Genomic DNA, 55681 nt, shown 5'->3' on the forward strand with positions numbered 1-55681 from the left:
GCAGCATGTCGTAGTTGCCGGCCATGACGTCCGGTTCCGCCGAGGCGTATTCCTTGGCCTGGATGGACAACGGGATGCCAATGTTCTTCAGGTTCTCCTGGATGACCGCGGCAACGTCGGCGAATTCCGCGCGCTCCACGATGGCGATGATTTCCAATGGACGGTCCGCGGTGTAGCCGGCGGACGCCAGCAGCTTGCGGGCTTCGTCGAGATCCTGCTTGTGCTTCTCCTGGCCTTCGCCGGCCCAGGGCTCGGACGGCGCGAATGGACCGGTGGCGGGAAGGGCAGCGCCTTCGTAGACGCTTGCAGCCAGGGCATCCAGGTCCAGGGAGTCCCGGATCGCCTTGCGGACGTCGACGTTGTCCAGCGGTGCGCGGCCGTTGTTCATGTACAGCGTGGCGGTGCGCGGCGAATCGGCACCCAGCACGGTGACGCCCGGAGCGCTCTTCAGGGCGGCGAGGCTGGCCACGGGAATGGACAGGGAGATGTCCGCTTCACCCGTCTGCACCTGCGCGGCGCGGGTGGCACCGTTGGTGATGAACCTGATTTCTGCGCCGGCCAGCTGGACGTCGCCGCCCCAGTAGTTTTCATTGCGGTCCAGCGTCAGCGACTGCTTGGCCTTTTCCGACACCGGGGTGAAGGGGCCGGTGCAGTGGCCGAACGGGTTCACTTCGGCGTCCTTGTAGGCAGCGGGGGCCAGGATGCCGGTGTTGACGCTGGCCAGGCGGTACGGGACCAGGGGGTTCTCCGCGGGGGTGCTCACCCGGACGGTGGTGGCGTCCAGCGCGGTGACGCTGCTGATCATGGTGCGGTTGAAGGCGCGGGCGGGCACCTTGGCGTCCAGGACGTGGTTCAGTGCGGCCACCACGGAGTCCGCGGTGAGTGCGCTGCCGTCCTGGAAGGAAACGTCCTGCCGGATGCTGAAGTCCCAGTCCAGCGGGGAGGTCTGCTTCCACTCTGTGGCCAGGAAGGGAACTACTTTGCCCTCGGCCTGGTCGTATTTGGTGAGGGTTTCGAGGCAGCCGGAGAGGGAAAGAATGTAGGCGGCGTCGGATTCGACGGCCCAGTTGGCTATCGGTGCCCGGAAGTTGTCCACCACAATCCGCTGGCTGGTGTCCGCGGCTGCGGTGCTCTGCGCAGGCTGGGCCTGGTTGCCGCTGAAGCCGCAGCCGGCCAGCGTAAGGGTGGCCAGGGCTGCCACGAGGACGCGGGGACGAAGGAAGGAACGCACAGAAACCGCCTAGCAGGGCTGCCCGGGGGAAGGGCAGGAAAAAGAGGGGACTACTTAGGGTAGCCTTCCCTGCCTCTAATTCGAGAATTGATGAAGTACCTGCTCAGCGGCGGGAAGGGTGAGGCCGCGGCTACGCCTGCCACCCGTCGTCGTACCTTCCTGCCCGGTTGGTACCCACCCGGCCGGCGGCCCGGAGATGCGAAAGCCCGCCGTTCCTGGGCCAGTGCAGGCGGAACGGCGGGCTTTCGGAAAGCAACCGGGCGGGAAGGTGCGCGCCCGCGGCCTACTTCAGGCCGAGCTGCTGGGTGGGAACCTTGAAGGTTTCCTTGGCAGTAAGGGCCGAGATGGCCGCGATGGAGCAGATGACGGCGGTGAAGACGCTGATCTGGACCCAGCCGCCGGGCTTGATGCCGCCCATGGCTGCAACGATGGCCGGTGCGAAGCCCGCCATCAGGAAGCCCAGCTGGGTGCCGATGGCCAGGCCGGAGAAGCGGACCTTGGTGCTGAACATCTCGGCGTAGAAGGACGGCCAGACGGCGTTGGAGGCAGCGTAACCGCAGGAGAAGAAGCCGATGGCGGCGAGGAACATCAGGGGGACGCTGCCGGATTCGAGGCTGAGCAGGAATAGCGGGGTGAGGGCAGCGCTGGAGAGCGCGCCGTAGATGAACACCGGCTTGCGTCCGATCTTGTCCGCCAGCATGCCGAACAGGGGCTGGGTGCCCAGGGCCACGAGGTTGGCGCCCACCACGAGCCAGAGGGTGGTGGTGCCGTCAACGCCGGCAACGGTCTTGGCGTAGCTGATGGCGAGGGTGCCGAACACGGTGGAAACGGCGGCGATGAAGGCGCAGCAGATAACGCGCAGGACGTCGCGCCAGTGGGCCTTGAGGAGGTCGGCCACGGGGAGCTTGGAGATCTGGGCGGACTTCTGGGCTTCCTCGAACGCGGGGGGCTCGTGCAGGGTGCGGCGGATGAAGAAGGCAACAACCACTACGACGGCGCTGAGCCAGAACGGGATGCGCCAGCCGATGCCGTACTTGATCTCGTCCGGGAGGGCGAGGACGGGGATGAAGACCAGGGCTGCGAGGATCTGGCCGCCCTGGGTGCCGGTGAGGGTCCAGGAGGTGAAGAAGGAGCGGCGGTTGTCCGGGGCGTGCTCGAGGGTCATGGAGGACGCGCCGGCCTGCTCGCCGGCGGCGGAAAGGCCCTGGCAGAGCCGCGCCAGCACCAGCAGCGCCGGAGCCCACCAGCCCACGGTGTTGAAGTCGGGCAGGCAGCCGATGAGGAACGTGGAGGCACCCATGAGCAGCAGGGTGAACATGAGGACTTTCCGCCGGCCCACCCGGTCGCCGAAGTGGCCCAGGATCACGGCGCCCACAGGGCGCGCCACGTATGCGAAACCAAAGGTTGCAAAGGACATGATGGCGGCGTTGGCATCAGCGTCCGGGAAGAAGACGGTGGGGAAGATCAGCGCGGCTGCGGAGCCGAAGATGAAGAAGTCGTAGTATTCGACGGCGCTGCCCAGGAAGCTGGCGAGGGCCGCCTTCTTGGGCGTCCCGCCATGGGTGGCGGTGCCCGCTCCGGCGGACGGAAGTGTCTGGCTCATGGAGTTCCTTTGTGTGACGACATTGTCGCGAATTTAAAACTTGGTCGCAGCCGCCTGGGTGCGGGCGGGGGGCGCTATGCGCTGGATCGAACAGTAGATCCGGGACAAGTAGCCGCATGGTGAGAGCTGCTTGTGCGATACAGCAATGATGGCTGTGAGGACTGTCACCTGTCAAGAAAATAATCACGATCTAGAAATAGCTCTCACATTGTGGCAACATCGAGGTATGAGTGTGAACCAAACCACAGTGGCCGATGATGTTCCCGCTGAAGCCGGCGAGTCCGGGGCGGCAGGGAAAAAGGCCGACCGTACTGACATGGTGGGCAAGGCGCTGAGCCTCCTGGTCCTCCTGGGGGATGAGCCCCGGGGCGCCAGCGCGGCGGAGATTTCACGCCGCGCGGAGCTGCCGTTCAGCACCACCTACCGGCTCCTTGGCTCGCTGGCGCGGGACGGGTTCGTGGATTATGAACCGGATGGCCGCCGCTACCATCTTGGGCTGCGGATCTTCCAGCTGGGCCAGCGGGTTTCAAACCACCACGGCTTTGCCGGCACGGCCATGCCTGTGCTGCGCCGCGTGACAGAGCAGACGGGCGAGGCGACGATTCTGAGCGTCCGCGACGGGAACCACCACCTCACCGTCAACAAGGTGGACGGCCCGCAGATCTTCCGCGTCACCTCCGACCCCGGGCATCTGGGCTCCCTCTCCACCACCGCCGTGGGCAAGGCCCTGGTGGCTTTCGCGGAGGATGCGGAGCGCGAGCGGCTGCTGGCGGAGCTGCCGCTGGAGGCACTGACCGACAAATCCATCACCGACAGGCAGCTGTTCCGCGACGAGATTGAACGCACGCGCCGCCGGGGTTATGCGGTGATGGACGAGGAGAACGAGGCCGGCATGCGCGCCGTTGCCGTGCCCCTGCTGAATGGCCAGGGCCATGCCTTTGCCTCCCTGGCCACTGCGGTTCCGGTCTTCCGCCTGAGCCTGGAGGCACTGGAAGCGCATGTGCCGCTGCTGCAGGATGCTGCCGCGGAGCTGGCCGCACGGCTGCCGCAACGCTAGCTGTTCGCATTACGAACGCTAGTGCGATACATGAACAATTGTTGTACTGTTATTTCCAACACCGGAACCGCACCTTCCGCCACGCGCGGACGTCCGCTTCCGGTGCCGTTACCAAAGGAGCTGCACGGATGAGTAATCGAACTGAGTCCTACCTCGTGGGACTGGTCGGCGATGGCGTGACGCCGTCACTCACCCCCTACATGCACGAACGCGAAGGTGATGTGCAGGGCCTGCGCTACCTTTACCGCCCCATCGACCTCCTGGAACTCGGCCTGCCGGGCGAATCCGTCGGCCAGCTGCTCCAGAACGCCCGCACCCTCGGCTTCAACGGACTGAACATCACCCACCCCTGCAAGCAGCTGGTCCTGCAGTACCTGGATGTCATCTCCCCGGACGCCCTGAAACTTGGCGCCGTCAACACCGTGGTGATCGAGGACGGCCGCTTCATCGGCCACAACACCGACTTCTCCGGCTTCGGCGCCGCCCTCGCCTCCGGCCTGCCCGGCGCGAAGCTGGACCGCGTGGTCCAGCTCGGTGCCGGCGGTGCCGGTTCAGCCGTCGCCTACGCCCTGCTCTCCGCCGGCGTCAAGGCACTCGACCTGGTGGACGTGGCTCCTGAGCGCGCCGCCGAGCGTGCCGCCGAACTGGCCGGTTTCTTCCCGGACAGCACCGTCACAGCCCATACGACGGCGGAGCTGCCGCAACTGATGGCGCTCACCGACGGCCTGGTGCACTGCACCCCCGTGGGCATGGCCGCGCACCCCGGCGTCCCGCTGGACCTTGGCCTGCTGGAAGCCCGGCACTGGGTTGCGGACATCGTCTACCGCCCCATCGACACCGAACTGGTCCGGGGCGCCCGGGCCAAGGGCTGCGCCGTGCTGGACGGAGGCCGGATGGCAGTGGGCCAGGCCGCCGACGCCTTCCGGATCTTCACCGGACTGGAACCGGATCCGGAACGCATGCGCTCGCATTTCCTGGAACTCGTGGCCGCCGAGGAGGTGGCAGCCTGATGCGCACCGGAATCGCCACCGTCTGCCTCTCCGGCACGCTGAAGGAAAAGATGCAGGCCTGCGCCATTGCAGGGTTCGACGGCATCGAGATCTTTGAGCAGGACCTGGTCACCTCCACCCTGGGTCCCGAGGACGTCCGGAAGATGGCGGCGGACCTGGGCCTGGGGCTTGACCTCTACCAGCCGTTCCGCGATTTCGACGGCGTCACGCCGGACCTGCTCAAGGCCAACCTCCGGCGGGCCGAGGCAAAATTCGGGCTGATGTCCCGCCTTGGCATGGACACCATCCTGGTCTGCTCCAACGTTGCCACGGCAACCATTGACGACGACGGACTCAGGGCCTCACAGTTGGCGCAGCTTGCCGAGCTGGCCGGCGACCACGGTATCAAGGTGGCCTACGAAGCATTGGCCTGGGGCAAGTACGTCAACGACTACGAGCACGCCTACCGCCTGGTGGAGATGGTGGACCATCCCAACCTTGGGACCTGCCTGGACTCCTTCCACATCCTGTCCCGCGACTGGGACACGGCGCCCATCGAGGACATCAACGCGGACAAGATCTTCTTCGTCCAGGTGGCAGACGCCCCGAAACTCACCATGGACGTGCTCTCCTGGAGCCGCCACTACCGCGTGTTTCCGGGCGAGGGCCAGTTCGAGCTCGCCAAATTCATGGGCCACGTGGTCCGCGCCGGCTACACCGGCCCGGTCTCCCTGGAGGTCTTCAACGACGTCTTCCGCCAGTCCGATGTCGAACGTACCGCCGTGGACGCCATGCGCTCGCTGATCTGGCTGGAGGAACAAAGCGCCAAATGGCTCGCCGCCGCGGCGGAAGCCGAAGGGGGCGGCAGTGCCGCCATCCGCCGTCGGTATCCCATGGAACTGGCCACCCTGCCCAAGGTGAACGAACCGGCCGGCTTCAACTTCGCCGAGGTGAAGGCGGACGATACCGCGCAGCTCGAAAGGCTCCTGGGCCAGCTCGGCTTCGCATTCGAGGGCCGGCACCGCACCAAGGACGTCCAGCTCTGGACCATGGGCCAGGCCCGCGTGATCATCAACGAGCAGGCGGCCTCGCATGCCGAACCCGCCATCGCCGCGCTGGGCTTCGACGTCGATTCGCCGGTGATTGCCTCCGCCCGGGCCCAGCAGCTCAAGGCGCCGGTGGTGGCCCGCAAGGTCCAGGCCGACGAGGAAGTGTTCCAGGGCATCTCGGCCCCGGACTCCACCGAAATCTTCTTGTGCCAGGGCAGCCCGGACGGCACCGCCGCCTGGACTGCGGAATTCGGGCAGGTCGGTGAGCTCGGCGAGGGCCTGGAACGCTCCTCGAGCGGAGCCGGCGCCGTCATCGACCACGTCAATTTGGCGCAGCCGTGGCAGCACTTTGACGAAGCCGTGCTCTTCTACACCAGCGCCCTGGCCCTGGAGCCGCAGCCCTTCGCCGAGGTTCCCAGCCCCAGCGGGCTGGTCCGCTCACAGGTCATGCAGACCACCGACGGCGCCGTGCGGCTGGTGCTGAACCTGGCACCGGCGCAGCAGGCGCAGAGCGAAGTCCGGCAAACCTACCAGGAACACATCGCCTTCGCCGTGGACAACCTCGTGGCCACCGCCCGGGCCGCCCGGGAGCGGGGCCTGGAGTTCCTGCAGATCCCGGCCAACTATTACGAGGACCTCGATGCCCGGTTCGACCTGGAACCCGGGTTCCTGGCCACCCTGCAGGAACTCAATCTCCTGTACGACCGCGATGCCAGCGGGGAATTTCTGCACTTCTACACCGCCACCGTAGGCAGCGTGTTCTTCGAGATGGTGGAACGCCGCGGCAGCTACGACGGGTACGGGGCCCCCAACGCCCCGGTCCGGCATGCCGTCCAGTACGACCACCGACAGCACGCATCCCTCCAGCGCCACTGACCACCGCATACCTTCCCCAACGAGACAGAACACCAGAAAGGAGCCAGCCGTGCCGCACGAAACAACCGCGCAGACGGACGAGCTTGTACCGGCTGCCGAACCCAAGGCAGGACACGCGCAGCTGGACCGCGCCGTGGAAACACAGAAGGACCTCAGCGACGAGATCAACGGCCTGGCCGACGCCTACAAGCGGGCACTCAAAGACGGTGCCCCGGCCGAGACCCAGCCCCGCCTGGACTACCCGCCATACCGCAGCAGCATCCTGCGCCACCCCACCAAGAGCCTGCACCACGCGGACCCGGAAACCATCGAGCTGTACTCGCCGGCCTTCGGGCACCAGGACGTGCACGCGCTGGAATCGGACCTCACCATCCAACACAACGGCGAACCCCAGGGCGAGCGGATCATCGTCGCCGGCAAGGTCCTGGACGGTGACGGCCGCCCGGTAGCCGGGCAGCTGGTGGAAATCTGGCAGGCCAACGCCTCCGGCCGCTACATCCACAAACGCGACCAGCACCCCGCGCCAATCGACCCCAACTTCACCGGCATCGGCCGCTGCATCACCGGCCCGGACGGCTCCTACCGGTTCACCACCATCAAGCCCGGCGCCTACCCGTGGAAGAACCACCTGAACGCCTGGCGTCCCGCGCACATCCACTTCTCGCTGTTCGGCACGGAGTTCACCCAGCGCATCATCACCCAGATGTACTTCCCCGGGGACCAGCTGTTCCCGCTGGACCCCATCTACCAGACCATCGTGGACCAGGACGCCCGCGACCGGCTGGTGGCCAACTATGACCACAGCCTCACCGAACCCGAATGGGCGCTGGGCTACAACTGGGACATCGTCCTGACCGGGCCCAAGCGGACCTGGACCGAGAACGAAGCGCTGGGCGCAGAGGGTGACGAGGAATAGGAACATGAGCAACCAGACCACGCAGCTTGTCCCCACGCCCGGCCAGACCGTGGGCCCGTTCTACGGGTACGCCCTGCCGTTCGAAAAGGACAACGAACTCCTCGCCCCCGGCTCGCCCGGCTCCATCCGCCTGCAGGGCACCGTGTACGACGGCGCCGGGGAGACAGTGCCGGATGCAATCCTGGAGATCTGGCAGCCCGACGCCCAGGGCAACATCGTCCAGAAGACCGGTTCGCTGGTCCGCGACGGCTACACCTTCACGGGCTGGGGCCGCGGCGCCGTAGGTTACTCCGGCGTCTACACGTTCACCACGGTCAACCCCGGCCCCACTTCGCCGGGCGCCGCGCCGTTCATCTCGGTGGCCATCTTTGCCCGCGGCCTCACCAACCGGCTCTTCACCCGCATCTACCTGCCGGAGGACCAGGAGGCCCTGGCCAAGGACCCGCTGCTGGCCTCGCTTGAGCCGGAGCGCCGGGAGACGCTGATCGCCCGGCGGGATCCCGACGGCGGCCTGACCTTTGACATCCGCCTCCAGGGTGAGGGCGAAACAGTGTTCCTGGACTTCCAGTGACCTCCGGCGTCCCGGGCAGTTTCGGAAGCGGTGCAGGCGGCGACGCCGGACTGCTGAGCCCCGTTTCGGCGTCGCCCCTGGTGGCTGCGCTGACCGGGGACCGTGCGGTGCTGGCGGCGATCCTCGCCGTCGAGTCCGGCTGGGCCGCGGTGCTGGAAAAGGCGGGCCTAGCGCCCGCCGGATCCGCCGCCGTCGTGGCCTCCGCCGCCGAAACGGGACGCTACGACCTGGCCGATGTGGCGCTCCGCGCCCAGGGCGGCGGGAACCCCGTGATCCCCCTGCTGTCCGAGCTCCGCAAGCACGTAACGGCGCTGGACACTGAGGGCATCGGTGCGGGGAAGGCTGTGCACACCTCGCTCACCAGCCAGGACGTGCTGGACACCGCGCTGATGCTGATGGCCCACACCACCGTGGGGGCGGTGCTCGCCGACGTGAAGCGGACGACGGCGGCGCTCGCCGCCCTGGCGGAACAGCATGCGGACACGCTGTGCGTGGGCAGGAGCCTGACGCAGCACTCGCTGCCGTTCACGTTCGGGCTCCGGGCCGCCCAATGGTTCCAGGGCGTGGCCGCGGCCGGCCGCCAGCTGGAAAACCTGGAGCTGCCGGTCCAGTTCGGCGGCGCGGCGGGCACGCTGGCCGCCGGCACCGTCCTGACCGCCGATTCCCCAGCAACGCCGTTCACCCTCGCCGAATCGCTTGCCTCCCAGCTGGGCCTCGCCGCCGCTCCCGGGCCGTGGCACACCAACCGGCTGGCCGTCACCTCACTGGGACATGCCCTGGCGTCGGTGCTGGACGCCTTCGGCAAGATCGCGGCGGACGTGCTGTTCCTGAGCAGGCCGGAGGTGGCCGAGCTGGCCGAGCCGCGGGCTGCGGGCCGCGGCGTCTCCTCCGCCATGCCGCAGAAGCAGAACCCCGTGCTGTCCGTGCTGGTCCGCAGCGCGGCGCTGCAGGGACCGCAGCTGGTGGCACAGCTGCACCTCGCCGCCGCAAACTTCAACGACGAACGCCCCGACGGTGCGTGGCACACCGAATGGCCCGCACTGCGGCAGCTCCTCGCCCTCACCCTCGGCGCTGCCGGTCACCTCCGGGAGCTCACCGAAGGGCTGCAGGTCTTCCCGCAGGCAATGCGCCGCAACCTGGACCTCGCCGGTCCGCTGCTGCTGGCAGAGGGCGTCAGCGCCGCCGTCTCACCCCTGCTCGAGGAGAAGGACGGCCGCACCGGCAAGCAGCAGCTCCAGGACGTGGTGGACCGGACCCTGCAGGCACCCGCGGCGGAACAGGGCTCCACCTACCGCACACTGCTCCGCGAGGCCGTGCCGGCCGGACTGCTCACCGACCTCCGGCTGGACGAACTCCTGGATCCCGCCAGCTACCTGGGCGAGGCCGACGGAATTTCACGCCGCATCCTGGCCGCCTACGCCGATTTTGCAACCGCTACCCCGAACGGAGCCAACCGTGGCTAGACCCACCCTGAAGGCAGTGCTGCTGTCCCCGCAACGCCCGCTGGGCGAGAGGCCGCTGCTGGTCGCGGGACCGTCCCTCGGCACCTCCACCCTCCTGTGGACCGAGGCGGCCACCCTGCTCGGCACCGATTACGACGTGGTGGCCTGGGACCTTCCGGGCCATGGCGTCTCGCCGGCCGCAACCGAAACCTTCCTCGTCGCCGATCTCGCCGATGCGGTGGTTGACCTCGTGGACTCCATCGCCCCCGGCGCCGCCTTCCACTACGCCGGGGTTTCCCTGGGCGGTGCCACCGGGCTGCAGCTCGGCATCAAGCACGGCGAGCGTCTCAAGAGCCTCTCCGTGCAGTGCTCCGGAGCCAAGCTCGGCACTCCCGAAGGCTGGCTGGAACGCGCCGAAACGGTCCGCACCCAGGGCACCCCCGTGATGATCCAGGGCTCGGCCGGGCGCTGGTTCGCGAAGGGGTTCATGGACCGCGAACCGGCCCGGAGCAGCCGCCTCCTGCACGCCCTGCGCGACGCCGACCGCTTCAGCTACGCGTTCTGCTGCGAAGCCCTGGCCGCCTTTGATGTCCGCGCAGACCTCGGCAGCATCCGCGTCCCCACGCAGGCCCTGGCCGGTGCGGAAGATACTGTTGCGCCGCCGTCGTTCGCGGAGGAAATTGCCGCGGGCATCACCGCCGGCGGGGGCACCGCCAACGCCGCGACCCTGAGCGGCGTGGCCCACCTGGCCCCGTTCGAAGCCCCCGGGCACGTGGCCGACCTGCTCCGCAACCTCATCTCCTGGACCGAGTCCCGGGCGGCCGCGAAATGAGCGGCATGGAGCGGCATGGTGTTGTCCAGCCGGGTGCCACCGGCCAAGAGATCTACGACGGCGGCATGGTGGTCCGCCGCGAAGTCCTGGGCGATGCGCACGTGGACCGCGCCAACGCCAACAAGGACGAATTCACCGACGATTTCCAGGACATGATCACCCGGATCGCGTGGGGCGGCATCTGGACCCGGCCCGGACTTTCCCGGCAGATGCGGTCCGCCGTCACCATCACCGCCATGGTGGCCCACGGGCACTGGGAAGAGCTCGCCATGCACATCCGCGCTGCCCTCACCAACGGCCTGAGCCGGGATGAGATCAAGGAAATCCTGCTCCAGACCGCCATTTACTGCGGGGTCCCCTCCGCCAACACCGCCTTCAAAACGGCCCAGCAGGTGTTCCGCGACATGGACACCGCACCCGCGGCCACAGACACCCACACCCCACCCAACTAGGTAGCACTAAGTGTCGTTTTGAGCCCTCATAACGACACTTACTGCGACCTAGTTGGGGAACCGGACAGAATCAGAGGAACAGTCATGAACCAGGCTTTTGTGTACGACGCCGTGCGCACCCCTTTCGGCAAGTTCGGCTCCGGCCTCGCCGCCGTCCGCCCGGACGACCTCGCAGCGCACGTGATCCGGGAGTCCGTGAAGCGGGCTCCGGGACTGGATCCGGAGCGGATCGACGAGGTGGTCTTTGGCAACGCCAACGGCGCCGGCGAGGAAAACCGGAACATCGCCCGGATGGGCACTTTGCTGGCCGGGCTTCCGGTCTCCATTCCCGGGACCACGGTGAACCGGCTCTGCGGCTCCTCGCTGGATGCTGCGATTATCGCCTCGCGCCAGATTAATGCCGGTGACGCGGACCTGGTGCTGGTGGGCGGGGCGGAGTCGATGTCCCGTGCGCCGTGGGTGCTGCCGAAGACGGAGAAGCCCTACCCGGCCGGCGACATGACCCTGGCCTCCACAACCCTGGGCTGGCGCCTGGTCAACAAGGCGATGCCCAAGGAGTGGACCATCTCCCTGGGCGAGGCCACCGAAAGGCTCCGTGAAAAGTACGGGGTGACCCGGCAGGCGCAGGATGAGTTCGCCGCGGACTCGCACAACCTGTCCGCCGCCGCGTGGGACGAGGGTTTCTACGACAACCTGGTGGCCCCCGTTCCGGGCACGGACCTGGTGCGGGACGAGGGCATCCGCCCCGGTTCCACCGCCGAGAAGCTGGCGGCCCTGAAGACGGTGTTCCGTTCAGAGCCCGAGGGCGCAGAGGTGGGCGGCACCGTCACCGCGGGCAACGCGTCACCGTTGTCCGACGGCGCCTCTGCGGCCTGGGTGGGGTCCGAGGCTGCCGCGGGGCTGCTGGGGCTGGAGCCTTTGGCCCGTATTGCCGGGCGCGGCGCGCACGGCAACGATCCGCAGTACTTCGGGTTCGCCCCGGTGGAGGCGGCGAACAAGGCCCTGGCGAAGGCGGGCATCGGCTGGGACCAGGTGGGCGCCGTCGAACTTAACGAAGCGTTCGCCGCACAGTCCCTGGCGTGCATTAACGCCTGGGGCATTGACCCCTCGATTGTGAACCGGCACGGCGGCGCCATCGCCATGGGCCACCCGCTCGGTGCCTCCGGCACCAGGATCCTGGGCACCCTTGCCCGGTCCCTGCAGGCTTCCGGGGAGCGCTGGGGCGTCGCGGCGATCTGCATCGGCGTCGGGCAGGGCCTGGCCGTGGTGCTTGAAAACGTAACTACTGGCGTGAAGGGCTAGGCAATGCTGACTTTTGTTGACTCCGTAAACGAGGCCGTGGCCGGCATCAAGGACGGCTCCACGGTGATGATTGGCGGTTTCGGCAACGCCGGGCAGCCATTCGAACTGATCGATGCGCTGATGGACTGCGGCGCCACGGACCTGACCGTGGTGAACAACAACGCCGGCCAGGGTGACCAGGGCTTGGCCCTGCTGATCAAGGAAGGCCGGGTGCGGAAGATGATCTGTTCCTTCCCTCGGCAGTCCGACTCCTGGCACTTCGACGCCAAGTACAAGGCCGGCGAGATCGAGCTGGAGCTCGTCCCGCAGGGCAACCTGGCCGAGCGGATCCGGGCCGCCGGTGCCGGGATCGGCGGATTCTTCACCCCCACCGGGTACGGCACCATGCTGGCCGAAGGCAAGGAAACCCGGATCATCGACGGCCGCGGCCAGGTCTTCGAAACGCCCATCCACGCGGACGTCGCCCTGATCAAGGCACTCAAGGCCGACGGGAAGGGCAACCTGGTCTACCGCAAGACCGCCCGGAATTTCGGCCCCATCATGGCCGCCGCAGCGAAGCAGACCATCGTCCAGGTGTCCGAGATCGTTCCCACCGGGGCGCTGGACCCGGAGACCGTGGTCACCCCCGGAATCTACGTCAACACCATTGTCCGCATCCCGGCGGGCACCACCGAGAAGGCGGCCTGACATGAGCATCGCAACGTCCCTCCAGACCTCCGCCACCCCGTTGGGCCGCGACGACCTGGCCCGCCTGGTGGCCCGCGACATTGCCCCCGGTTCCTTCGTGAACCTCGGGATCGGCCAGCCCACCCTGGTGTCCAACTACCTCACCGCTGAACAGGACATCACCCTCCACACCGAGAACGGGATGCTCGGCATGGGACCCGAAGCGCAGGGCGACGAAATCGACGGCGACCTGATCAACGCCGGCAAGATCCCCGTCACCGAACTCCCCGGAGCCTCATACTTCCACCACGCCGACTCCTTCGCGATGATGCGCGGCGGGCACCTGGACATCTGCGTCCTGGGAGCGTTCCAGGTCTCCGTCACCGGTGACCTCGCCAACTGGCACACCGGCGCGCCCGGCGCGATCCCCGCTGTCGGCGGTGCCATGGACCTGGCGACCGGGGCCAAGGATGTGTTCGTCATGATGACCTTGCTGACCCGCGAGGGCGCGTCCAAGATCGTGGAGTCCTGCACCTACCCCCTGACCGGCGTGGGCTGCGTGACCCGGGTCTACACGGACAAGGCAGTGTTCCTCACCGGACCCGAGGGCGTCAGCGTCCGCGAAACCTTCGGCTGCACCCTCGAGGAACTCCAGGAACTCGTCCCCGTCCCGCTCAAGGCCGCTCCAGCCGCTGGTTGAGCCCGTCGAAACCCGGCGGCCCTAGGATTGGTAACCATGACCGAAGCAGCAGTAGCGGGCGCGCCGCAAGCCAGCGACCAGTACGTACAGTCGCTGGCGCGCGGGCTGGCCGTGATCCGCGCGTTCGACACCGACCATCCGGTGATGACCCTGACGGAAGTGGCCGGCAGGACGGACCTGACCCGGGCCACGGCGCGGCGGTTCCTGCACACCCTGGTGGAGCTGGGCTACGTGCGGACCGACGGCAAGACGTTCGCGCTCACCGCCAAGGTCCTGCAGCTCGGTTACGCGTACCTCTCCGGGCTCTCGCTGCCCCAGCTCGCACAGCCGCACCTGGAGGAGCTCTCGCTGAAGCTCGGCGAATCCACCTCCGCGGCCGTGCTGGACGGCACCGACATCGCCTACATCGCCCGGGTGACCACCCGCCGGATCATGACCATCGGCATCACCGTGGGCACCCGCTTCCCGGCCTACGCCACCTCGATGGGCAGGGTCCTGCTCGCACATCTTCCGCCGGCAGAACTGGACGCCTACCTGGCCGCGGCTGACATCAAACCCCTGACCCCGCGGGGCCTGGGAACCGTTCCGGAACTGCTGGCAGAGCTGGAGACGGTCCGGGCCCAGGGCTGGTGCCTGCTGGACCAGGAGCTGGAACTGGGGCTGATGTCCGTTGCGGCCCCGGTCTACGACGGACCCACGAAGGTAGTGGCCGCCGTCAACGTCTCCCTGCAGGCGCAGTCCGTCGCCGCCCAGCCGGACAGGGATGCCTACCTGGCCTCGATTGCCCGCGAGATCGTGGCCACGGCCAAACTGGTCTCAGCAGATCTCAGCGCCCGGGGATAAGGGTGGTCACGGAAGATGATGTCCGGGAAGCCGCGCTCGCGCTGCCGGGTGTCACCGAGCGGCTGAGCTGGGGCCAGCCGGCGTGGTTTGCGAGGACCCTGATGGCCCGGATCTGGGAACCCGGTGTCCTCACGGTCAAGACGGAGGAGCGGGAGGCGCTGACCGGGACCGAGCCGGACACCTACTTCTGGACACCCCACCACGAGCGTTCACCCCAATTAGTGCTGGTGCGGCTTGACCGAATCGACGCCCGGCTCCTCGGGGAACTGCTCCAGGATTCCTACCGGCTGGCTGGCGGCGGGCCGTCCCGCCCGCATTATCGGCGAAGCGGCTAATGTAACTGTTTCCCATCCAAGCCCGCCGACCCACTCCCGCCGCGGCAGTGCGGGCCATAGACTCTAGCCAACTACGTGCAGCAGCGCCGCTCCGCGAAGGTCCCGTCTCCGGACAAATTCCGGGACCCGGCTTCGCAGGCCGCCGCCGCACTTGTCTGCGAGGGGAGTCAGCGGGTGAAACTGGGCATTCCGCGGGAACGCCGGGACGGTGAATGGCGTGTTGCAGCCACGCCGGAAACCGTCAAGCAACTGACCGCCCTGGGCGCCGAAGTCCTGCTGGAGGAAGGCGCCGGTTCCGCCGCCGGGCATCCTGACCACGACTACCGCCAGGCCGGGGCGCAGGTGGTCCCTGGGCTGGACCTCGCCCGGCTGGACGCCCTGGCCCACGTCCGCCCGCTCGACCCGGACACCGCCAAGTCCCTGAAACGGGGAGCGGTGACCGTGGGGCTCGCATCGCCGTCGTCCGAACTGCCCACGGTGGAGGCGCTCGCCGCGGCCGGCGTAACGGCGTTCGCCCTCGAACTCGTGCCCCGCATCTCCCGCGCCCAGTCCATGGACGCACTCAGCTCGCAGGCCCTGGTGGCCGGCTACCGCTGCGTCCTGGAAGCAGCCATCCGGCTGCCGCGGTTCTTTCCCCTGTACATGACCGCCGCCGGCACCGTTCCGCCGGCCCGCGTCCTGGTGCTCGGTGCCGGCGTGGCCGGCCTGCAGGCCATCGGCACCGCCAAACGCCTGGGCGCCCGCGTCTTCGCCAACGACATCCGCCCCGCCTCCGCGGACGAGGTGGCCTCCATGGGCGGCACTTTCATCCGGCTGGACCTCGAAACGGCGGAGGCTGCGGGCGGGTACGCCCGCCAGCTCAGCTCCGATGCCGGCACGCGGCAGCGGCAGCTGCTGGCACCGCACGTCGCACAGTCGGACGTGCTGATTACGACGGCGGCAGTCCCCGGCAGGCGCGCCCCGCTCCTGGTGACCCGCGAGATGGTGCAGGGCATGCGCCCCGGTTCGGTCGTCGTCGACCTCGCCGCGGAGTCAGGCGGCAACGTGGAGGGCGTGGTACCAGGCCAGGACATCGCCGTCCCCACCGCCGACGGCGCCGGGCACGTCACGCTGGTGGGCCTGAAGGACCCCGCCTCGGCGATGGCTTCGGACGCTTCCCGCCTCTACGCAAAGAACGTGGCCAACCTCCTGGCACTCATGATCCATGAGGGCGTGGTGACCCCGGACTTCAATGATGAGGTGGTGGCCGGGGCCTGCCTCACCCACGACGGCGCTGTCCGGCACTTGCCCACGGCGGAACTCCTCGGCGCCAGAACCCGGGCCGGGCAGGAAGGGGTGCTCTGATGGACGGGATAAGCCTGCTGACCATCACGGTCCTGGCCGTGTTCGTGGGCTTCGAGGTGGTGTCCAAGGTGTCCAGCACCCTGCACACACCCCTGATGTCCGGCGCCAACGCGATCCACGGCATCATCCTGGTGGGGGCCATCATCGTGGCCGGTCAGGCCGCCGATCCCCTGGTCCTGGCCGTGGCCCTCCTCGCGGTGGTGCTGGCCACCGCCAACCTGGTGGGCGGGTTCGTGGTCACCGACCGGATGCTCCACATGTTCCACGCCAAAAAAGAGGTTGCCCGGACCGCGGCGAAGGCGGACCGTAAGTGAGCATCCTCGATCCCGTCTGGACGTCGCTGCTGTACCTCGTCGCGGCTGTCTTCTTCATCCTGGCGCTGCGTGGCCTGAGTTCCCCGCGGACAGCCCGGCGGGGAAACCTCATCGGCGCGCTCGGGGCGCTGATCGGCGTCATCACGGTGTTCCTGTCCATGCGCCTGGACAACATCCCCTGGATCCTCGGTTCCGTTGCCGTGGGTACGGTGGTGGCTGCGCCCGTGGCCCGGGGCGTGAAGATGACGCAGATGCCGCAGCTGGTGGCCGCTTTCAACGGTGTGGGCGGCGGGGCCGCTGCCCTGGTGGCACTCCTTGAACTCAGCCACACGGCCGATCCCTGGGTTCGGCTGGCTATCGTGTTCACCCTGCTCGTGGGTGCCGTCTCCTTTGCCGGTTCCGCGGTGACCTTCGCCAAACTGCAGGAACTGATGACCACCCGCCCGGTGGTGTTCCCCGGGCTCCCCGTGGTGATGGCTGCCGTGCTGCTCGCCGCCGTGGGCACCGCCGTCGGCGTCATCCTGACCGGTTCGGCGGCGCTCGCGGTGGTGCTGCTGCTCCTGGGCCTGGCGGCCGGCGTCCTGCTGGTGCTGCCCGTGGGCGGGGCCGACGTTCCCATCGTCATCTCGCTCCTGAACGCCTTCACCGGGCTGGCCGTCGCCGCGTCCGGCGTGGTGCTGGGCAACGTCCTCCTGGTGGTCGCCGGCACCCTGGTGGGCGCTTCGGGCACCATCCTCACCCGCGCCATGGCAGCAGCCATGGGCCGGAGCGTGGCCGGCATCCTCTTCGGCGCCTTCCGCGGAGGGTCGACGGCGGGGTCCACCGCCGTGAGCGAGCGTCCCGTCCGGTCGTCCAGCGCCGAGGACGTGGCGGTGCTCCTGGGCTATGCGCAGCGCGTGATCATTGTCCCGGGGTACGGCCTGGCCGTGGCGCAGGGGCAGCACACCGCGGCGGAACTGGCGCAGGCCCTGGAGGCCCGCGGCATCGACGTCGATTTTGCCATCCACCCGGTGGCAGGGCGGATGCCCGGGCACATGAACGTGCTCCTGGCCGAGGCGAACGTGCCCTACGAGTCGCTCAAGGAGATGGGTGAGATCAACCCGGAGTTCAAGACCGCGGACGTGGCGCTGGTGGTAGGGGCCAACGACGTTGTGAACCCGGCGGCGAAGACCTCCACCGGCTCGCCGATTTACGGCATGCCCATCCTGGAGGTGGCGGATGCCCGGCAGGTGGTGTTCCTGAAGCGTTCTATGCGTCCGGGATTTGCCGGGATCGAAAACGACCTGCTGTACGAACCCCAGACGTCACTGCTGTTCGGAGACGCAAAGGACTCGCTGGCCCAGGTGCTGGGGGCGGTCAAGGCGCTGTAGCCTGCAAGGAACAGGATTCACCGGAAACAGCCCAAGGAGCCGTACCGCATGAGCGACCCCCAGACCACCTCCGACGCGCCTCCCGCGGGCCGTTCGTCCCGGCCCGCCTGGCTGCTGCCGGTCATCGTGAGCATTGCCACCAGCCTGCTCGGCATGGTTCTGGTGGCGGCACAGGGTTTGTACTGGATGATTGCTGTCATCGCCGCGGTTGAGGCCCTGGGGATCTTCACCATCATCCGCTCCGCCCGGATCAACGCCCGAAGGACACCATGACCGCCCACAGCTCCAACGCGCTTCAGCGCGCCGCCATCATCGTGAATCCCGCCAAGCCGGTGGATATCGACGTGCGGGGCCTGGTGGCCAAGCACTGCGTCGAAAACGGCTGGGGCGAGACGCTCTGGTATGAGACCACCAAGGAAGACCCGGGCGTCGGCCAGGCGAAGGACGCCCTAGCCGCGGGAGCGGACATCGTCATCGCCGCGGGCGGCGACGGGACCGTGCGGTGCGTCGCCGAGGTCCTTGCCGGCGGCGACGTCCCGATGGGCCTGCTGCCGCTGGGTACCGGCAACCTGCTGGCCCGCAATCTAGGCATGGACGTCACGGATTACGACGGCGCCATGGCCGGTGCGCTGATCGGTACAGAGCGGAAGATCGACGTGGTCCGCGCCCGCCGCAGCGACCCCGACGAGGAGCAGCTGTTCCTGGTCATGGCCGGAGTGGGGTACGACGCCACCATCATGGCGGACACCAACGAGGACCTCAAGGACAAGGTGGGTTGGCTCGCCTACGTTGACGCGGGTATCCGCAACCTTCCCGGCAAACCCGTGAAGGCCACCGTGGTGATCGACGGCCAAACCGTGGTGCGCCGGGGCGTCCGCAGCGTCATGGTGGGCAACTGCGGCAAGGTCCAGGGCGGCCTGGAAATCTTCCCGGACGCCAAAATGGATGACGGGCTGCTGGACATCGCGGTCCTGGCGCCGCACCACGGCCGGCTGGGCTGGCTGTCCGTACTTGCAGGCATCATCGGCAAGGGGCGGGGCAAGGACACCGCGGTGGAGTACTTCCAGGGCAAGTCAGTAGAGATCAGCCTGGAGCACAACGACGACTACCAGCTGGACGGCGACCATGAGGGACAGGGCAAACACGTCCTGATGACCATGGTCCCCTCCGCCCTCACCCTGCGGATGTAGCACCCAACTGGGTAGCGCGAACTGCCGTTTTGGAGCCTCAAAACGGCAGTTAGCGCTACCTAGCTGGGACGGGAGGCAGCCGGGCGGTGCGCCAGGATCTCGGCGAGCTCTGCGAGCCGGTGGGCGCGGGCGGACTCCGCGGGAGTGAACGGTTCGCCGGGCCGGACGAAGGTGATGGGCCCGTGCCAGGCGGTGGGAATCTTCAGGCGGGTGCCGGCGTCGTGCTTCTCCAGAGCGGCCTCTGCCGGACTGAGGATCCGGGCCCGCAGCAGTTCCGCCACGGCCAGGGGAAGCTCCTCCGGGGCGTCGGCGATCCGGGCGGCCAGGCTCAGCGCCCTGGTCTGGCCGTCGGCCATGGCCAGGGCCGTGGTGGGCCAGACGTGCGCCCGGGTGCCGCCGGATTCGTGCAGGGCCTCCAGCAACTCACGCTCGCTGACGGAGCCGGGAGCAGAAAGGACAAACTCGTCCAGCACCCCGCCCGGTACCGGATGGACGTGGATGCTCAGGATGTTGGTGTCCAGGCGGGCCAGTGCCTTGGTGACTTTCTGCAGTGACCCCGGCTCGTCGCACAGTACCGTCCGTGCCCGCCACAGAGCCGGTGCCGTACCAAGCTTCCGGCGGTGGCGGAGTGCGGGGGCGTGCAGCCAGCCGCGCAGGATCCGGGCAGCGGACGGCTCCGCCACCCAGATCACCAGGACCGTGGCGGTGACGGCCAGTACGAGGACTTTGGCCACGTACGGGAGCTGGGTGTCCACCACCAGGGCGTGGACCAGGAGTTCGATGGGCAGCATCACGGCCACGTTGGCCAGGGTCAGGCGGGTTTTGGGAGGTTCGGGCATCAGGCCGCAGACTTCACAGCTCAGTTCGGCGGCTGGGGAATTCTGTGCGCGTGGCGTCATGGCATAAGCATCGCCGGGTGCTGTTTCGGCAGCATTGCCTCCTGATTCCATTCAAGGGAACGCGGCGGGCAGTTTCCGGAGCCGGCGCCGTAAGATCGTGAAGGAACGTCAGCGCGGCCGCCCGTCCAACCAGGTACCGGAGGAAAGGCGCTATTGCCACGTGAAGATGCTCGCTGAGATGTTCAGCATTGCTCCCGCCAACAAGGACCACCACCCTGCCCTGAGATGCGCCGTGGGAGTTTTCGTTCCGCTCTTCATCCTGGTCCTCCTGGGGAGGCTGGACCTGGCCATCTTCGCGTCCTTCGGCGCGTTCACCGGCATCTATGGCCGCGGCGAGCCGCACGGCATCCGCTTCGCGCTGCAGCTGCGCGCCGGACTGCTGATGTTGCTGGTGATCCTCCTGGCGGCCCTCGCTGCGAGGATGGAGGCGGCCTGGGGCCTGGACGTCCCCACCACCACCTGGCTCCTGGTCCTCGCCACCACCGTGGTTGCCGGGGCCTGCTCGGTGGCCATCTCGTGGCTGCGGCTGCGCCCGGCCGGTTCGCTGTTCCACATCTTCGCCTTCGCCGCCATTGCCTCCATCCCCAACCAGCCCCCGCTGTGGCAGGGCATGCTGGTTTCCGTCCTCACTACCGGCTTCTGCCTGCTGATCGGCTTCTCCTCCCGCGTGCTGCCCAGCCACCGCACGCCGTGGGCCAGGCCCCGGCCCATCCGCCGCACCCCTGACGAGAAGCGGGCGGCATGGCTGGAAGGCTTTGGCTACCTGGTGGCCGCCGGGCTCGCGGGGGCACTGGCCACCTGGGCAGGGGAACGGCTTGGATTCGGCCACAACTACTGGGCCATGGTGGCTGCCGTGGTTCCGCTCGTGGGGCACACCACCCGCCACCGGGTGCGCCGCGGAATCCAAAGGATCATCGGCACGATACTGGGCCTGGTGATCCTTGCCGGCATCGTGCTGCTGGGGCTGCAACCCTGGCAGACGGTGCTCGTGATGGCGCTGTGCCAGTTCGGCGCCGAAATGTTCATCATCCGGCAGTACCTGCTGGCCCAGGTGTTCGTCACCCCGCTGGCACTGATCTCCACGCTGCTGGTGGTGCCTTCGGCGCCCGGCATCCTGCTCCGGGACCGCATCATCGAAACGGTGATCGGAGCCGCGGTCGGGATTGCCGTGGTGCTGGCCCCGGGAGCGTGGCGCCGGGTGCGTCAACGCACGACGACGGCCTAGCCGCCTGCAGCGGCGGGCGGTACCCTGAGGCTTCAACCATTCATCGGAAGCTGGTGCTGCGTGGCGAATTCGAGGTCAGGCGATTCGGTGGTGGACCGGATCGTCCGGCTCATCTCCGCCTTTCCGCCGGAGGTCAGCACGCTCCAGCTGTCCGACCTTGCGGTCCGTGCGGGACTGCCACTCACCACCACGCACCGGCTGGTCCGGCAGCTCGCGGGGCATGGACTCCTGGAGACGGGGCCTGAGGGCATGGTGCGGCCGGGGCTGCGGCTGTGGGAGCTGGTGAACCGCACGTCGCCAACCCTCGCCCTGCGCCAGGCGGCCATGCCGTTCATGGAGGACATCCAGCAGGTGCTCAACCAGAACGTGAACCTCGCCGTGCTGGACGGCTGGGAAGCGCTCTTCGTGGAGCGGCTGTCCCGGCGGGGCTCCGTGGCCAACCGTGCCCAGGTGGCCGGACGGATGCCCGTCCACATCTCCTCTGCGGGGCTGGCGCTCATGGCCCACCAGGACAAGGCCCTCCAAGCGCAATACCTGGAGCAGTTCGTCGATCCCGACGGAAAGGTCACCAGGGCCGCCATCCGCGCGCTGCTCAGCGAAACGACCCATCAGGGCTTCGCCCAGCTGGCCGGCGTCGTGGACCCGGACACGTGGGGCATCGCCGTCCCCGTGCTCAACCGCAAGCAACGCGCCGTGGCGTCCCTCGGCGTCGTGGTTCCGCTGCGCGAGATGCGCCTGCAGGCGCTGGTGCCCGCCCTGCAGACAGCCGCCCGCGGCATTGCCCGGAACCTTGCCGATTCCTGACGCTGAACCATTCAACGGAATTGCTGTAACGGCCGTCACCCCTGGCGGCGCACACTGTTAGCCAGACGCACCGAACCGGCCCAGCGGCCCCGCAACGAAGCGAGAGAATCATGGCAGCACGCAAAATCATCACCACCCAGGTAGCCATCATGGGTGCCGGCCCCGCCGGCCTGATGCTGTCCCACCTGCTGGCCAAGGCCGGCATCGAGTCCACCGTCATTGAAGTCCGCAGCCACAAGGAGATCTCCGAGACGGTCCGGGCCGGAATCCTGGAGCACGGGACGGTCAACCTGCTGGTGGACAGCGGCGTCTCAGACCGGGTGCTGCGGGACGGGGACCGGCACGACGGCATTGAGCTGCGCTTCAACGGTGAAAGCCACCGCGTCGACTTCAAGGACCTGGTGGGGGAGTCCGTCTGGCTGTACCCGCAGACGGACGTTTTCCTGGACCTCGCCGCGCGCAGGACGGCCGACGGCGGCGACGTCCGGTACAGCGTCACGGACACCACCGTCCACGACCTCGAAGGCAAGCCGAAGGTCTGGTTCACCGACTCCGACGGCGTGGAATACGAGATCCGGGCAGACTTCCTGGTGGGCGCCGATGGCTCCCGCAGCCACTGCCGGTTCCAGATCCCCGAGGCGCACCGCAAGTGGTACTTCCACGAATACCCGTTCGCCTGGTTCGGCATCCTGGCCGAGGCTCCGCGCAGCTCCGACGAACTGATCTACGCCAATTCCGCCAACGGCTTCGCACTGATCAGCCAGCGCACCGAAACCGTGCAGCGCATGTACTTCCAGTGCGACCCCAAGGAAAACGTCTCCAACTGGGACGACGACCGCATCTGGGCCGAGTTCCGCAGCCGCGTGAACGGCAACGGCTTCGAACTGAAAGAGGGGCCGGTCATCGAGAAAATGGTCCTGCCATTCCGCAGCTTCGTCCACACCCCGATGCGCCACGGCAACCTTTTCCTGGTGGGCGACGCCGCCCACACAGTTCCACCCACCGGCGCGAAGGGCCTGAACCTTGCCATCCATGACGTCAAGGTCCTCTTCGAAGGGCTCGACAGCCATTACAACTCGAGCTCGGACCGGCTGCTGGAGACGTACAGCGACCGCGCCCTGGAGCGGGTTTGGAAGGCGCAGCAGTTCTCCTACTGGATGACCACCATGCTGCACACCCCCGCCGACGCCGACGATTTCTCCCGTGCACGCCAGCTGGGCGAACTGAACTCCGTGGTGTCCTCCGGGCACGGCATGGCCTACCTCGCCGAGGCCTACACCGGCTGGCCCGGCGCCCGCTAAGCCAGCAGCCGCTAAGCCAGCAGCCGCCGGACTGCTGCGGCGATGGCTGCAGCGTCCGGTTGCTCATCGCGCCTGACCGTGAGCAGGTGCAGCAGCACGCCGTCGCCGTAGTCCGCCAGGTCCCGTGCCCGGGCTGGCGCATCCGCCACACCCATCCCGGCGAGGGCCTGCTCCAGGCCGCCCACCAGCCGGAAGTGCCCGGCTGTCACTGACTCGGGCCTGTCCAGGGAGATGGCCAGGCGGGCGCGGCTGAGCCCCGCGTGCCGCCCGGCCAGCGCTAGCATCAGGGTGGCCAGCTGGTCTGCCAGTTCCTCAATGTCCTGCGGCGGACCGGCGGGGCCCTGGTCCTCCAGGAGTGCGGCGTCCAGCTCCAGCATGCGGTCAAGCACCGCTTCCACAAGGGCCGCGCGGTTCCGGTAGTAGTTGGAGGTGGTGCCTTCGGGCAGGTGTGCGGCGGCATCCACTGCCCGGTGGGTGAGGCCCTTCATGCCCTTCTCCGCCACGAGGGCGAGGGCTGCGTCCATCAATTCGGTGCGTCTGTCGGGCATGGCCACAGTCTAATTGCCCCCTAGCCATCCACTACAAAAGTAGTAGAATTGCGGGCATGGAAACCATCTCGATCGTTGGCGGCGGCATTGCGGGCCTGGCACTGGCTGCGTGCCTGGACCCGGCCCGGTTCCAGGTGACGGTGTATGAGAAGCGCCCCGAACTGCCCGCTGTCGGAAACGCGCTGGGCATGTGGCCGAACGCCCAGCGTGCGCTGGAGCGGCTGGGAATCCTTGAAGAGGCGCAGGCGGTCAGCCCGGTGATCGGCAGCGGATCCGTCCGTGACGCCCAGGGTGAGCCGTGGGTCACCGTCAGCGTGGGGGATATGTTCGGCATATCCCGGGTTGACCTTCTCCGGTTGCTGGACGGCGCCGTCCCGGGAACCGTCCGCCGGATTACCAGCAACGTCAGATCACTTCCTGCCGACGGCAGCCTTGTGGTCGGCGCCGACGGCGTGCACAGCGCAGTCCGCCGGGAGGCCTGGGGCGCCGCAACGGATGCGCGCGTCACCCCGTACCTCGCCCTCCGCGGGACTCTCCCAGCTCCGGTCAGTCCCGGCGAGGTGGGAGAGTACTGGGGCCGCGGCGACCTGTTCGGCATGGCCGCCGCCCGGGGAGGGTCCTTCTGGTACGCCAGCTACCGCTCCGGGGTGGGCCCGTACGGGATTAACGCAGCATCAGCCTTGGACCACGCCCGGGAACGCTATGCCACCCACGCCCCCGCCATCCGCCGCACGCTGGCCGCAGCCACTCCCGAAGCATGCCTGGTCCAGCGGATCTGGACAGTTCCGCGCCTGGGCTCCTATGTCCGCGGGCGGACCGCGCTCATCGGCGATGCCGCCCACGCCATGCTCCCCACCCTGGGTCGCGGCGCCTGCGAGTCCTTGGTGGACGCGGTGACACTGGCTGACCTTCTCAACACGCTGCCCGAAGACCAGGCACTGCGTGCCTACGACCGGCAGCGGCGGCTGCGGACCCGCGTCCTGAGCCTGGCATCCTCGGCGCTGGGGCGCGTCGCCCTCGCCGACGGTGGCCAGCCCTTCCGCGACCGCCTCCTCAGCCTCGCCCGACGGCGGAACGGACGTTCCGCCGTCGTCAGCGGTTCCGCGGACTGATCACCGGACGGGAGCTGCCGGCTGTGCGGCATCCCGACCGAAAGCAGACGTGGTAGGCGGCGTCCGGGTGAACGCCGGGTGAAACGTCAGTCCTGGGTCACTGTTTCGGTCAGGTGGTGGGTGGGAATGCGGTCGCGGTCATAGGTGATCTCCGTGTAGCCATGCGGTTCGGGCTTTCCGGAGGGATTCAGGTTAACGAAGACGATCTCCTCGATGGTGAGGATGCTCTGCCGGGTGATCATGTTGCGGACTTCGGCGCGCATGGTCAGCGATGTCCTGCCGAACCGCGTGGCCGTCAGGCCCATCTCGATCAGGTCGCCCTGGACGGCCGAGCTGACGAAGTTGATTTCCGAGATGTACTTTGTCACCGCCCTGCCGTTGCCCAGCTGGAGGATGGCGTAGATCGCGGCTTCCTCGTCAATCCACTTCAGCAGGCTTCCACCGAACAGGGTCCCGTTGGCGTTGAGGTCCTCAGGACGTACCCACTTGCGGGTGCGGAAGGTGATGTCTGCTGTTTCCATAGGCCGAGATTAGCCGAGGCGCGGAATCCCCACGCACTTGTGACGCCGGCCCTTATGCCATGGCCGTGTGGGCAGCGCTTCGTGCATCAATACTCTTGGCGTAGCAGTAGGAGTGTTCCACCCCGATATAGGGACCATAATTCGGGACCGGCTCAAACCCGGAGTTCTGGTAGAAATTGCGGCCGTCCGGCTGTGCGGAACCGGCTTCGGCCTTGATCCTGGTGATCCCCTGTTTGTGTGCCTCTGCCTCCAGTGCGGCCAGGATGGAGCTGGCCACGCCCGAGCCGCGGGTGTAGGGAAGGACGTACAGGCGCTTGATCTCAGCGGTGGTGGAATCCAGGAGCCGGAGGCCGCCGCAGCCCACGGGCTGGCCCGATCCCTTGTCATACGCCACGAGGAACACGGCGCAGTCAGCGCCCGACGGCGGTGTGCCGGGTTCGTGGTCAGGGGTACCAAAGCGCGCATCGAGTTCAGCCTGCTGCGCTCGGCGCAGGTCGGCGCCCACAGGGTTGGACCAGGATACCTGCCGGATGTTCAGCCGCGGATTGGTCTGCATGTCTGCCTCGATTCGCCGAAGGGATATGCATTAAAAGGCTAGAAGCCAGCGGTTACGCGGGTGTTTCTTCTGCGTAAGCGGTTGGATAACGTGGATGGGCCGCTTAGCCCGTATAGCTAGCTTGCCTACTTATCAGTTGGTCTAAGATCAATCCATGGGTTCCACGGGTAACGAAGGCTCCGGCTACTGGTACGGTCCGGACGGGCAGTTGGATTACGGTGCTGCCGTGCTGAAGTCACTGCGCGATTACCGGGCCGCGGAGACTGCCGTCCGCCGTTCCACCAGGGACTCCATGGGCATGGGCGAAACGGACATCCTGGCGCTACGCTTCCTCCTCCGCGCCCAGGCTTCCGGGAAGGCGGTTGTTCCCAAGGATTTGAGCCAATTCCTCGGCATCACCAGCGCGTCCACCACCTCGCTGATCGACAGGCTGGTGGCCAGCGGGCACGTCCGCCGCGAGGCCCACCCCTCCGACCGCCGCTCCATCGTCGTCATTCCCACCGTGGAATCCGACACGGAGGTGCGCGAAACGCTGGGTGCGATGCATCGCCGGATGATGACCGTTGCCGAAGGTCTGACGGCGGACCAGGCCCACGTCGTGGTCGACTTCTTGCAGCAGATGACGGATGCCCTCTCCGTCAGGGACGGGCATCAAAAAAGTAACTAGCCGGACTAGCTAGTCTGGCTAGTAATATGTAAGCTTACGATCAACCTTGAAGTTTCTTCCTTAGGGAGTCGTGAGCGCGTTGACCACTTTTACCGAAGTCCATTGCGGGACGCCCATGGAACTTGCCACTCCTGCCATCGGGCCAGTGGGCGCTGGTTACAGCTTTCCGCCGGACAATGCCGTCCTCATCGAACTGCCGCCGGTATGGCGTTGCCGCTGCGGATTCCAGCTCGATGCCTGGCTGCCCGCTGACTCAGCCGATGAAGCGGCCGTCCTGGCCGAAGCCTGCGCCCCGCCACGGCACCCATGACCGCGCCCGCCCTGGCTCCCGCAAAACAAGCACCCAGCGAACAGGGACACCCGGAACGGGGACGTGCGCACAGGCCTCGCCGCGCCGAGAACCCTGACGGAAGCGTCGTCGTCGCGGGGCGCTTTTACCTCAAGGAACGCCTTGGGCGCGGTTCCGCAGCAGAAGTCTTCCGGGCCGTGGACCTCGCAGGCGGACCGGATGTGGCCGTCAAGATGGCTTCGGTGCACTCAGCCAAGCAGCACGAGCGGATCCGCAACGAAGCCGGCATCCTGGCGGCGCTGGATCATCCCTCCATCATCAGGTTCATTGCCCACGGTTCCCTGCCGGACTACGGACCGCACGGCGGGCGGCCGTTCCTGGTGCAGGAGCTGGCGCTGGGATCCAGCATGTCCGAGGCAGTCCGGATCAACAGCCACAACCCCGGCGACGTGGCAGTCTGGGCCCACGGGCTGTTCAGTGCGCTCGCCCACCTTCACTCCAAGGGCCTGGTCCACCGCGACATCAAGCCTGCCAACCTGATGCTGAGCGGCCTGCGGAGAAGTCCTGTCCGGATCATCGACTTCGGAATCGCAGCGGCAGCCGGCTCAGCACCCGAGCCGGGCATCTCCTCCGGAACAGTGCACTACATGAGCCCGGAACAGGCAGCAGGAGGGGCCGCCCGGCCGTCGTGGGATGTCTACTCCCTGGGGCTGGTCCTCCTGGAACTGCTGACCGGGACCAAGGCATTTCCCGGGACTGCCATCGAATCCCTGGTGGCCAGGACGCTTCGCAGCCCTGATGTTCCTGATGTCGTGGCGCCCCGCTGGAGGCCGTTCCTGCGGTCCCTGACGGCCATGGACAGCCGGGAACGTCCGACGGCGGAAGAGGCTGCGGCGTTTGCCGCACGGCTTGTCCCGCGGCACTGAGCCGTGACGGCTAAGGGCCCGCTACGTTCCCACCGGTAGGATCTTCTGCCGTGGGATCTGCGAGGGCCAGCCCGCCGACAGGGCTGCCGTCCCAGTGGAGCAGTTTCCAGCCCGCGTCGGGGTCGCCTTCCAGGGCGACGATTCCGGTGTTCGCCAGTACGTGGCGTGCGGCGAACTCGTGGTCAGCGTCCTCCGCCCGGCGCCCGGCCCAGGTGCGGATCGCGGCACCATGGCTGACTACCGCTGCAGTTTCATGCTTTCCTTGAGCCGCCTGGTCCACCACCCGGGTGATGGCAGCGTCGAAGCGGTCGAAGAACGCGTGGCCGTCCGGCCCCGCCGGCATGCGGACATCAAGATCCCCGGCCGCCCAGGCGAACACCGTCCCCATGTACCGCTTGTGGGATTCGTGGTCTGTCAGTTTTTCCAAGGCGCCGGCCTCGATCTCATGAAGGCCATCCAGCACGGTCACGTCCAGGCTGTGCAGCTTGCCCAGCGGCGCCGCGGTGATTTGTGTGCGGATCAGAGTGGAGGCATACAGCGCGCCGATCGGCTCGTTGGCCAGCGACCTGGCCATGGCCTCGGCCTGCCGTTCGCCAAGTTCGGTGAGCCCGGGCCCCGGATGGGCGGTATCCAGCTGGCCAAGGACGTTGCCGGGGGTTTGTCCATGACGGATGAGCAGCAGCTTCATGCTCTCCAGTTTCGCACCCCGGCAACAGGACCGTGGACCGGCGCTGCAGGGCCTGGCAACGCGAAGGCGCCGGGCCCGCCAGAGCCCGGCGCCGCCGTCGTACTTCCTTTGATGTTTGCCGGCCGGCCTACTTGAGGTGGTCCACCAGCTGGTCGGCGATGCCCGTGTACTTCCCGGGCGTCAGAGCGAGCAGGCGGGCCTCAGCGTCGGCCGAAAGGCCAAGGCTCTGCACGAATTCCTGCATGCGGGCGGCGTCCACGCGCTGGCCCCGGGTGAGGTCCTTGAGCCGCTCGTACGGGTTTTCCATGCCTTCGACGCCGGCAATCGCCTCCGCGCGCATGACCATCTGGATGGCCTCGCCCAGGACTTCCCAGTTGGTGTCGAGATCCCCGGCCAGCACGTCCTCAGCTACGTCCAGGCGTTCCAGGCCTTTGGCGACGTTGGAGATGGCGAGCAGTGAGTGGCCAAAGGCCACGCCGATGTTGCGCTGGCTGGAGGAGTCCGTGAGGTCGCGCTGCCAGCGGGAGGTCACCAGGGTGGCGGCCAGGGTGTCCAGCAGGCCGTTGGAGATTTCGAGGTTGGCCTCGGCATTCTCGAAGCGGATCGGGTTGACCTTGTGCGGCATGGTGGAGGAACCGGTGGCTCCGGCCACGGGGATCTGGGCGAAATAGCCGATGGAGATGTAGCTCCAGATGTCCGTGCAGACGTTGTGCAGGATGCGGTTGAAACGCGCGACGTCGGCGTACAGTTCTGCCTGCCAGTCGTGGCTTTCAATCTGCGTGGTGAGGGGGTTCCAGGTCAGCCCCAGCCCTTCCACGAAGGACTTGGCGACGTGCTGCCAGTCTGCGCCGGGAACCGAAGCAACGTGGGCGGCGTAGGTGCCGGTGGCACCGTTGATCTTGCCGAGGTACTCCGTCCGGGCGATCCGCTCCAGCTGGCGTGTGAGGCGGTGTGCGATGACCGCCAGTTCCTTGCCCAGGGTGGTGGGCGTGGCCGGCTGCCCGTGGGTCCGGGACAGCATGGGAACGGCGCGGTTGTCCTCGGCCATCCTGCTGATCTGGGCCACGAGCGCGCGGGCGGCGGGCAGCCACACGTCCTCCACAGCGCCTTTGACTCCCAGGGCGTAGGAGAGGTTGTTGATGTCCTCGGATGTGCAGCCGAAGTGGACCATGGCCGTCAGGTTTTCAATGCCGATGCCGGGGAGGCGGCGTCCGATGTAGTACTCCACGGCTTTGACGTCGTGAACCGTGACGGCTTCGATTTCGGCCAATTCAGCGACGGACGCGGCGTCGAATTCGGTGACGATGGCGCGCAGCTGCTCCTCCTGTTCCGGGGTGAGCTTGCCGGCGCCCGGGAGGACGTTGTTGCTGGTCAGGTGGATGAGCCATTCCACTTCCACAGCCACACGGTCACGGTTCAGTGCGGCTTCGGACAGGTAATCAACCAGCGGCGCGACGGCGGACTGGTACCGGCCGTCCAGGGGACCGAGCGCGATTTTTTCCGGTGACGCGGCAAGGGCCAGGCGTCCTGAGGGCGTACGTGTATCAGCTGTGGCGGCAGTTTCAGGCATGTGCTGATTCTTTCACGAACTCCGGCGGCTCCTTAAGCGTGCCTTTGCACGTTACTTGTCCACATAGCCGACGGCGGTGCTGGGGTTGCTGCCGGGTCTTCCTTAGCGTTGTCGCATCAGTAAAGCAATGCGAGGGCAGCAACCCGTGGGCTGCCCAGGGTGGGGGAGTGCGGATGTGGAATGTATTGGGGGACGGCATGCCCGGAGCGGCAGACCATGTCGCCGCCGACCTCATGCCACTGGCGGGACGGCTCGGGTCCTGCATGGCAAGGGTTGAGGAAGTCATCGCTGGCCTGAGGGCTATCCAGCTGCTCGACTGGCAGTCACCGGCGGGGCAGGCCTACCGGAACACCGTCGCCCGCCAGGAGGCTGCCCTGCGCCAGGCTTCGGAATGCCTGGCGGAAGCCAAGGCCGCCGTTGCACGGCATGCCCAGGAGAGCGTCGCGGCTGCACTCGCCAATAGCCAGCACTGACGCAAGGCGGACAACCCATGGACACTGACCGCATTCGCCTGTTCGGCCCCTCCAGGGAGGGACATCTGAGCATCAGGGGCGGCCCCACGGGCATCAGCGTCCAGCTCGAAGAGCTGACGGCAGGCGCGGAGAAGCTGGATACCCTGGCCAGTGACCTCGTTGCCGTTGAGCAGGAGACCGGGCGGATCCTGGACCACCTTTGCTGGGTTGACCGGCAGCCGGCATGGTCCACGTCCGCCCACCTGGCCGCCGTGCGGAACGGCCAGTGGCGCGTCCAGGCTGCCAGGGCAGAGCTACAGCGCATCAGCAGCCAGATACGTGCTTGCCTCCGGGACTATGAGGACGCGGAGTGGCGTGCCAACGCCGGGAGGTTCCTCGGAATCACGAGTGTGGAGGAGTTCAGCACCTCGTGGGCCACCATGGCCGCAGCAGGAGTTCCGGACCGGCGGACCGCAGAATCCATCATCACCATGCTGGGGCTGGCGGCTCCGGATGTCCGGGCAAGGATCGATCAGGAACCTTTCGTCCGGGACGCCCTGATGTTCCTGGTCGCGAACTTCATCCCCAGGCCGCTCGCCGCGCGGCAGGAAGAGTCCGTCCAGGTGGAACTGGATGCATCACCGGCCGGCCTCCTGGAGCGCATCCGGAACGTCGATGCCCGCGGTCCTGGACACATTGAGGTCCTTGAGGTCCATAACGGCGGTGCTGCAACGTACGTGGTGGTCCTTCCCGGCACCCAGGCGGCAGGAATGTACGCGGGCGGTGACAACCCCTTCGACGAAGCCGGCATCGCGGAGGCGATGCTGTACGGCTCGGAGGAGATCAACCGGGCCGTCCTTGCTGCTCTGGAAACCGCCGGGGCAGAACGTGGTGCCGCCGTGGTGGCGGTGGGCTACAGCCAGGGCGGGATCCATGCCATGAACCTGGCTTCCGATCCCCGCGTCCTGGAACAGTACGACGTCAAGTATGTGCTGACAGCCGGCTCGCCGGTGGCCGGGACCAGGCCGGGAGCGGGAGTAAGTTCACTGCACCTTGAACACGAGGCCGACTGGGTGCCCGGAAGCGATGGTCTGGCGAACCCCGAAACCCGCAACCGGGTCACCGTATCCATGGCCTCCCCCGTTTCCGCTCAGGAGGATAAGGGGCTGGGCCCTGGCCACAGCTTCGAGGGGTACCAGGATGCCGCGCGGCTGGTCGCGGACAGCAGCGACCCGTCCCTGCTACAGTCCACCGCAGTGCTGACAGGCGTCCTTGGAGCGGGCGGGACCGCCACGGCCACCCGTTTCTCCCTCTCGAGGGCTAAGGGCCCCATGCCCACGCTCACCCCGCAGGACCCCCGCGCCCACGGGCGGGGACATGGCGGCCGGTAGCCCGGCGGGTGGAATCCGGCAGGCTAACGCTTCCGCCCGGGCAGCACACCTGCCACCAGCGATACCAGGGAAATGATGATGGCCGCCAGTACGGCGGTCCAGAAGAAGGAATCGATGGTGAATTCCACCGGTGTGTAACTGCTGATCCAGGACGTCAGGTACAGCATCGCGGCATTGATGACGATGGTGAAGAGTCCCAGGGTGAGGATGGTGATGGGGAGCGCGAGGAACCGCACCAGGGGCCGGACAAACGCGTTCACCACGCCAAAGATGGCACCGATAAAGAGGTAGGCCAGGACCAGGCCGATGGTGTCCGTGCCTTCCGTAACACCGGTCCTGGCCACAGCCTCGGAGGCCGCCTGGCTGGAGATTTCCAGGCCGGGCAGGGCCCAGCTCGCTGCCCAGATGGCAGCGGCGTTGATGATGACCCGAAGAATGAAGGAACCCATGGCCCCATGCTCGCACAGCGTGCTGGACGGGGGCTGGGTACGGTAGGGCCTTCTTCCCACGCCGGAAGAAGCCAATGCACCACCCGGAACCGTTATCGCACGAGAAGTAGGCTAGTGCGCATGACCTCATCAGAGACCCTGGCCGGTGGAATCCCGCCGCGTCCGGTGGTAGGCCGGCTGCCCCGCTACGCGGCCGGAAAGCCGCCCGCCGCCGTCGACGGACTGGCCAGTTACAAGTTGTCCTCCAACGAGAACCCGCTCCCGCCGCTCCCCGCAGTTATCGAGGCGATCGCGCAGCAGACCGATTTCAACCGCTATCCGGACCCGGTCAGCACCAAGCTTCGGGCGGCGCTCGCGGATTTCCTCAATGTCCCGGCGGAGGACATCGTCACCGGAGCGGGCAGCCTGGGTGCCCTCAACCAGATTCTCGCCGCGTTCGCTGGCCAGAACGACGACGGCAAGGCCGATGAAGTCATCTATGCCTGGCGCTCCTTTGAGGCTTATCCCATCAGCGTGGGCCTGGCCGGGGCGGAGAGTGTCCGGATTCCCGTGACCTCCGACGGCCGGCACAACCTGGACGCCATGGCGGCAGCCGTTACGGCCCGCACCAGGGTGATACTCCTGTGCACGCCCAACAATCCCACCGGACCGGCCCTTACCGCCGCCGAGACCGAAGCCTTCATCCGCTCGGTGCCTTCCAACGTCGTGGTGGTCATTGATGAGGCGTACCAGGAGTTCGTCCGGGCACCCGGTGCGGTGGACGGGATCGCCCTTTACCGGAAATACCCCAACGTGGTGGTACTCCGGACCTTCTCCAAAGCGCACGGCCTGGCTGGCCTGCGCGTCGGCTACAGCGTCTCCAATCCAGCGCTGACCCAGCACCTGCGGGTGGCTGCGACGCCGTTCGCGGTGTCGCAGATTGCCGAAAAGGCCGCCATTGTTTCCCTCCAGAATTTCCCTCAGGTTGTAGAAAGGGTACAAACGCTGGTGGACGAGCGGGCCCGCGTTACTGCCGGTCTGCGGGACCTTGGCTGGGCTGTTCCGGATGCGCAGGGAAACTTCGTCTGGCTGGATCTGGGGGCTGACAGCAGCCAATTTGCAGAGCTGGCGGGAGCCCAAGGGCTCTCGGTGCGCGCTTTTCCCGGCGAGGGGGTCAGGGTTAGCGTCGGTGAGCAAGAGGCCAACACGCGCTTCCTTCGGTTATGTGCCGACTATACAAAGGCCCCGCGGGGTTCCTAGCGCTTAACAAGTAGTCCTGCGGCTACCTACTGAAGATAAAGTTAGGATCAGTAAGCCAATGTATATGCCGCACCGGGAATGTATTCCTTCTGAGGCATATATCCCAGCGACATTGCATTGCATCCGGATGCGGCAAGCAAGGAGACGGTATGGGCACACATCTGCCTTCCACCGAGTTCGACGGAACAGCGGTTGACGACCAGCGGGAAGCTGATGCGGAAGCCGTTATGGGCGAGCCCCCGGCGCAGATGGTGCAGCTGCTGGGTCCCGACGGAAAGCTGGGTTCCGATCCGGTGTACAGCGAGTACGCCGACAAGCTCACGCCCGATGCCCTGCGCGGGCTTTACGGCGATATGGCTGCCATCCGCCGGTTCGACGTGGAGGCCACCGCCCTGCAGCGCCAGGGCCAGCTGGCGCTGTGGGTGCCCCTGACCGGGCAGGAAGCTGCCCAGATCGGTTCGGGCAGGGCCAGCCAGCCGCAGGACTACATCTTTCCCACCTACCGTGAACACGGGGTGGCGCTGACGAGGAACGTGGACCTGGCTGAGCTCCTCCGCCAGTTCCGGGGCGTCTCCAATGGCGGCTGGAACCCCAAGGACACCAACTTCCACCTCTACACACTGGTCCTGGCCGCCCAGACCCTCCATGCCGTGGGCTACGCCATGGGAATCCAGCGGGACCAGAAGCTTGCCGCAGCCGCCGGCTCCAAGGCGGAGGTGCCGGACGCCGCGGTCATCGCCTACTTCGGGGATGGCGCCAGTTCCGAGGGTGACGTCCACGAATCCATGGTCTTCGCCTCCTCGTACAACGCTCCCGTGGTGTTCTTCTGCCAGAACAACCACTGGGCCATCTCGGTACCCACCAACGTGCAGACCCGCGTTCCGCTGTCCAACCGTGCCAAGGGCTACGGCTTCCCCGGCATCCGGGTGGACGGCAACGACGTCATCGCCGTCCACGCCGTCACCGAGTGGGCCCTGGAGCACGCACGCCAAGGCAAGGGCCCGGTCCTGATCGAGGCCTTCACCTACCGCGTCGGCGCCCACACCACCGCCGATGACCCCACCAAATACCGCCCGTCCTCCGAAGAGGACGCCTGGCGGGCTAAGGATCCCCTGCTGCGGCTGGAGAAATACCTGCGCGCCCAAGGCCTCGCGGACGACGCCTTCTTCGCCCAGGTCAAGGCCGACGGCGACGAACTCGCCTCCTACGTCCGGCGCACTACCCATGACCTTGAGACCCCGAACATCCGCTCCGCCTTCGCCAACACCTACGCAGAGGCGCACCCGCTGGTGGCCGAAGAGCTGGCATGGTTCGAGGAATACTCCGCAGGGTTTGCCGGTGAGGAACCCCCGGCGGTACCGGCCGGACAGGCAGCAGCAAAGGCAGGCCACTGATGACCACCATGACCATTGCCAAGGCCATCAACGAAGGCCTCCGCGCCACCCTGGCCAGCAACCCGAAATCACTCCTGATGGGCGAAGACATCGGCCCGCTGGGCGGCGTCTACCGCGTAACAGACGGGCTCATCGGTGAATTCGGCCCCGACCGCGTGGTGGACACCCCCTTGGCGGAATCCGGCATCATCGGCACTGCCATTGGCTTGGCGCTGCGGGGATACAGCCCCGTGTGCGAGATCCAGTTCGACGGCTTCGTCTTCCCGGGTTTCAACCAGATCACCACCCAGCTCGCCAAGATGCACGCCCGCAGCAACGGCAACCTCACGGTTCCCGTGGTTATCCGGATCCCCTACGGCGGCGGCATCGGTTCCGTGGAGCATCACTCCGAATCCCCCGAGGCGCTGTTCGCCCACACCGCGGGCCTGCGCATCATCAGCCCGTCCAACGCGCACGACGCCTACTGGATGATCCAGCAGGCCGTGGAATGCCTGGACCCCGTGATCATTTTTGAGCCGAAGCGGCGCTACTGGCTTAAGGGCGACGTGGATGTGGAGAACCCGGGGCCTTCAGCGGATCCGTTCAAGGCCCACGTCCTCCGGGAAGGTACCGACGCCACCATCGTGGCCTATGGCCCCCTGGTTCCCGTTGCCCTCGCGGCCGCCAATGCCGCGGAGGAGGACGGCCGCAGCGTCGAAGTCATCGACCTTCGTTCCATCTCGCCCCTGGACTTCGATACCGTGACGGCCTCCGTACAGAAGACCGGCCGGCTGATCGTCGCCCACGAGGCCCCGACGTTCGGCGGGATCGGCGGCGAAATTGCCGCACGGATCAGCGAACGTGCCTTCCACTCACTCGAGGCCCCCGTGATCCGCGTGGGCGGCTTCCACATGCCCTATCCCGTTGCCAAGGTGGAGGAAGACTACCTTCCGGACATCGACCGCATCCTCGAGGCGCTGGACCGCGCCCTCTCCTACTGAGGACACCATGACTCTCAACAAGTTCAACCTTCCGGACGTCGGCGAGGGCCTCACCGAGGCGGAAATTGTCTCCTGGAAGGTCAGGCCCGGTGACGCCGTCGCCATCAACGATGTCCTGTGCGAAATCGAAACCGCAAAGTCCATCGTGGAACTGCCCTCCCCGTTTGCCGGGACAGTCACCGAACTGCTGGTCCCCGAAGGGGTGACCATCGACGTCGGCACAGCCATCATCAGCGTCAGCGATGACGTGGCAGGCGACCCCACGCCGGCAGACGTGCGCGCCCCGGAAACGCCCGTCCAGCCCCTCTACGGCACGCTGCCCGCCGATGATGGAGCAAGGGCCGACGGCGGTGCGCAGGAAAGTGCCCTGGCCGGCGGTCCGCTGGTGGGTTCCGGACCGAAGGCCGACGCCGTCAAGCGCCGCCCGCGGAAAGCCCAGCCCTCCGCTGCCGTGACACTCAACGCCCCGGAAGTGGAGCCCATCCAGCCACACACGCCGGCCGCCGTGACGGCAGCACCCGAGGTTTCGGCCGGCCCGGCCGCAGGCGACATGGACAACCGCCCCACCCTGGGCGGCACCATCACGGGCCTGGTCAACCGGGTCCTGGCCAAGCCTCCCGTACGCAAGATTGCCCGGGACCTCGGCATCGACCTTGCGGACGTGGTGGCCACCGGTTCACGGGGCGAGGTGACCCGCGAGGACCTGGTCAGCTACCAGGCCCAGCGCGACGCGGAACTGGACAAGGCGGACGGCTTCTGGGGCAAAGCGGGCAAGCCACAGGACCAGCGGATCGAACGGATTCCGGTCAAGGGCGTCCGCAAGGCCACGGCCAAGGCGATGGTGGAATCCGCGTTCTCCGCGCCGCACGTCAGCATCTTCGTGGACGTGGACGCCAGCCGCACCATGGAGTTCGTCAAGCGGCTCAAGGCATCCCGGGATTTCGAGGGCATCAGGGTCTCCCCGCTGCTCATCCTGGCCAAGGCCGTCATCTGGGCTGCGGCGCGCAACCCGAGTGTCAACGCCACCTGGGTGGACAACGCGGACGGGGCTGACGCCGCGGAAATCCACGTCAAGCACTACATGAACCTGGGCATCGCGGCTGCCACGCCGCGGGGCCTGATGGTGCCAAACATCAAGAACGCACAGGACCTGTCCCTGAAGGAGCTGGCGCTGGCGCTGAATAACCTGGCCACCACCGCCAGGGCCGGAAAAACCCAGCCCGCCGAGATGCAGGGCGGCACGCTGACCATCACGAACATCGGCGCCCTGGGCATCGACACGGGAACGCCCATCATCAACCCGGGCGAGGTGGCCATCGTTGCCTTTGGCACCATCAAGCAGAAACCGTGGGTCCTTGACGGTGAAGTGATTCCGCGCTGGATCACCACGCTTGGCGGCTCGTTCGACCACCGCGTTGTGGACGGTGACCTCTCCGCCCGCTTCATGGCGGACGTCGCCGCCATCCTGGAAGAGCCTGCGCTCCTCCTTGACTGACGGCGTGGGCATCAGCGCCGGCACCATCCGGGCGAAGAACAGGACCGCCCGGTGGCTGACGGAGACGTTTCAGCCTCCCGTGGTGGTGAGCATCCAGCTGCTGGTCAGTCCGCTGACCGAGGGCGGTTTTCCGGCCACCATGGCGTACGGCGCGTTGGCGGCCCTGTTTGTCTGCGTGCTTCCGCTGCTTCTGCTGCTGGTCCTGGTCCGGCTGGGGAAGGTTACCGACCATCATGTCAGTGACCGGAAGCAGCGGGCTCCTGTCCTGCTGATGGCCCTGGCATCGATCCTTGCAGGGCTGGTGGTCCTGGAGGCTGTCGGCGCGCCCCGGAGCGTTGTTGCCATGGTCCTTGCGGTGGTTGGCGGAGTCGTGGTGCTGGCCGGAGTGAGCCCGTTCTGGAAGATCAGCGGGCACGCTGCCGCCATCTCCTGCTCGACCGTCATCGCCGTGCTGATGCTCGGGGCGGCCTGGAGTCCGTTGCTTCTCCTGATCCCGGCGGTTGGCTGGTCCCGTGTGGTACTGCGGGCGCATTCGGTGGCACAGGTGGTGACGGGGTCACTCTTCGGCGGAGTGGTGATGGCAGGGATCTGGTGGATCCTGCAGGGCCTGATGGTGGCCTAGGCAGTTCAAGGCCCGGCCGGGCAGGCGCTAGAACGAGGAATACGGGTACGCCGAAAACATCTCGATGGTGGCCGGATCTGCGGTAGTTCCCAGGACCACGGCCGCGGCCGTCATGAGGACGCCCATAGCAGCGGCCATGCCGGCCCACGCCGTGAAGAGCTTCCAGTCTTCGCGCAGCACGCTTCCCACGGTTTCGGGAAGCTGCAGCCCGGGCGTGATGAGGTTCGGCGCGGAGTCCACACTGCCGTCATCCAGCAGTGCCACGACGGTGCCATTGCTGCGGTCAACCCGCATGGAGCAGATGTGGTTGCCGTGGCGGGCCAGGAGGATGTCGTGGCCTACGAGCTGCCGGCGCTGGAGAGTGATCAAGATATGCCCCTCGATAGTGGTTGCTGGGTGCCGCACCATTGGGGGCCTATCCAATTTTATCCTTGCGCTAACGGCTGAACCCGGTTATCGGGCGTGAAACCAGACACCCCCCGCAGCGACTTTCGCCACCCGGGGGAGTGTCCGGGGTTACTGCTAGTCGGCGTCGTACGTGTTCGCGATGTAGACGTCGCAGGGCGCGTTGTGCGCCACGCTGTTGGCCACGCTGCCCAGGACGCGGCCTATGCCCTGCATCCTGCGGTTGCCCACCACGATGATGCGGGCTTCCATCCGGACCGCTTCCTTGATGAGGGCATCCGCCGGCCGGCCGCGGGCTGCGGAATACGTGACCTTGACGCCGCCACCGAGGGACTCCGCCACGGTACGGGCCACGTGTTCGGCCGCGTCGGCGTCTGAGACGATCCACTGGTCGCTGCCGCTGCCGAAGATCTCGGTGCGGTCGCTGTCGAAGGCCGACACAACGTGGAGTGATGCGTCCAAGGCAGCGGCGAGGTCGCGTGCGGACTCGGCTGCCTTCTTCGCGGTTCCGCTGCCGTCAACCCCTACAACGATGATTCCGCTCATGTGATGCTCCTTTGCTTCGTTTATGCGGCACTGGTCAGGCCAACGCTACAGCGCAGCTATGGCTTCCTGAAGCACAGGCGCCAGGCGGCGGACACCCTCGGCGATGGCTTCGGGAGGCACGGCGCTGAAGGCGAGTCGCAGTTTGTTGGACGGTTCGTCCGACGGCGTGAAGGCGGCGCCGGGGATAAATACCACGCCGGCGTCGATGGCCTTGTGCAGCAGCGGGTAGGTGTCCACGCCTTCCGGCAGCGTCACCCAGACAAAAAAGCCGCCCTCCGGGCTGGTCCACGTGGCCCCTGCGGGCATGTGTTCCTGCAACGCAGCCAGCATCGCCGCGCACCGCTCGGCGTACAGGCCGCGGTAGGTCTCGATCTGGCCCCTCCAGTCGTACTCACGAAGGTAGGCGGAGACCAGCATCTGGTTCAGGGCGGGCGGGCACAGCGTCACAGACTCGGCCGCGAGGTAGTAGCGCCGCTGCAGGTGTTCCGGCACCAGCGCCCACCCGATGCGCAGGCCGGGCGCGAAGATCTTCGAGAACGAACCCATGTAGATGACGTCCCCGGGATTGTCGGCCCGGAGCGGGGCCAAGTGCTCGCCGGAGTAGCGCAGCAGACCGTAGGGGTTGTCTTCGAGGATCAGAATATTCGCAGTGCGGCATATATCCACCACCTGCTGCCGGCGCTCTTTGGCGAGGGTGATCCCTGACGGGTTGTTGAAGTTCGGGATGGTGTAAAGGAACTTGATGTTCTTGCCGGCCAGTTGAAGCGCCGCGATCCGCGCCTCCAGGAGATCGGGGACCAGGCCGGATTCATCCATGTCCACCGTTTCCACCTGCACCTGGTATGCCTCGAACGTGTTGAGGGCACCCACGTAGGTAGGGTCTTCCACGAGCACCACGTCGCCGGGATTGCAGAACAATTTGGTGGCAACATCCTGGGCCGACTGTGAACCGGCGGTGATCACCACGTTCTGCGGCAGGGCGTCGAGGATACCTTCAGCGGCCATCACCTCGCAGATCTGGGTGCGCAGTTCTTCGGTCCCCTGTCCGGCGCCATACTGCAGCGCCGTGAGGCCGTCCTCGGCAATGATTTTGGCGGCGGTGGCCGCAAGCCGGTCCAGCGGAAGCGACTGCAGGTACGGACTGCCGCCCGCAAGGGAGACCAGGCCGGGCCGCATGGAAATATCGAAAACGTCCCGCACCGCCGACTGTCGGATGTTCGCGGCACGCTCCGAGAACAGGTCCTCATGCCGGTGCGCTGACGTTGCAGCCCGTTCAATCGCATCTATGGCTTCCGCTGGCAGCGTCCCTGCTGCATCAAGTGTTTCGTGGCTCACACCCACAGGATACAGCCGGATGTTGCTCCAAAAGCAACACTTGTTGTCAACCCGCGTACGACAGGTTGCGGGGCGGGTGGCTAGTCCTGCCTCAGTGCTTCTTTCAGCGGCTGCCCGTTGACGTAGATTTCAGCCCGGATTGCGCCCACGGCCGCAACCGCTGTCTGCGTCAGCTGCGCCTCAACCCGCGGGATGTCGCACACCCCGCCAAGGCTCAACGCGCCGGCCAGGTACACGGTGACCGTCGTTCCATCGAAAGAGCCGGAGAGGAACTTCAGCCCGGAGTCCGCCAAGGCGTTGTACATCTCCCGGCCCTGTCCCGCCCCGGGGCCAGGCATTCCCGCTCCACCTGTTCCCTGCAGAAGCGCACCTATGGCGGCCGGAAGCGGATCGGAATCGGGGGCTACGCTGTCCATGCCCACCAGGCTGTCATTGCAGCCGAACCGCACGCCGTTGCTGCCGCCGTCGTCCAGGAGCACGTAGTAGGCCGTCACGGTGTGCGGCAGGGCAGGAATGGTGGCCGGGGCCGGCGCCGGTGGTGCGGGGGCCTGCGTTGCGGGCGCCCGTCCGGCCTCGGGAACGGGCAAGCCCTCCGCGGCTTCCGGCGTTATGGAAGGGCCTGCCGGCGGTACGCCCTCGGCAGGAGGCAGCGTTTCCGGTTCCGGTCCTGCCGGCGGCTGGTCCTGGGGCTGTGGCGCCGGAGCCGCCGGGGGTGCCGCAGCCGGGGCGCTGCTGCCGGGGGCGGATGGAGGGAAAGCCCCCGCGTCTGGACCTGCAGGCGGTGCGCCAATGCAGGCGCAGAGCAGCAGCGGCAGTGCCAGGCAGGCTTTTGCCGTTAGGCGCAAGCCCGTCCGTCGCCTCCCGGCGCTCCACTTTGCTGCCATGACTGCACCGCGATCCCGTTCCGGTACGTTCCGTGGATTAACGTTACGGCTGGCCTTTCCGGCGGAGTGTGTCCGTGAGGTACCGGTTGGGACAAGAGTTGGTCACGGCAGTACCCGGATGCAGCAACGCCCGGTACGCGTAGCTGCGTACCGGGCGCCGGCGGGTGTGCCTAGGCTGCGGGAGCGGCGGCGGCAAGGGCATCGAACACGCCCTTGATCTGCTCCACAACCTCGGCGTCATCCTTGGGGTGGATTTCGGCGAACCGGACCATGGACCCGGGAACGGCGAGCTTGACGTCCTCGAGGACCTGGGCACCGGCGATGCCGGCGGCCTTGCGCGCCTCATCCTGCGCCCACACGCCACCGAACTGGCCAAAGGCAGTGCCGACGACGGCCGTGGGCTTGCCGGCGAGGGCTCCGGCGCCGAAGGGGCGGGACAGCCAGTCGATGGCGTTCTTCAGGGCTGCGGGAACGGTGCCGTTGTGCTCGGGGGTCACCAGGAGGACGGTGTCGGCTTCGCTGGCAGCCGCACGCAGGGCGGCGGCGGCGGCAGGAACCTGGCCTTCGACGTCGATGTCCTCGTTGTAGAAGGGGATGTTGCCCAGGCTGTCGTGGATGACAACCTCCACCTGCTCGGGGGCGTTCAGCTGGATGGCCTCGGCCAGCTTCTGGTTCGTTGACCCGGCGCGCAGGCTGCCGACGAGGGTGAGGACGGTGCTCTTAGTCATGAATACTCCTGGGGTAGGGGCAGCGGGAGGGGCCGCGTGCCGGTTGAAGCTGAGGCTTGTCATGCCTTCACCAGACTAAACGGACCACGGTCCGCTTATTATTCCCAGGGGCTAGAATGTGGCTGTGAGCTCCATCCCACTGCGGCCGGGAATGACGCCGGCAACGCCCGCCGAGCGCAGTGATGCCGTCCGGAACCGGGAACGCCTGCTGGTGGCTGCCCGTGAACTGATATCGGAATGCGGGGCCGAAGCCCTGACCATGGACCGCCTCGCGGAACGTGCCGGGGTGGGCAAGGGCACAGTGTTCCGCCGCTTCGGCAGCAGGGCCGGGCTCATGCTGACGCTGCTCGACGATTCCGAATCCGCGTTCCAGGCCCGGTTCCTGTTTGGCCCTCCTCCGCTGGGTCCCGGCGCGCCCGGACGTGAGCGGCTGATCGCGTTCGGTTCTGAACGGATCGCCTACGTGGTGGAGTTCGGCGACCTGGTGCTTGCCGCTGAGAACGCCTCGCGGGGCCGGTTTGACGTGCCGGCCGCGGCGCTGTGGCACCGGCACATCGAGGTGCTCCTGCGCGAGGCGGGTTTCGACTCGGACCCCTGGCTCATGGCAGGGTCCCTGAGCGCAACGCTGGATCCGGAGCGGCTCCTCCACCTGGTACGGGACCGCGGCGTGGCACCGGAAAGGCTGGCCGCCTCTTGGGCCGACCTTGTCACAAGGGTGGTCAAAGACGCGTAGATTACGCCGGACGGAGCCGCGGCGTCCAGTCATACCGACTTCACAGAATTATTCATAACAATCTGATACGCGCGGGTAGCTTTCCTGCGGTTACCCACGTTTTGGCTCAAGGCTTGTGATAGTTTCCTCAAGAAATGTGACCCGCGACATAGTCCATCAGGACGGCCCTGCCAAGGCTGCGGGACAGCCAGCTACCCGCTGGCACAACACCCGGTAAGGCGGCACAACCCCCGCCAATCCCGGGAAGACGGAAGGATCCTGCGCGTGATTGTTGAACTGTCCCGCACTCCGGCACGCCGGCGGAAGCAAGCGTGCCACTTCAGTCAGCGCGCGGCGGCGAATCAGAAGTAGCGCCCACCATGTTCAAGTACCTCGCCAGGCGCGGCATCACCTATATGGTCATGATCTTCCTGACCACGTCGGCCGGATATTTCCTTGCCGTCAGTACACTCAAGCCGGCATTGCTGGAACAGGAGCGCATTCCGCGTCCGACGCCGGAGCAGGTGGCCAGTTCCATGCGCCTGAAGGGCCTGGACCCGGAGCTCAGCCCCTGGGAGCGGTACGTTGAGTGGTTGACCGCCATCGTGACAAGGTGGGACTGGGGCAGGAGCCCCAATGGGGCGTTCATCAACGCCGAATTCGGTGACCGGGTATGGATCTCCACGCGGCTGTTCCTCGCGTCCATCATCCTGACCCTGATCATCGGTGTGGCCCTGGGCGTTTATTCGGCCGCCCGGCAGTACAAGTTCCAGGACCGGGTGATCACGTCCTACAGCTACCTCGCCTACATTGTGCCCGCCCCCATCGCATACTTCCTTGTACAGCTGGGCGCCATCAACATCAACGAAACAGTAGGCCAGCGGATCTTCTTCGTCACCGGCATTTCCACTCCCGGCATGGAACCGGGGTGGGCGCAGTTTGTGGACATGCTGGCGCACTACGCGGTTCCGACCATAGCGATCACGCTGGTCGGCTGGGGTTCCTACCAGATAGCGCAGCGCCAGTACCTTTTGGACAACGTTAACGCCGACTTTGTCCGCACCGCGCGCGCCAAGGGCCTCACCCGCAACCAGGCCATCACCCGGCATGCGCTCCGCGTCTCGTTCATTCCCGTTGCCCAAAGCATCGCCTTCACCATCCCGGCCATCTTTGCCGGCGGCTTCTTCGCGGAGAAAATCTTCGCCTGGCCCGGCGTCGGCTCGTGGAGCATCGATGCCATCTCGCTCCAGGACGTCAACGCGGCCACCGCCACGCTGGCCTACGGTTCCGTCATTTTCGCCCTGGGGGCCATCCTGGCTGATTTTGCCACAACCCTCGTTGACCCCAGAGTGCGGGTGCAGTAGCCATGACCAACCTCAATGCCGTCGACCCCGCTGCCGCTGCCCAGGACGCGCACCTGGAAAACGCCGATGTGGTGATCGGCAAAAACACGATCATCTTCCGCCGCTTCATGCGCAACAAAACCGCCGTGGCGGGCCTCGCCATCTTCCTTGCCCTGACGCTCTTCTCTTTTGTGGGCGGCTACTTCACGCAGTGGGATAAGGAAACCATCGATCCCTTCAACATTGGGATGCCGCCGTCCGCAGAGCATTACCTGGGCACCTCCCAGGCTGGCATCGACCTCTATGCGATGACTGTGGAAGGAACCCGGATCTCCATCCTGATCGGCCTGATCGTGGGCCTGGTGTCGGTCCTCATCGCCGCCGTGTACGGGTGCACCATGGCGTACTTTGGCGGCAAGGTGGACAAGGTGATGCTTTTTGTCCTTGAAGCGCTCATCATGATGCCCGCTCTGCTGGTGGTGGCGGTTGCCACCAGCGGGGGAGGGGAAGGCCTGAAACGGGACCTGCCCTCCTGGCTGCTGCTGATCATCGTCCTGCTGGTCTTCAGCTGGATGGGAACGGCCAGGCTGATCCGTTCGCTGTCCATGTCGCTCATGCAGCGGGACTTCGTCAAGGCAGCCCAGTACATGGGCGTCCCGCCGCGGCGGATCGTGTGGCGGCACCTGGTCCCCAACATCGGCTCCCTGCTGGTTCTGGACATCACCCGCGGTGTCACCGGAGCCATCCTTGCGGAAGTCGCCTTTTCCTTCATCGGCATCGGCATCAAGGTTCCGGACGTCAGCCTCGGCGTGCTGATCGGCGGTGCGACCTCCCAGGTCCAGACGTTCCCCTGGATGTTCTGGGTACCCCTGACGGTGATGTTCCTCCTCACCGGTTCCCTGGCGATGATGAACGACGGCCTGCGGGATGCCTTCGACCCCAGTTCCAGTTCCTCGGGCAAAGCCAGGAAAACCAAAGCCCGGAGAATCAGTGCAGAGACGGCAACCATGAAGAAGAAGGCGTCATGAGCAGCGAAACCACTGCCGGGCCGGCAGAGTCCACCGGGTCACCGGTTGAGCGGCTGCACATCGCGGGGCTCCACGCGGCAACGGATGCCGTGCTGTCCGTCCGGGACCTCAACGTCCGCTTCAACACCGAAAACGGCGTGGTGCATGCCGTCCGCGGTGTTGACTTTGACCTCCTGCCCGGCAAGACGCTGGGCATTGTGGGGGAGTCCGGCTCGGGAAAATCCGTGACGTCCCTGGCCATCATGGGGCTGCTGCCCGCCACGGCCGAGATTTCCGGCTCCGTGAGGCTTAAGGGCCGCGAACTGCTGGGCCTCAGTGACAAGGCCATGTGCGAATACCGCGGCAACGAGCTGGCCATGGTCTTCCAGGACCCCCTCTCGTCCCTGACGCCCGTCTACACCGTGGGCACCCAGATCACCGAAGCGCTCACCATCCACAACCCCACCATGAGCAGGCAGGCCAAAGAAGCCCGCGCCGTCGAACTCCTGGCCATGGTGGGGATCCCCAGCCCCAAGGACAGGCTGCGAGCCTTCCCGCACGAATTCTCCGGCGGCATGCGCCAGCGCGTGATGATTGCCATTGCCATTGCCAACAATCCGCGGGTCCTCATTGCGGACGAGCCGACGACGGCCCTGGACGTCACCATCCAGGCGCAGGTCCTGGAGGTTCTCCACACGGCGCAGGAGGAAACGGGCGCCGCCGTCGTCATGATCACGCACGATCTGGGCGTCGTGGCTGGCATGGCCGACGAGATCATGGTGATGTACGCCGGCAAGCCGGTGGAGACCGGCGAGGTTGACGAGATCTACTACAACCCGCGGATGCCGTACACGATGGGGCTGCTGGGCGCGGTTCCCAGGGTGGATGTGGCGGAAAAGACGTCCCTGGTGCCCATTGAGGGTATGCCGCCCAACCTGCTCCACCAGCCCACCGGCTGCTCCTTCGCTCCGCGTTGCCCGCTGGTCGCGGACGCCTGCCTGGCCGGGGAACCGGCTTTGGCCCCGGTGGCGGGAGGGGCCCAGCACCGGGCCGCGTGCATCAAGGCGGAATCGCTCGGGGGCGCAGACGTAGACGTGCAGGACGTGTTTGCCGCCCCGCCGGTTCCGGTGTCGCGCTTCGACTCCATCCCCCGGACCGAACGCTCAACCGTGCTGCAGCTCAAGGATGTCCGCAAGCACTTCCCGCTGACCAGGGGTGCTTTGTTCAAGCGCCGCATCGGCACCGTCAAGGCCGTGGACGGCCTGAGCTTTGATATCCGCGAGGGTGAATGCTTTTCCATCGTGGGGGAGTCCGGCTCGGGAAAGACCACCACCCTCCTGGAAATCATGGAGTTCCACAAGGACCAGGACGGCGAGGTGGTGATCGGCGGGATCAGCAACAAGCAGGCCGTCGATGCCAAAACCAAGAGCGCCATGCGGCGGGAACTGCAAATGGTGTTCCAGGACCCCACCGGGGCGCTGGACCCCCGGTTCACGGTCTACGAGGTGCTCGCCGAGCCGCTCCAGAACGTGGGCATGGACAGGCCGGCCATCAGGAAGCGCATCATGGAACTGATGAAGCTCGTGGGACTGCAGCCGGACCACGTCAACCGCTTCCCCAACCAGTTCTCCGGCGGACAGCGGCAACGGATCGGGATAGCCCGGGCGCTTGCCGTCAACCCCAAGCTGGTGGTCCTGGACGAGCCCGTCTCAGCCCTCGACGTTTCCGTCCAGGCAGGCGTCATCAACCTCCTGGACAAGCTCCGCGCCGAGCTGGGCCTGAGCTACCTCCTGGTGGCCCATGATCTTTCGGTGGTCCGGCACATCTCCAACCGGGTAGCCGTCATGTACCTGGGCAAGATCGTGGAAATCGGCGAGGTGGACCGGGTTTTCGACAACCCGCGCCACCCCTACACCCGGGCCCTCCTCTCCGCCATCCCGGTACCCGATCCCCAGCTGGAGCGCACCCGCGAACGCATCATCCTCCAGGGCGACCTGCCCTCGCCCCTGGATGCGCCGAAAGGCTGCAACTTCGCCACGCGGTGTCCCGTCTTCGCTGCACTTCCGCCGGCGAAGCAGGAAAAGTGCCTCACATTGGAGCCGCCGCTGGAACCCGTCGCACCATCGGCGGCCACGCAGGCCCTGGAAGCGGCTCCTGTACCCTCTCCGGACCAGCGCTTTGCCTGCTTTTTCCCGGACGGGGAACTGGACGAAGACATGCTGGTGGTCCACGAACCGGCGGACCACCATGCGCCCTAGGATTATCCGACCCATCACAAGCACCACCACTAGCAACAACGAAGGGAAAACCATGAGGAATCTGACCAGGATCGGCGGAGCTGCGGCCATTGCTGCAACTCTGGCGCTGACGGCCTGTGGCGGTGGTGGCGGTGCCACCGGGCCCGAGACGGCCAAAGGCCAGGAGGCAGGCAGCGACCTGTCCAAGCTCATCAGCATCAACGAGAAGCCGGCAGCCGATCTTGAGCAGGGCGGAAAGGTCACCCTTCCGCTACGGAGCATTGGTCCTGTTTTCAACGGGTTTTCAAATACCGGCAATAACGCAGATAACACGGCCTTGCACCGGCCCATTGATGGAGCGGGAACTTGGGGATGCTGGAGCTTCAACTTCGAAGGTGAAGTCAGTCCTAACAAGGACTTTTGCGAGTCAGTAGACAGCAAAGTTGAGGATGGCAAGCAGACCATTACTATCAAGGTCAACGAAAAGGCCACCTATAACGACGGCACCCCAATTGACGTTAAGGCGTTCCGAAACACTTGGAACATCTTGAAAAGCCCCGATGCAGGCTACGACATTGTAAGTTCGGGCAATTACGGTTTCGTTGAGTCGGTGGAAGCCGGCTCTGACGATAAAGAAGTAATCGTCAAGACCAGCCAGCCCGTCTACCCCTTGGATTCATTGTTCACCGGGCTTATCCATCCCGCTGTCAACACCCCGGAGATCTTCAACGAGGGCTTCAACGGCGAGCTCCATCCCGAATGGATGGCTGGACCCTTCAAGGTCGACCAGTACGATGCGGCCGCTAAGACTATAACGCTGGTGCCGAACGACAAGTGGTGGGGCAACAAGCCAGTTCTCGATAGCGTGGTGTTCCGTCAACTTGAGTTGAGCGCGCAGGTGCCAGCCTTCAAGAATGGAGAGATAGATGGAATGGAAGCTAACACCATCAGTCTTTACAAGCAGTTGGAGGGCAGTAACAATTCCGAGGTGCGCCGCGGCCAGCGCCTCTTCGCAGGCGGCATCAACATCAATGCCCAAAGAATCACAGATACAGCAGTCCGCAAGGCGATCTTCGCGGCAGTGGACCGCGAGGCCCTTCGCAATGTGCGCTTCAACGGCCTGAACTGGGAGGAACCCAGCTCCGGCTCCATGATGCTGCTGCCGTTCTCCGAGTACTACCAGGACAACTACCCCGTTAAGGAAACCGGACCGGACGCTGCCAAGAAGGTCCTTACGGAGGCTGGTTACACTGCTAACTCGGCCGGCATCATGGAAAAAGACGGAGTGCCCGTTTCCTTCAAAGTAGCTAACTTCGGCGATGACCCCACCACAACGGCGACTGCAACCACTCTTGCTGACCAGCTTAAGAAAGCAGGTATGGATGTGGGAATTGCTCAGCACGGTTCCGCTGATTTTGGAAAGATCATGGGTTCGCGTGAGTTCGACTTAAGTCTCTCGGGCTACACAGTAAGCGCGGACGCGACCGAAGCGGTCAAGCAGTTCTATGACTCGAAGACTAACGTAAACGGTTTAGGTGATGCCGACCTTGATGCAGAAATTGCAAAGTTGGCCTCTATTGAGGATGACGCCGAACGCAACAAGGCAGCAATGGAAGTCGAGCGTAAGCATATGGAGAAGTACTTTTCCATGGCCGTAATCTTCAACGGCCCGCAGATCTCCTTCGTCCGCACCGGCCTGGCCAACTACGGCCCGTCCTTGTTCCAGAGCCTGTCCCTGGTTCCGGACTGGACCACGCTGGGCTGGGTAAAGAAGTAGGCTTCCCCACGCAGTGATATGAAGGCCGGCATCCCTGGAACCAGGGGTGCCGGCCTTCGCATGCCCGGATATGCTTCCGGTGATGATTTTGTTGATGGCCACCTATTCGAGAATGTTCGCCCCAGCCTTCGTGCTGTTGGCAGTGGTCCTCTTGGGAGGGCTCGAGGCGCGGCTCGGTGTGCTTGGCTCGATGATTCTTGCGGCAGCAATTGTCGGCCTCCCTGGTGTGACGTACAAAAAGTTTCCCCTTTTCGCTGGCGCGTTAGGTCTGCAGCTTGAGTGGCGAACCAAGGTGGTAGTCGTCCAGACGCTGATGGGTGCTGCCGCCTGCGTCTTGTTGCAAGTACCGGAACCTGTTTCTGCCACTGTCGTTGGCCTGGTCGCCGGCAATTCGGCGTTGGCGGTCGCCAGATTCAAACTGAACGCCTCAGCCCATGTCTCGGTGCTTACTTTTGCTGTCCTTTGGGGAATTGCTGTATTCGGACCCCTTTGTGCTTATCTTCTGGTGCTTGTCCCGATAATGCTGGTGAGCCGAACAACCCTGCGTGAGCACAGTTGGGGAGAAGGCTTTGCCGGCTTGGTGGTGGGAGGTGCCGCATTTGCCTGTTTCGTTGGGGCGAACAATGTGGATCTCCTGCTCTGAAGGACTCCTGCAGGGGGATCACTAGAAGCCAGCAGTATCTGCAGGGGCACTGAGGGGAGCTGCGGAGTAGCGTAGTCCCATGACCGGGACTGAAGCTGCACCGCGAACCATCCGTACCGCCGTCGTCGGATACGGCCTGGCAGGGAGCGTCTTCCATGCGCCGCTGATCGCGTCGGACGGCAGTTACTCCCTGGACATTATCGCCACGTCCGACGGCGGCAGGCAGGCGGCTGCCACGGCCCGCTTTCCGCGGGTGAAGACGGTGCCGGACGGTCCGGCCGTGCTGAAGCGCGCCGATGACCTGGACCTCGTAGTGCTGGCAACACCGCCGGCCACCCATTACCCGTTGGCCAAAGCTGCCCTGGAGGCGGGGCTGGACGTGGTGGTGGACAAGCCGTTCACGGTCACCAGCGCCGAGGGCCGGGAACTGGTTGAGCTCGCCGGGGAACTTGGCAGGGTGCTGACGGTATTCCAGAACCGCAGGTGGGACGGCGATTACCTGACCCTGCGCAAGCTGCTGGCGGTAGAGGCTGTGGGTACCGTGACGAGGTTCGAGTCGCGTTTTGAGCGCTGGTCCCCGATTATCGCGAAAGCCTGGAAGGCACGCGCCACGGCGACCGAGGGGGGCGGTGCGCTGTACGACCTGGGCAGCCACCTGATCGACCAGGCCCTCCAGCTTTTCGGCCCGGCATCAGTGGTCCATGCGGAGTTGCGGGCGCGGAGGTCGGACGAACGCGCTGAGGACGACGTGTTCCTGGTGCTGCGGCACGAGACCGGGGTGCTGAGCCACCTCACGATGAACATGCTGTGCGCGCAGCAGGCCCCGCGGTTCCGCGTCCTCGGTTCCGTTGGAGGCTATACCAAGCACGGTGTGGACCCCCAGGAACCCTACATCGTGGCCGGCGGCAGCCCGCTGGACGAGGAGTACGGTGTGGAAGCGCCGGAATGGGCAGGGCTCCTGGGCCGTGATGGCCACCTGGACGCCCTGCCCACCGAGCGCGGCGCCTATCCCGAGTTCTACCGGCTCCTCGCAAACAAAATCCTCGACGGCGGCGCTGCGTCCAGCCTGCCCCTCCCCGTAGACCCTCAGGATGCCATTGAGTCCTTAAGAATCATTGAACAAGCACGCGAACTGGCGTAGGACTGCTACGCAGAGACCAGTTCGTGCCAGTCCGCTACGAGCGGCAGGTTGTGGGCCTCGGACACGGAGTGGTGCGCCACGTGGCCGGCGGCGATGTTGAGACCTGCGGCCAGGGCGGGATCCCGGTCGAAGGCGGCCTTGACGCCCAGGTTTGCCAGGGCAACGGCGTACCGCAGGGTGACGTTGGTCAGCGCGTAGGTGGAGGTGTTGGGCACGGCGCCGGGCATGTTGGCCACGCAGTAGAAGATGGTGTTGTGGACCTTGTAGGTGGGTTCCTGGTGCGTGGTGGGGTGGGTGTCCTCGAAGCAGCCGCCCTGGTCCACGGCGATGTCCACCAGGACCGAGCCGGGCTTCATGCGGGCCACGAGGTCGTTGGTGACCAGCTTGGGCGCCTTGGCGCCGGGGATCAGGACGGAGCCGATCACCAGGTCGGCGTCCACCACGGACTTTTCGATCTCGTACTTGTTCGAGGCCACGGTCTTGAGCCGGCCCTGGTACTGGGCGTCCAGTTCGCGCAGCCGGTGGATGTTGATGTCCATGATGGTGACGTCGGCGCCGAGGCCCAGGGCCATGGCTGCTGCGTTGGTGCCGGCAACGCCTGCACCGAGGACCACTACCTTGGCGGGGCGGACGCCGGGGACGCCGCCCAGCAGGATGCCCTTGCCGCCGGCGGGGGCCATCAGCGAGGAGGCGCCCACCTGGACGGAGAGGCGGCCGGCCACCTCGGACATCGGGGCGAGGAGCGGCAGGCTCCGGCCTTCCTGGACGGTTTCGTACGCGATGGCGGTGACGCCGGAGTTAATGAGCTCCCGGGTCAGTTCGGGCTCGGCCGCGAGGTGGAGGTAGGTGAAGAGGATCAGGCCCTTGCGGAACCGGTGGTACTCGGCCTTGATGGGCTCCTTGACCTTCATCACCATGTCCGCGCGGGCCCAGACGTCGTCCGCCTCGTTCACGATCTCGGCGCCGGCGATCGAGTATTCCTCGTCGGTGATGCCTGAACCGAGGCCCGCGCCGCGCTCCACGAGGACGGTGTGGCCGTGGGTGCGGAACTCGTGAACACCGGCGGCGGTGATGGCCACCCGGAATTCGTTGTTCTTGATTTCTTTGGGGACGCCGATGATCATCGTGGGCTCCAGGTTCTCGGCCGGATCAGCCGGAAAGTGCGGAAGGATTCTGTATTTCCACGATAAATCCGGTTGTGAGCCAGCCGACATGGCTGCAGTGCGGGACCCTGAGGGGAACCGCGTGATTCCGCGGTTTTTGCTGGGGTGGGATCGACACTTGTCGAGTCCCGGAGCGTCAGGTGTCGCCTCCTGTCCGTTCGGCTCGGCAGCTTCCCAGGCAGTACTGTTGGCCCATGCAGCAGCAGGGTGTGGAGCAACTCGTGGAGCAGGTGGCGCAGAAGCTGGGCCGTGGGCTTTCGCTGGAGGACCTGGACGGGGTGCTGCTCGCCTACAGCTCCAACCAGTCCCACGCTGACCGCGTGCGTGTGAACTTTCTGCTGAGCAAGAAGGTGCCGGCGGACGTGAGCGCGTGGCAGCTCTCGCACGGCATCGCAACGGCCGTCCGGCCTGTGGTGGTCCCCGCCAACGAGGACCTGGGCATGCTGGGCCGGGTGTGCGTTCCATTGATGGTGCGCGGCTTCCGCGTGGGGTACCTGTGGGTGCAGCAGGACAGCGTGGAGGAAAGCCCGACGGCGATCCTCACCCAGCTACCAGGCGTCAACCATGAACTGGAGATGCTGTCAGGGCTGCTGCTTGATTCCAACACCGCGGAATCCGAGTATCGGCGCGCTCGCGAGCGTGAGTTCCTGGCAGCGTGCGCCGGCGAACCGAACGCGGTGGCCGCCGTGGCCGGGTGGAAGGAAGTCCAGGGCCGGGGGCCGTGGCAGGTGGTCACGGTGCTGGACGCGGACGGCTGGGCGGCCGGGCCGGATCCGATTGCTTCCACGCTGATCCACCGCTCAACTGCCCTGCAGGCCACGGTGGGGGTGGACGCCGTACTGTTCAGTGCCGGCACCGAAACGCATTCGGTGGTGTTGTTCCGCGAATCGACGGGGCGGGCAAACCACGCCCAGGTCCTGGTGCACTACCAGCTGGAGCTGGCCAAACGGTCGGGCCGACCGGTCCACCGCATCATTCTGGGCATCAGTGAAGGCTTCGGGCGCACCCGCCAGCTGGCGGAGGCGTACCGGCAGTCAAAGATGGCGGCGCAGGCCGCGGCGGTGGACCCGCAGCTGGGAGAGCTGGTGGATTGCCGGGCCGCAGGGGTTTACCAGTTGCTGGCGTCGGCGGGGGGAGGGGTTGGCGCCTGGGCGGACTCAGGCTCCGTCTACTTCCGGATGCTGGAGGACCACGACCGCAACGGCGAACTGATTCCGGTCCTGGAGCTCCTGTATGACAACGACGGGTCAGTCCAGGATGTGGCCGCCAAGCTCCACCTGCACCGCAGCAGCATCTACAACCGGCTGGGCAGGATCCGCCAGCTCCTGGGTGTGGACCCGCTCAAGGGGCTGCCCCGCCTGGAGCTCCATGCCGCGTTAAAGATGCGCCGCTGGTCGGCCCGCCCCAGGATCTAGCCCCGGAACGTAGTCCCCAGGATCTAGCCTTCCCGAACCTCCTGGTCCGGCGCTTCCTGGCCGCCGGCCTTCTTCCGGGCATCTTTCTTTTGCTGCTCCACTTTCTGCCGCTCCAGCCAAGCCAGGATGGCGGCCAGGGGAATGCGCCGGTGGCTGCCGCGGTACTCCACCGGGATCTCGCCGCGGTCCGTCATGTTGCGTAGGTACGTGCGCGAGATTCCGGCCAGCTCTGCGGCTTTGGACGTTGTCAGCATTTCCTCGACGCTGCTGACGGTCACCGCTTCGCCACGGCTGAACCGGTGAAGGAGATCGACGACGGCGTCCCTCGCCAGGGGCGGCAGCCGGTGGACAGTGCCATCCACAAAGACGGTGATGTCATCGCTGCCCGCGAGTGCCTGGTTTAGCTTGTGGGCGTCTTCCGGGGGAAGGGCGCCTGTCATCCGGGGAGCTATCAGTGCCATCATTTCAGCCTACCCGGGCCCTGCCGCCGCGGGAGGTATGCTCGGCTGATGGTATTGAGTGGCGGCCGCGACGTGGAATACAACGGCCTGCGGGGCCGGCTGTACGCTTCCGCCGGGCCTGCGGACGCTGCGCCCCGGACCGGTGCGAGGCCCGCCTACGTGCTGCTCCATGGCATCGGGGTCTCCCACCGCTACCTTGCCCGGCTGCACGTGGAACTGGCCAAGGGCGCGGATGTCTACTCCTTCGATCTGCCGGGATTCGGTGCGTCGACGCGTCCCCGGCGGCAGCTGCAGGTGGCTGACTTCGCCGCGTTCGTGACCGGCGTCCTCACTGAAGCAGGGGTCCGAAGTGTTGTGCCCGTGGGCCATTCCATGGGCGCCCAATTCGCGGTGGAGATGGCACTGCAGGCACCGGACCTGGTGGCCGGGGCAGTCCTGATGGGCCCCGTGGTGGACACAGCCCGGAAGTCGGTGGCTGCGCAGGCGCTGGCGCTCACCCGCGACGCACTGTTCAGTGAATCGCTGATTTCCAACATCATCGTGTTCGGTGACTACTTCCGCGCAGGCCCGCGGTGGTACCTGACGGAGCTGCCGGTGATGATGGAGTACCCGCTGGAGGAGAAACTGGCCGCGGTCCACCAGCCGGTGCTGGTGCTGCGCGGCGGCAAGGACCCCATCGCCCGCCGCCCGTGGTGTGACACGCTGGCGGAGGCCGCTCCACAGGGCACGGTGGCGGAGATTCCGGGGCAGGGCCACGTCGTCCAGTACACCGCGCCGGAGACCGCCGCCGAAACAATCAGCGGCTGGGTCCGGGCGGTGGACGGGTTCGGCGTCACGGCCTGATGGCCGCGCCGGCGGTTTAGAGACCGAGTTCTTCCAGGACCGGCAGTTTCTCCCGGACCCAGGCCCGGGCCTCGGTGGCGCTCGGTGCGGACAGCGCCAGCTTGGCCAGCTGCTGAGCCTCCGAAAGAGTCACCGTCTTCAGGACCGCGGCGACGGCCGCGAGGGAACGCGCCGTCATGGACAGGGTGGCCACGCCCAACCCGGTAAGGACGACGGCGAGGGCGGGGTCGGCCGCGGCCTCACCACAGACGCCCACGGGTTTGTTGCTGCCTTCCGCACGGGACCCTTCGACGGTCAGCCCCACCAGGCGCAGGACGGCCGGCTGCCACGGCGTGTTCAGGTTGGCGAGGGGGCCAAGCTGGCGGTCCGCCGCCATGGCGTACTGCGTGAGGTCGTTGGTGCCCAGGCTGGCGAAGCCCACTTCCCGGAGGATCGCTTCCGCGGTCAGGGCTGCGGAGGGAACCTCCACCATCACCCCGGGGGTCTTGATGCCGGCGTCCGCGCACATCGAGGCGAAGCGCGCGGCTTCCTCGGCGGTGGAAATCATGGGTGCCATCACCCACACGTCCGCCTCGGACTGCTTTTCGGCCAATGCGATCGCTTCCAGCTGGCGGTCCAGCACGCCCGGCGTGGTGAAGTCCGTGCGGTAGCCGCGGACACCCAGGGCAGGGTTGGGCTCCGTGGAGTCTGTCAGGAACGGCAGCGGCTTGTCCGCGCCGGCGTCGAGCGTGCGCAGGACCACTTTCTTGCCCGGGAAGGCATCAAAGACCTTCTTGTAGGCGAGGGCCTGTTCTTCAACGCTGGGTTCGGTGTCCCGTTCCAGGAAGCAGA

Annotated in this window: 58 protein-coding genes (2 of these 58 only partly in view); 41 read left to right on the forward strand and 17 right to left on the reverse strand. The window is 66.5% G+C overall.

What is annotated here, in order from left to right; genetic code table 11:
- On the reverse strand, positions 1-1231 hold the 5' portion of the coding sequence (locus tag P2Q66_RS02245) for an ABC transporter substrate-binding protein (RefSeq protein WP_275725250.1). The gene continues 326 nt to the left of window position 1, outside the view; 1231 of the gene's 1557 nt are visible here — the first part of the coding sequence; the start codon lies at positions 1229-1231; the stop codon falls past the left edge of the window.
- Positions 1232-1514: 283 nt separating this feature from the next.
- Positions 1515-2834: an MFS transporter gene (locus P2Q66_RS02250; RefSeq protein ID WP_079598062.1), complete on the reverse strand. Its 1320-nt coding sequence runs from the start codon at positions 2832-2834 to the stop codon at positions 1515-1517.
- A 226-nt stretch (positions 2835-3060) separates the two neighbouring features.
- On the opposite strand from P2Q66_RS02250, the gene P2Q66_RS02255 reads away from it, so the two are divergent.
- From P2Q66_RS02255 to P2Q66_RS02340, 18 genes are all read left to right on the forward strand, one after another.
- Positions 3061-3891 (forward strand): IclR family transcriptional regulator, encoded by an 831-nt coding sequence (locus tag P2Q66_RS02255; RefSeq protein WP_176156888.1) that lies wholly within the window; start codon positions 3061-3063, stop codon positions 3889-3891.
- A 128-nt stretch (positions 3892-4019) separates the two neighbouring features.
- A complete protein-coding gene (locus P2Q66_RS02260; RefSeq protein ID WP_275725252.1) occupies positions 4020-4901 on the forward strand; it encodes a shikimate dehydrogenase in 882 nt (293 codons plus the stop codon).
- Positions 4901-6805 (forward strand): sugar phosphate isomerase/epimerase and 4-hydroxyphenylpyruvate domain-containing protein, encoded by a 1905-nt coding sequence (locus P2Q66_RS02265; RefSeq protein ID WP_275725253.1) that lies wholly within the window; start codon positions 4901-4903, stop codon positions 6803-6805. The genes P2Q66_RS02260 and P2Q66_RS02265 overlap by 1 nt, the downstream gene beginning before the upstream one ends.
- Positions 6806-6854: 49 nt before the next feature.
- Positions 6855-7721 (forward strand): protocatechuate 3,4-dioxygenase subunit beta, encoded by an 867-nt coding sequence (pcaH, locus tag P2Q66_RS02270; RefSeq protein ID WP_275725254.1) that lies wholly within the window; start codon positions 6855-6857, stop codon positions 7719-7721.
- Between the two features lie 4 nt (positions 7722-7725).
- The gene (gene pcaG / locus P2Q66_RS02275; RefSeq protein WP_275725255.1) at positions 7726-8292 is read left to right on the forward strand and encodes a protocatechuate 3,4-dioxygenase subunit alpha; all 567 of its coding nucleotides are present in this window, start codon (positions 7726-7728) and stop codon (positions 8290-8292) included.
- Complete coding sequence (locus P2Q66_RS02280) at positions 8289-9755, forward strand: lyase family protein (protein WP_275725256.1); 1467 nt, start codon at positions 8289-8291, stop codon at positions 9753-9755. Before pcaG ends, P2Q66_RS02280 begins: the two co-directional genes overlap by 4 nt.
- Positions 9748-10566 (forward strand): alpha/beta fold hydrolase, encoded by an 819-nt coding sequence (locus tag P2Q66_RS02285; RefSeq protein WP_275725258.1) that lies wholly within the window; start codon positions 9748-9750, stop codon positions 10564-10566. Before P2Q66_RS02280 ends, P2Q66_RS02285 begins: the two co-directional genes overlap by 8 nt.
- Entirely contained in the window at positions 10563-11018 is a 456-nt protein-coding gene (pcaC, locus tag P2Q66_RS02290; protein ID WP_115526091.1) for a 4-carboxymuconolactone decarboxylase, read from the forward strand. Before P2Q66_RS02285 ends, pcaC begins: the two co-directional genes overlap by 4 nt.
- A gap of 84 nt (positions 11019-11102) precedes the next feature.
- Entirely contained in the window at positions 11103-12320 is a 1218-nt protein-coding gene (locus tag P2Q66_RS02295) for a thiolase family protein (RefSeq protein ID WP_275725260.1), read from the forward strand.
- A 3-nt stretch (positions 12321-12323) separates the two neighbouring features.
- Positions 12324-13007 (forward strand): 3-oxoacid CoA-transferase subunit A, encoded by a 684-nt coding sequence (locus tag P2Q66_RS02300; protein ID WP_079598053.1) that lies wholly within the window; start codon positions 12324-12326, stop codon positions 13005-13007.
- A gap of 1 nt (position 13008) precedes the next feature.
- Positions 13009-13686 carry a 3-oxoacid CoA-transferase subunit B gene (locus P2Q66_RS02305; protein WP_115526094.1) on the forward strand — a complete coding sequence of 226 codons (678 nt, stop codon included), beginning with the start codon at positions 13009-13011 and terminating at the stop codon, positions 13684-13686.
- Positions 13687-13722: 36 nt separating this feature from the next.
- Positions 13723-14529, forward strand: a complete 807-nt coding sequence (locus P2Q66_RS02310; protein ID WP_275725263.1) for an IclR family transcriptional regulator C-terminal domain-containing protein — start codon at positions 13723-13725, stop codon at positions 14527-14529.
- 2 nt (positions 14530-14531) lie between these two features.
- Positions 14532-14864, forward strand: coding sequence for an MmcQ/YjbR family DNA-binding protein (locus P2Q66_RS02315; RefSeq protein ID WP_275725265.1), 333 nt, complete (start codon positions 14532-14534; stop codon positions 14862-14864).
- 174 nt (positions 14865-15038) lie between these two features.
- Complete coding sequence (locus tag P2Q66_RS02320; protein WP_275725322.1) at positions 15039-16208, forward strand: Re/Si-specific NAD(P)(+) transhydrogenase subunit alpha; 1170 nt, start codon at positions 15039-15041, stop codon at positions 16206-16208.
- A complete protein-coding gene (locus P2Q66_RS02325; RefSeq protein ID WP_275725267.1) occupies positions 16208-16522 on the forward strand; it encodes an NAD(P) transhydrogenase subunit alpha in 315 nt (104 codons plus the stop codon). Before P2Q66_RS02320 ends, P2Q66_RS02325 begins: the two co-directional genes overlap by 1 nt.
- The gene (locus tag P2Q66_RS02330; RefSeq protein ID WP_275725269.1) at positions 16519-17892 is read left to right on the forward strand and encodes an NAD(P)(+) transhydrogenase (Re/Si-specific) subunit beta; all 1374 of its coding nucleotides are present in this window, start codon (positions 16519-16521) and stop codon (positions 17890-17892) included. The genes P2Q66_RS02325 and P2Q66_RS02330 overlap by 4 nt, the downstream gene beginning before the upstream one ends.
- Positions 17893-17940: 48 nt before the next feature.
- Positions 17941-18165: a hypothetical protein gene (locus P2Q66_RS02335; RefSeq protein ID WP_115526099.1), complete on the forward strand. Its 225-nt coding sequence runs from the start codon at positions 17941-17943 to the stop codon at positions 18163-18165.
- Positions 18162-19082 carry a diacylglycerol kinase family protein gene (locus P2Q66_RS02340; RefSeq protein ID WP_079598046.1) on the forward strand — a complete coding sequence of 307 codons (921 nt, stop codon included), beginning with the start codon at positions 18162-18164 and terminating at the stop codon, positions 19080-19082. The genes P2Q66_RS02335 and P2Q66_RS02340 overlap by 4 nt, the downstream gene beginning before the upstream one ends.
- Positions 19083-19141: 59 nt before the next feature.
- Here the strand turns inward: P2Q66_RS02340 and P2Q66_RS02345 are convergent, their stop codons facing one another.
- Positions 19142-19981 (reverse strand): amino acid-binding protein, encoded by an 840-nt coding sequence (locus P2Q66_RS02345; RefSeq protein WP_275725271.1) that lies wholly within the window; start codon positions 19979-19981, stop codon positions 19142-19144.
- A 160-nt stretch (positions 19982-20141) separates the two neighbouring features.
- On the opposite strand from P2Q66_RS02345, the gene P2Q66_RS02350 reads away from it, so the two are divergent.
- The 3 genes from P2Q66_RS02350 to P2Q66_RS02360 all read left to right on the forward strand — a co-directional run bounded on the left by P2Q66_RS02350 (position 20142) and on the right by P2Q66_RS02360 (position 23311).
- Positions 20142-21206, forward strand: coding sequence for an FUSC family protein (locus P2Q66_RS02350; RefSeq protein ID WP_275725272.1), 1065 nt, complete (start codon positions 20142-20144; stop codon positions 21204-21206).
- Between the two features lie 60 nt (positions 21207-21266).
- A complete protein-coding gene (locus P2Q66_RS02355) occupies positions 21267-22010 on the forward strand; it encodes an IclR family transcriptional regulator (RefSeq protein ID WP_275725274.1) in 744 nt (247 codons plus the stop codon).
- 110 nt (positions 22011-22120) lie between these two features.
- A complete protein-coding gene (locus tag P2Q66_RS02360) occupies positions 22121-23311 on the forward strand; it encodes a 4-hydroxybenzoate 3-monooxygenase (RefSeq protein ID WP_275725275.1) in 1191 nt (396 codons plus the stop codon).
- 11 nt (positions 23312-23322) lie between these two features.
- Here the strand turns inward: P2Q66_RS02360 and P2Q66_RS02365 are convergent, their stop codons facing one another.
- Positions 23323-23859: a TetR family transcriptional regulator gene (locus tag P2Q66_RS02365; RefSeq protein ID WP_275725276.1), complete on the reverse strand. Its 537-nt coding sequence runs from the start codon at positions 23857-23859 to the stop codon at positions 23323-23325.
- 56 nt (positions 23860-23915) lie between these two features.
- Here P2Q66_RS02365 and P2Q66_RS02370 point away from each other — a divergent pair, with 56 nt between their 5' ends.
- Positions 23916-24971 carry an FAD-dependent monooxygenase gene (locus P2Q66_RS02370; protein ID WP_275725278.1) on the forward strand — a complete coding sequence of 352 codons (1056 nt, stop codon included), beginning with the start codon at positions 23916-23918 and terminating at the stop codon, positions 24969-24971.
- 86 nt (positions 24972-25057) lie between these two features.
- On the opposite strand, the gene P2Q66_RS02375 is transcribed toward P2Q66_RS02370, so the two are convergent.
- Complete coding sequence (locus P2Q66_RS02375) at positions 25058-25492, reverse strand: hotdog domain-containing protein (protein WP_079598037.1); 435 nt, start codon at positions 25490-25492, stop codon at positions 25058-25060.
- A 52-nt stretch (positions 25493-25544) separates the two neighbouring features.
- Positions 25545-26048 (reverse strand): GNAT family N-acetyltransferase, encoded by a 504-nt coding sequence (locus P2Q66_RS02380; protein ID WP_079598036.1) that lies wholly within the window; start codon positions 26046-26048, stop codon positions 25545-25547.
- A 154-nt stretch (positions 26049-26202) separates the two neighbouring features.
- On the opposite strand from P2Q66_RS02380, the gene P2Q66_RS02385 reads away from it, so the two are divergent.
- From P2Q66_RS02385 to P2Q66_RS02395, 3 genes are all read left to right on the forward strand, one after another.
- Positions 26203-26715, forward strand: coding sequence for a MarR family transcriptional regulator (locus P2Q66_RS02385; protein WP_275725282.1), 513 nt, complete (start codon positions 26203-26205; stop codon positions 26713-26715).
- 79 nt (positions 26716-26794) lie between these two features.
- On the forward strand, positions 26795-27025 hold the full coding sequence (locus P2Q66_RS02390) for a hypothetical protein (protein ID WP_275725284.1): 231 nt from the start codon (positions 26795-26797) through the stop codon (positions 27023-27025).
- Positions 27022-27930: a serine/threonine-protein kinase gene (locus P2Q66_RS02395; RefSeq protein WP_275725286.1), complete on the forward strand. Its 909-nt coding sequence runs from the start codon at positions 27022-27024 to the stop codon at positions 27928-27930. Before P2Q66_RS02390 ends, P2Q66_RS02395 begins: the two co-directional genes overlap by 4 nt.
- Positions 27931-27940: 10 nt before the next feature.
- Here P2Q66_RS02395 and P2Q66_RS02400 read toward each other — a convergent pair whose 3' ends face one another.
- Positions 27941-28618, reverse strand: coding sequence for a histidine phosphatase family protein (locus P2Q66_RS02400; RefSeq protein WP_079598032.1), 678 nt, complete (start codon positions 28616-28618; stop codon positions 27941-27943).
- A 127-nt stretch (positions 28619-28745) separates the two neighbouring features.
- On the reverse strand, positions 28746-30188 hold the full coding sequence (purB, locus tag P2Q66_RS02405; protein WP_115526110.1) for an adenylosuccinate lyase: 1443 nt from the start codon (positions 30186-30188) through the stop codon (positions 28746-28748).
- 173 nt (positions 30189-30361) lie between these two features.
- On the opposite strand from purB, the gene P2Q66_RS02410 reads away from it, so the two are divergent.
- Both P2Q66_RS02410 and P2Q66_RS02415 read left to right on the forward strand, forming a co-directional pair.
- Positions 30362-30661, forward strand: coding sequence for a hypothetical protein (locus P2Q66_RS02410; protein WP_275725288.1), 300 nt, complete (start codon positions 30362-30364; stop codon positions 30659-30661).
- 17 nt (positions 30662-30678) lie between these two features.
- A complete protein-coding gene (locus tag P2Q66_RS02415; RefSeq protein ID WP_275725290.1) occupies positions 30679-32031 on the forward strand; it encodes a hypothetical protein in 1353 nt (450 codons plus the stop codon).
- Between the two features lie 23 nt (positions 32032-32054).
- Here P2Q66_RS02415 and P2Q66_RS02420 read toward each other — a convergent pair whose 3' ends face one another.
- Positions 32055-32480 carry a phage holin family protein gene (locus P2Q66_RS02420; protein ID WP_275725292.1) on the reverse strand — a complete coding sequence of 142 codons (426 nt, stop codon included), beginning with the start codon at positions 32478-32480 and terminating at the stop codon, positions 32055-32057.
- Between the two features lie 120 nt (positions 32481-32600).
- Here P2Q66_RS02420 and P2Q66_RS02425 point away from each other — a divergent pair, with 120 nt between their 5' ends.
- From P2Q66_RS02425 to P2Q66_RS02445, 5 genes are all read left to right on the forward strand, one after another.
- Positions 32601-33719: a histidinol-phosphate transaminase gene (locus tag P2Q66_RS02425; protein WP_275725294.1), complete on the forward strand. Its 1119-nt coding sequence runs from the start codon at positions 32601-32603 to the stop codon at positions 33717-33719.
- Between the two features lie 149 nt (positions 33720-33868).
- A complete protein-coding gene (gene pdhA / locus P2Q66_RS02430; protein WP_079598026.1) occupies positions 33869-35113 on the forward strand; it encodes a pyruvate dehydrogenase (acetyl-transferring) E1 component subunit alpha in 1245 nt (414 codons plus the stop codon).
- Positions 35113-36093 (forward strand): alpha-ketoacid dehydrogenase subunit beta, encoded by a 981-nt coding sequence (locus tag P2Q66_RS02435; RefSeq protein WP_275725296.1) that lies wholly within the window; start codon positions 35113-35115, stop codon positions 36091-36093. The genes pdhA and P2Q66_RS02435 overlap by 1 nt, the downstream gene beginning before the upstream one ends.
- 7 nt (positions 36094-36100) lie before the next feature.
- Positions 36101-37588, forward strand: coding sequence for a 2-oxo acid dehydrogenase subunit E2 (locus P2Q66_RS02440; RefSeq protein ID WP_275725298.1), 1488 nt, complete (start codon positions 36101-36103; stop codon positions 37586-37588).
- A gap of 4 nt (positions 37589-37592) precedes the next feature.
- Positions 37593-38210, forward strand: a complete 618-nt coding sequence (locus tag P2Q66_RS02445; RefSeq protein ID WP_275725299.1) for a phosphatase PAP2 family protein — start codon at positions 37593-37595, stop codon at positions 38208-38210.
- A gap of 27 nt (positions 38211-38237) precedes the next feature.
- Here the strand turns inward: P2Q66_RS02445 and P2Q66_RS02450 are convergent, their stop codons facing one another.
- The 5 genes from P2Q66_RS02450 to P2Q66_RS02470 all read right to left on the reverse strand — a co-directional run bounded on the left by P2Q66_RS02450 (position 38238) and on the right by P2Q66_RS02470 (position 42108).
- Positions 38238-38579, reverse strand: a complete 342-nt coding sequence (locus P2Q66_RS02450; RefSeq protein ID WP_079598084.1) for a hypothetical protein — start codon at positions 38577-38579, stop codon at positions 38238-38240.
- Positions 38580-38732: 153 nt separating this feature from the next.
- Complete coding sequence (locus tag P2Q66_RS02455; RefSeq protein WP_079598023.1) at positions 38733-39161, reverse strand: universal stress protein; 429 nt, start codon at positions 39159-39161, stop codon at positions 38733-38735.
- 45 nt (positions 39162-39206) lie between these two features.
- On the reverse strand, positions 39207-40496 hold the full coding sequence (locus P2Q66_RS02460) for a PLP-dependent aminotransferase family protein (RefSeq protein WP_275725301.1): 1290 nt from the start codon (positions 40494-40496) through the stop codon (positions 39207-39209).
- Positions 40497-40576: 80 nt separating this feature from the next.
- Positions 40577-41083 carry a GerMN domain-containing protein gene (locus P2Q66_RS02465; protein WP_275725303.1) on the reverse strand — a complete coding sequence of 169 codons (507 nt, stop codon included), beginning with the start codon at positions 41081-41083 and terminating at the stop codon, positions 40577-40579.
- Positions 41084-41550: 467 nt separating this feature from the next.
- Positions 41551-42108 carry an NADPH-dependent FMN reductase gene (locus tag P2Q66_RS02470; protein WP_079598020.1) on the reverse strand — a complete coding sequence of 186 codons (558 nt, stop codon included), beginning with the start codon at positions 42106-42108 and terminating at the stop codon, positions 41551-41553.
- 124 nt (positions 42109-42232) lie between these two features.
- Here P2Q66_RS02470 and P2Q66_RS02475 point away from each other — a divergent pair, with 124 nt between their 5' ends.
- The 7 genes from P2Q66_RS02475 (at position 42233) to P2Q66_RS02505 (ending at position 50968) form a co-directional block, all read left to right on the forward strand.
- Positions 42233-42841 carry a TetR/AcrR family transcriptional regulator gene (locus P2Q66_RS02475; RefSeq protein WP_115526115.1) on the forward strand — a complete coding sequence of 203 codons (609 nt, stop codon included), beginning with the start codon at positions 42233-42235 and terminating at the stop codon, positions 42839-42841.
- A gap of 359 nt (positions 42842-43200) precedes the next feature.
- Positions 43201-44184: an ABC transporter permease gene (locus tag P2Q66_RS02480; RefSeq protein ID WP_275725324.1), complete on the forward strand. Its 984-nt coding sequence runs from the start codon at positions 43201-43203 to the stop codon at positions 44182-44184.
- Positions 44185-44186: 2 nt separating this feature from the next.
- Positions 44187-45191: an ABC transporter permease gene (locus P2Q66_RS02485; RefSeq protein ID WP_079598018.1), complete on the forward strand. Its 1005-nt coding sequence runs from the start codon at positions 44187-44189 to the stop codon at positions 45189-45191.
- Positions 45188-47428: an ABC transporter ATP-binding protein gene (locus tag P2Q66_RS02490; protein ID WP_275725305.1), complete on the forward strand. Its 2241-nt coding sequence runs from the start codon at positions 45188-45190 to the stop codon at positions 47426-47428. Before P2Q66_RS02485 ends, P2Q66_RS02490 begins: the two co-directional genes overlap by 4 nt.
- 52 nt (positions 47429-47480) lie before the next feature.
- Entirely contained in the window at positions 47481-49184 is a 1704-nt protein-coding gene (locus P2Q66_RS02495; RefSeq protein WP_275725306.1) for an ABC transporter family substrate-binding protein, read from the forward strand.
- Positions 49185-49230: 46 nt separating this feature from the next.
- Positions 49231-49827 (forward strand): hypothetical protein, encoded by a 597-nt coding sequence (locus P2Q66_RS02500; protein WP_275725307.1) that lies wholly within the window; start codon positions 49231-49233, stop codon positions 49825-49827.
- Between the two features lie 79 nt (positions 49828-49906).
- Positions 49907-50968 carry a Gfo/Idh/MocA family oxidoreductase gene (locus tag P2Q66_RS02505; protein WP_275725309.1) on the forward strand — a complete coding sequence of 354 codons (1062 nt, stop codon included), beginning with the start codon at positions 49907-49909 and terminating at the stop codon, positions 50966-50968.
- A gap of 5 nt (positions 50969-50973) precedes the next feature.
- Here the strand turns inward: P2Q66_RS02505 and ald are convergent, their stop codons facing one another.
- A complete protein-coding gene (ald, locus tag P2Q66_RS02510) occupies positions 50974-52092 on the reverse strand; it encodes an alanine dehydrogenase (protein WP_079598013.1) in 1119 nt (372 codons plus the stop codon).
- A 233-nt stretch (positions 52093-52325) separates the two neighbouring features.
- Here ald and P2Q66_RS02515 point away from each other — a divergent pair, with 233 nt between their 5' ends.
- The gene (locus P2Q66_RS02515) at positions 52326-53546 is read left to right on the forward strand and encodes a PucR family transcriptional regulator (protein ID WP_275725311.1); all 1221 of its coding nucleotides are present in this window, start codon (positions 52326-52328) and stop codon (positions 53544-53546) included.
- A gap of 23 nt (positions 53547-53569) precedes the next feature.
- On the opposite strand, the gene P2Q66_RS02520 is transcribed toward P2Q66_RS02515, so the two are convergent.
- Positions 53570-54007 (reverse strand): helix-turn-helix domain-containing protein, encoded by a 438-nt coding sequence (locus P2Q66_RS02520; RefSeq protein WP_275725312.1) that lies wholly within the window; start codon positions 54005-54007, stop codon positions 53570-53572.
- A gap of 48 nt (positions 54008-54055) precedes the next feature.
- Between P2Q66_RS02520 and P2Q66_RS02525 the strand changes: the two genes are divergently transcribed.
- A complete protein-coding gene (locus tag P2Q66_RS02525) occupies positions 54056-54850 on the forward strand; it encodes an alpha/beta fold hydrolase (RefSeq protein ID WP_275725314.1) in 795 nt (264 codons plus the stop codon).
- Between the two features lie 16 nt (positions 54851-54866).
- Here P2Q66_RS02525 and ptsP read toward each other — a convergent pair whose 3' ends face one another.
- A protein-coding gene (gene ptsP / locus P2Q66_RS02530) for a phosphoenolpyruvate--protein phosphotransferase (RefSeq protein ID WP_275725315.1) crosses the window boundary here: on the reverse strand, positions 54867-55681 show its final stretch. It continues 871 nt past the right edge of the window; only the last 815 of its 1686 coding nucleotides appear in the window; the start codon falls outside the window, past its right edge; it ends in the stop codon at positions 54867-54869.

The sequence above is a fragment of the Arthrobacter sp. Cr_A7 genome (assembly GCF_029222765.1).
GTDB lineage: Bacteria > Actinomycetota > Actinomycetes > Actinomycetales > Micrococcaceae > Arthrobacter.

Bases quoted from the DNA above. Each gene is read 5' to 3' on its own strand.
- P2Q66_RS02250 (WP_079598062.1), bottom strand. From the start codon at position 2,834: ATGAGCCAGACACTTCCGTCCGCCGGAGCGGGCACCGCCACCCATGGC.
- P2Q66_RS02255 (WP_176156888.1), top strand. From the start codon at position 3,061: ATGAGTGTGAACCAAACCACAGTGGCCGATGATGTTCCCGCTGAAGCC.
- P2Q66_RS02260 (WP_275725252.1), top strand. From the start codon at position 4,020: ATGAGTAATCGAACTGAGTCCTACCTCGTGGGACTGGTCGGCGATGGC.
- P2Q66_RS02265 (WP_275725253.1), top strand. From the start codon at position 4,901: ATGCGCACCGGAATCGCCACCGTCTGCCTCTCCGGCACGCTGAAGGAA.
- pcaG (WP_275725255.1), top strand. From the start codon at position 7,726: ATGAGCAACCAGACCACGCAGCTTGTCCCCACGCCCGGCCAGACCGTG.
- pcaC (WP_115526091.1), top strand. From the start codon at position 10,563: ATGAGCGGCATGGAGCGGCATGGTGTTGTCCAGCCGGGTGCCACCGGC.
- P2Q66_RS02295 (WP_275725260.1), top strand. From the start codon at position 11,103: ATGAACCAGGCTTTTGTGTACGACGCCGTGCGCACCCCTTTCGGCAAG.
- P2Q66_RS02300 (WP_079598053.1), top strand. From the start codon at position 12,324: ATGCTGACTTTTGTTGACTCCGTAAACGAGGCCGTGGCCGGCATCAAG.
- P2Q66_RS02305 (WP_115526094.1), top strand. From the start codon at position 13,009: ATGAGCATCGCAACGTCCCTCCAGACCTCCGCCACCCCGTTGGGCCGC.
- P2Q66_RS02310 (WP_275725263.1), top strand. From the start codon at position 13,723: ATGACCGAAGCAGCAGTAGCGGGCGCGCCGCAAGCCAGCGACCAGTAC.
- P2Q66_RS02325 (WP_275725267.1), top strand. From the start codon at position 16,208: ATGGACGGGATAAGCCTGCTGACCATCACGGTCCTGGCCGTGTTCGTG.
- P2Q66_RS02335 (WP_115526099.1), top strand. From the start codon at position 17,941: ATGAGCGACCCCCAGACCACCTCCGACGCGCCTCCCGCGGGCCGTTCG.
- P2Q66_RS02340 (WP_079598046.1), top strand. From the start codon at position 18,162: ATGACCGCCCACAGCTCCAACGCGCTTCAGCGCGCCGCCATCATCGTG.
- P2Q66_RS02345 (WP_275725271.1), bottom strand. From the start codon at position 19,981: ATGACGCCACGCGCACAGAATTCCCCAGCCGCCGAACTGAGCTGTGAA.
- P2Q66_RS02360 (WP_275725275.1), top strand. From the start codon at position 22,121: ATGGCAGCACGCAAAATCATCACCACCCAGGTAGCCATCATGGGTGCC.
- P2Q66_RS02365 (WP_275725276.1), bottom strand. From the start codon at position 23,859: ATGCCCGACAGACGCACCGAATTGATGGACGCAGCCCTCGCCCTCGTG.
- P2Q66_RS02370 (WP_275725278.1), top strand. From the start codon at position 23,916: ATGGAAACCATCTCGATCGTTGGCGGCGGCATTGCGGGCCTGGCACTG.
- P2Q66_RS02375 (WP_079598037.1), bottom strand. From the start codon at position 25,492: ATGGAAACAGCAGACATCACCTTCCGCACCCGCAAGTGGGTACGTCCT.
- P2Q66_RS02380 (WP_079598036.1), bottom strand. From the start codon at position 26,048: ATGCAGACCAATCCGCGGCTGAACATCCGGCAGGTATCCTGGTCCAAC.
- P2Q66_RS02385 (WP_275725282.1), top strand. From the start codon at position 26,203: ATGGGTTCCACGGGTAACGAAGGCTCCGGCTACTGGTACGGTCCGGAC.
- P2Q66_RS02395 (WP_275725286.1), top strand. From the start codon at position 27,022: ATGACCGCGCCCGCCCTGGCTCCCGCAAAACAAGCACCCAGCGAACAG.
- P2Q66_RS02400 (WP_079598032.1), bottom strand. From the start codon at position 28,618: ATGAAGCTGCTGCTCATCCGTCATGGACAAACCCCCGGCAACGTCCTT.
- purB (WP_115526110.1), bottom strand. From the start codon at position 30,188: ATGCCTGAAACTGCCGCCACAGCTGATACACGTACGCCCTCAGGACGC.
- P2Q66_RS02410 (WP_275725288.1), top strand. From the start codon at position 30,362: ATGTGGAATGTATTGGGGGACGGCATGCCCGGAGCGGCAGACCATGTC.
- P2Q66_RS02415 (WP_275725290.1), top strand. From the start codon at position 30,679: ATGGACACTGACCGCATTCGCCTGTTCGGCCCCTCCAGGGAGGGACAT.
- P2Q66_RS02420 (WP_275725292.1), bottom strand. From the start codon at position 32,480: ATGGGTTCCTTCATTCTTCGGGTCATCATCAACGCCGCTGCCATCTGG.
- P2Q66_RS02425 (WP_275725294.1), top strand. From the start codon at position 32,601: ATGACCTCATCAGAGACCCTGGCCGGTGGAATCCCGCCGCGTCCGGTG.
- pdhA (WP_079598026.1), top strand. From the start codon at position 33,869: ATGGGCACACATCTGCCTTCCACCGAGTTCGACGGAACAGCGGTTGAC.
- P2Q66_RS02435 (WP_275725296.1), top strand. From the start codon at position 35,113: ATGACCACCATGACCATTGCCAAGGCCATCAACGAAGGCCTCCGCGCC.
- P2Q66_RS02440 (WP_275725298.1), top strand. From the start codon at position 36,101: ATGACTCTCAACAAGTTCAACCTTCCGGACGTCGGCGAGGGCCTCACC.
- P2Q66_RS02455 (WP_079598023.1), bottom strand. From the start codon at position 39,161: ATGAGCGGAATCATCGTTGTAGGGGTTGACGGCAGCGGAACCGCGAAG.
- P2Q66_RS02470 (WP_079598020.1), bottom strand. From the start codon at position 42,108: ATGACTAAGAGCACCGTCCTCACCCTCGTCGGCAGCCTGCGCGCCGGG.
- P2Q66_RS02480 (WP_275725324.1), top strand. From the start codon at position 43,201: ATGTTCAAGTACCTCGCCAGGCGCGGCATCACCTATATGGTCATGATC.
- P2Q66_RS02485 (WP_079598018.1), top strand. From the start codon at position 44,187: ATGACCAACCTCAATGCCGTCGACCCCGCTGCCGCTGCCCAGGACGCG.
- P2Q66_RS02490 (WP_275725305.1), top strand. From the start codon at position 45,188: ATGAGCAGCGAAACCACTGCCGGGCCGGCAGAGTCCACCGGGTCACCG.
- P2Q66_RS02495 (WP_275725306.1), top strand. From the start codon at position 47,481: ATGAGGAATCTGACCAGGATCGGCGGAGCTGCGGCCATTGCTGCAACT.
- P2Q66_RS02505 (WP_275725309.1), top strand. From the start codon at position 49,907: ATGACCGGGACTGAAGCTGCACCGCGAACCATCCGTACCGCCGTCGTC.
- ald (WP_079598013.1), bottom strand. From the start codon at position 52,092: ATGATCATCGGCGTCCCCAAAGAAATCAAGAACAACGAATTCCGGGTG.
- P2Q66_RS02515 (WP_275725311.1), top strand. From the start codon at position 52,326: ATGCAGCAGCAGGGTGTGGAGCAACTCGTGGAGCAGGTGGCGCAGAAG.
- P2Q66_RS02520 (WP_275725312.1), bottom strand. From the start codon at position 54,007: ATGGCACTGATAGCTCCCCGGATGACAGGCGCCCTTCCCCCGGAAGAC.
- P2Q66_RS02525 (WP_275725314.1), top strand. From the start codon at position 54,056: ATGGTATTGAGTGGCGGCCGCGACGTGGAATACAACGGCCTGCGGGGC.